General features: G+C 59.8%; 50 protein-coding genes, 1 other RNA gene and 1 pseudogene (2 of these 52 cut by a window edge). 20 read left to right on the forward strand and 32 right to left on the reverse strand.

The window, feature by feature from the left end; all coding sequences use genetic code 11:
* From dapB to grpE, 4 genes are all read right to left on the reverse strand, one after another.
* On the reverse strand, positions 1–445 hold the 5' portion of the coding sequence (dapB, locus tag UIA24_RS09575; RefSeq protein ID WP_065758254.1) for a 4-hydroxy-tetrahydrodipicolinate reductase. Its footprint begins 359 nt before the window's first position; only the first 445 of its 804 coding nucleotides appear in the window; its start codon is at positions 443–445; the stop codon falls past the left edge of the window.
* A 13-nt stretch (positions 446–458) separates the two neighbouring features.
* Complete coding sequence (dnaJ, locus tag UIA24_RS09580) at positions 459–1,583, reverse strand: molecular chaperone DnaJ (protein ID WP_065758253.1); 1,125 nt, start codon at positions 1,581–1,583, stop codon at positions 459–461.
* A 192-nt stretch (positions 1,584–1,775) separates the two neighbouring features.
* Positions 1,776–3,692 (reverse strand): molecular chaperone DnaK, encoded by a 1,917-nt coding sequence (gene dnaK / locus UIA24_RS09585; RefSeq protein ID WP_065758252.1) that lies wholly within the window; start codon positions 3,690–3,692, stop codon positions 1,776–1,778.
* 101 nt (positions 3,693–3,793) lie between these two features.
* Complete coding sequence (grpE, locus tag UIA24_RS09590) at positions 3,794–4,360, reverse strand: nucleotide exchange factor GrpE (protein ID WP_065758251.1); 567 nt, start codon at positions 4,358–4,360, stop codon at positions 3,794–3,796.
* A 229-nt stretch (positions 4,361–4,589) separates the two neighbouring features.
* Between grpE and recN the strand changes: the two genes are divergently transcribed.
* The gene (gene recN, locus UIA24_RS09595; RefSeq protein WP_099775844.1) at positions 4,590–6,263 is read left to right on the forward strand and encodes a DNA repair protein RecN; all 1,674 of its coding nucleotides are present in this window, start codon (positions 4,590–4,592) and stop codon (positions 6,261–6,263) included.
* A 74-nt stretch (positions 6,264–6,337) separates the two neighbouring features.
* On the opposite strand, the gene fur is transcribed toward recN, so the two are convergent.
* Positions 6,338–6,742, reverse strand: a complete 405-nt coding sequence (gene fur / locus UIA24_RS09600; RefSeq protein ID WP_065758249.1) for a ferric iron uptake transcriptional regulator — start codon at positions 6,740–6,742, stop codon at positions 6,338–6,340.
* 97 nt (positions 6,743–6,839) lie between these two features.
* Here fur and UIA24_RS09605 point away from each other — a divergent pair, with 97 nt between their 5' ends.
* Positions 6,840–7,361, forward strand: a complete 522-nt coding sequence (locus UIA24_RS09605) for an outer membrane protein assembly factor BamE (RefSeq protein ID WP_065758248.1) — start codon at positions 6,840–6,842, stop codon at positions 7,359–7,361.
* 52 nt (positions 7,362–7,413) lie between these two features.
* On the opposite strand, the gene UIA24_RS09610 is transcribed toward UIA24_RS09605, so the two are convergent.
* From UIA24_RS09610 to UIA24_RS09620, 3 genes are read right to left on the reverse strand one after another with little or no spacing between them, the layout of a single operon-like run.
* Positions 7,414–7,731 carry an RnfH family protein gene (locus UIA24_RS09610; RefSeq protein WP_065758247.1) on the reverse strand — a complete coding sequence of 106 codons (318 nt, stop codon included), beginning with the start codon at positions 7,729–7,731 and terminating at the stop codon, positions 7,414–7,416.
* The gene (locus tag UIA24_RS09615) at positions 7,724–8,158 is read right to left on the reverse strand and encodes a type II toxin-antitoxin system RatA family toxin (protein WP_065758246.1); all 435 of its coding nucleotides are present in this window, start codon (positions 8,156–8,158) and stop codon (positions 7,724–7,726) included. The genes UIA24_RS09610 and UIA24_RS09615 overlap by 8 nt, the downstream gene beginning before the upstream one ends.
* Positions 8,159–8,165: 7 nt before the next feature.
* Complete coding sequence (locus UIA24_RS09620) at positions 8,166–9,569, reverse strand: sodium-dependent transporter (protein WP_065758245.1); 1,404 nt, start codon at positions 9,567–9,569, stop codon at positions 8,166–8,168.
* A 114-nt stretch (positions 9,570–9,683) separates the two neighbouring features.
* Between UIA24_RS09620 and smpB the strand changes: the two genes are divergently transcribed.
* Positions 9,684–10,166 carry an SsrA-binding protein SmpB gene (gene smpB / locus UIA24_RS09625; protein ID WP_065758244.1) on the forward strand — a complete coding sequence of 161 codons (483 nt, stop codon included), beginning with the start codon at positions 9,684–9,686 and terminating at the stop codon, positions 10,164–10,166.
* 73 nt (positions 10,167–10,239) lie between these two features.
* Here the strand turns inward: smpB and UIA24_RS09630 are convergent, their stop codons facing one another.
* Positions 10,240–11,007: a GntR family transcriptional regulator gene (locus UIA24_RS09630; RefSeq protein ID WP_330522753.1), complete on the reverse strand. Its 768-nt coding sequence runs from the start codon at positions 11,005–11,007 to the stop codon at positions 10,240–10,242.
* Between the two features lie 254 nt (positions 11,008–11,261).
* Between UIA24_RS09630 and UIA24_RS09635 the strand changes: the two genes are divergently transcribed.
* The 7 genes from UIA24_RS09635 (at position 11,262) to UIA24_RS09665 (ending at position 19,827) form a co-directional block, all read left to right on the forward strand.
* The gene (locus tag UIA24_RS09635) at positions 11,262–12,950 is read left to right on the forward strand and encodes a lactate permease LctP family transporter (protein WP_065758242.1); all 1,689 of its coding nucleotides are present in this window, start codon (positions 11,262–11,264) and stop codon (positions 12,948–12,950) included.
* Positions 12,951–13,100: 150 nt separating this feature from the next.
* Positions 13,101–13,925, forward strand: a complete 825-nt coding sequence (locus UIA24_RS09640; protein WP_065758241.1) for a (Fe-S)-binding protein — start codon at positions 13,101–13,103, stop codon at positions 13,923–13,925.
* Complete coding sequence (locus UIA24_RS09645) at positions 13,922–15,376, forward strand: LutB/LldF family L-lactate oxidation iron-sulfur protein (RefSeq protein WP_065758240.1); 1,455 nt, start codon at positions 13,922–13,924, stop codon at positions 15,374–15,376. Before UIA24_RS09640 ends, UIA24_RS09645 begins: the two co-directional genes overlap by 4 nt.
* A complete protein-coding gene (locus tag UIA24_RS09650) occupies positions 15,376–16,047 on the forward strand; it encodes a LutC/YkgG family protein (protein ID WP_099775849.1) in 672 nt (223 codons plus the stop codon). The genes UIA24_RS09645 and UIA24_RS09650 overlap by 1 nt, the downstream gene beginning before the upstream one ends.
* Entirely contained in the window at positions 16,044–18,854 is a 2,811-nt protein-coding gene (locus UIA24_RS09655) for an FAD-binding and (Fe-S)-binding domain-containing protein (protein ID WP_330522754.1), read from the forward strand. Before UIA24_RS09650 ends, UIA24_RS09655 begins: the two co-directional genes overlap by 4 nt.
* A 124-nt stretch (positions 18,855–18,978) precedes the next feature.
* Positions 18,979–19,370: a transfer-messenger RNA gene (gene ssrA, locus UIA24_RS09660) on the forward strand.
* A 172-nt stretch (positions 19,371–19,542) separates the two neighbouring features.
* Positions 19,543–19,827, forward strand: a complete 285-nt coding sequence (locus UIA24_RS09665) for an Arm DNA-binding domain-containing protein (protein ID WP_330522755.1) — start codon at positions 19,543–19,545, stop codon at positions 19,825–19,827.
* Here the strand turns inward: UIA24_RS09665 and UIA24_RS09670 are convergent.
* The 12 genes and pseudogenes from UIA24_RS09670 to UIA24_RS09720 form a co-directional block, all read right to left on the reverse strand.
* Positions 19,817–20,992 (reverse strand): PDDEXK-like family protein, encoded by a 1,176-nt coding sequence (locus tag UIA24_RS09670; RefSeq protein ID WP_330522756.1) that lies wholly within the window; start codon positions 20,990–20,992, stop codon positions 19,817–19,819. The two genes, UIA24_RS09665 and UIA24_RS09670, sit on opposite strands and share 11 nt — an antisense overlap.
* A gap of 11 nt (positions 20,993–21,003) precedes the next feature.
* On the reverse strand, positions 21,004–24,186 hold the full coding sequence (locus tag UIA24_RS09675) for a type I restriction endonuclease subunit R (RefSeq protein ID WP_330522757.1): 3,183 nt from the start codon (positions 24,184–24,186) through the stop codon (positions 21,004–21,006).
* 54 nt (positions 24,187–24,240) lie between these two features.
* Positions 24,241–24,906, reverse strand: a complete 666-nt coding sequence (locus tag UIA24_RS09680; RefSeq protein ID WP_330522758.1) for a PIN domain-containing protein — start codon at positions 24,904–24,906, stop codon at positions 24,241–24,243.
* Positions 24,907–25,296: 390 nt separating this feature from the next.
* Positions 25,297–26,244, reverse strand: coding sequence for a GIY-YIG nuclease family protein (locus UIA24_RS09685; RefSeq protein ID WP_330522759.1), 948 nt, complete (start codon positions 26,242–26,244; stop codon positions 25,297–25,299).
* The gene (locus UIA24_RS09690) at positions 26,241–27,578 is read right to left on the reverse strand and encodes a restriction endonuclease subunit S (RefSeq protein ID WP_330522760.1); all 1,338 of its coding nucleotides are present in this window, start codon (positions 27,576–27,578) and stop codon (positions 26,241–26,243) included. The genes UIA24_RS09685 and UIA24_RS09690 overlap by 4 nt, the downstream gene beginning before the upstream one ends.
* A complete protein-coding gene (locus UIA24_RS09695; RefSeq protein WP_330522761.1) occupies positions 27,575–29,494 on the reverse strand; it encodes a type I restriction-modification system subunit M in 1,920 nt (639 codons plus the stop codon). The genes UIA24_RS09690 and UIA24_RS09695 overlap by 4 nt, the downstream gene beginning before the upstream one ends.
* Positions 29,495–29,576: 82 nt before the next feature.
* Positions 29,577–29,711: pseudogene (locus UIA24_RS23300) on the reverse strand (IS5/IS1182 family transposase); the annotation flags it as partial.
* 322 nt (positions 29,712–30,033) lie between these two features.
* Positions 30,034–31,590 carry a methyl-accepting chemotaxis protein gene (locus tag UIA24_RS09700; RefSeq protein WP_330522762.1) on the reverse strand — a complete coding sequence of 519 codons (1,557 nt, stop codon included), beginning with the start codon at positions 31,588–31,590 and terminating at the stop codon, positions 30,034–30,036.
* A gap of 412 nt (positions 31,591–32,002) precedes the next feature.
* Complete coding sequence (locus UIA24_RS09705; protein ID WP_099775875.1) at positions 32,003–33,259, reverse strand: aromatic amino acid transport family protein; 1,257 nt, start codon at positions 33,257–33,259, stop codon at positions 32,003–32,005.
* Positions 33,260–33,575: 316 nt separating this feature from the next.
* Complete coding sequence (locus UIA24_RS09710; protein ID WP_330522763.1) at positions 33,576–34,175, reverse strand: HAD family hydrolase; 600 nt, start codon at positions 34,173–34,175, stop codon at positions 33,576–33,578.
* The gene (tesB, locus tag UIA24_RS09715) at positions 34,172–35,041 is read right to left on the reverse strand and encodes an acyl-CoA thioesterase II (RefSeq protein ID WP_065760942.1); all 870 of its coding nucleotides are present in this window, start codon (positions 35,039–35,041) and stop codon (positions 34,172–34,174) included. The genes UIA24_RS09710 and tesB overlap by 4 nt, the downstream gene beginning before the upstream one ends.
* Before the next feature lie 75 nt (positions 35,042–35,116).
* Positions 35,117–35,686 carry a GNAT family N-acetyltransferase gene (locus tag UIA24_RS09720; RefSeq protein ID WP_065760941.1) on the reverse strand — a complete coding sequence of 190 codons (570 nt, stop codon included), beginning with the start codon at positions 35,684–35,686 and terminating at the stop codon, positions 35,117–35,119.
* A gap of 96 nt (positions 35,687–35,782) precedes the next feature.
* On the opposite strand from UIA24_RS09720, the gene UIA24_RS09725 reads away from it, so the two are divergent.
* Positions 35,783–36,694, forward strand: a complete 912-nt coding sequence (locus UIA24_RS09725; protein ID WP_330522764.1) for a histone deacetylase family protein — start codon at positions 35,783–35,785, stop codon at positions 36,692–36,694.
* A 149-nt stretch (positions 36,695–36,843) separates the two neighbouring features.
* A complete protein-coding gene (locus UIA24_RS09730; RefSeq protein WP_330522765.1) occupies positions 36,844–38,082 on the forward strand; it encodes a TIGR03862 family flavoprotein in 1,239 nt (412 codons plus the stop codon).
* A gap of 49 nt (positions 38,083–38,131) precedes the next feature.
* On the opposite strand, the gene UIA24_RS09735 is transcribed toward UIA24_RS09730, so the two are convergent.
* A complete protein-coding gene (locus UIA24_RS09735; RefSeq protein ID WP_330522766.1) occupies positions 38,132–39,463 on the reverse strand; it encodes a DEAD/DEAH box helicase in 1,332 nt (443 codons plus the stop codon).
* A gap of 98 nt (positions 39,464–39,561) precedes the next feature.
* Positions 39,562–40,494 carry a drug/metabolite exporter YedA gene (gene yedA / locus UIA24_RS09740; RefSeq protein WP_099775879.1) on the reverse strand — a complete coding sequence of 311 codons (933 nt, stop codon included), beginning with the start codon at positions 40,492–40,494 and terminating at the stop codon, positions 39,562–39,564.
* Between the two features lie 149 nt (positions 40,495–40,643).
* Between yedA and UIA24_RS09745 the strand changes: the two genes are divergently transcribed.
* A complete protein-coding gene (locus UIA24_RS09745; RefSeq protein WP_102051680.1) occupies positions 40,644–41,102 on the forward strand; it encodes an Lrp/AsnC family transcriptional regulator in 459 nt (152 codons plus the stop codon).
* On the opposite strand, the gene UIA24_RS09750 is transcribed toward UIA24_RS09745, so the two are convergent.
* The 3 genes from UIA24_RS09750 to UIA24_RS09760 form a co-directional block, all read right to left on the reverse strand.
* The gene (locus UIA24_RS09750; protein WP_065760937.1) at positions 41,099–41,704 is read right to left on the reverse strand and encodes a 3'-5' exonuclease; all 606 of its coding nucleotides are present in this window, start codon (positions 41,702–41,704) and stop codon (positions 41,099–41,101) included. The two genes, UIA24_RS09745 and UIA24_RS09750, sit on opposite strands and share 4 nt — an antisense overlap.
* Positions 41,705–41,723: 19 nt before the next feature.
* On the reverse strand, positions 41,724–42,203 hold the full coding sequence (locus UIA24_RS09755) for an NYN domain-containing protein (RefSeq protein WP_099775881.1): 480 nt from the start codon (positions 42,201–42,203) through the stop codon (positions 41,724–41,726).
* A gap of 94 nt (positions 42,204–42,297) precedes the next feature.
* On the reverse strand, positions 42,298–43,047 hold the full coding sequence (locus tag UIA24_RS09760; RefSeq protein ID WP_102051681.1) for a DUF2076 domain-containing protein: 750 nt from the start codon (positions 43,045–43,047) through the stop codon (positions 42,298–42,300).
* A 239-nt stretch (positions 43,048–43,286) separates the two neighbouring features.
* Between UIA24_RS09760 and UIA24_RS09765 the strand changes: the two genes are divergently transcribed.
* The gene (locus tag UIA24_RS09765) at positions 43,287–44,366 is read left to right on the forward strand and encodes an endonuclease/exonuclease/phosphatase family protein (RefSeq protein ID WP_065760934.1); all 1,080 of its coding nucleotides are present in this window, start codon (positions 43,287–43,289) and stop codon (positions 44,364–44,366) included.
* Here the strand turns inward: UIA24_RS09765 and hrpB are convergent, their stop codons facing one another.
* Positions 44,367–46,892, reverse strand: coding sequence for an ATP-dependent helicase HrpB (gene hrpB, locus UIA24_RS09770; RefSeq protein WP_330522767.1), 2,526 nt, complete (start codon positions 46,890–46,892; stop codon positions 44,367–44,369).
* A gap of 118 nt (positions 46,893–47,010) precedes the next feature.
* On the opposite strand from hrpB, the gene UIA24_RS09775 reads away from it, so the two are divergent.
* Both UIA24_RS09775 and UIA24_RS09780 read left to right on the forward strand, forming a co-directional pair.
* Complete coding sequence (locus tag UIA24_RS09775; RefSeq protein ID WP_065761251.1) at positions 47,011–47,430, forward strand: polyribonucleotide nucleotidyltransferase; 420 nt, start codon at positions 47,011–47,013, stop codon at positions 47,428–47,430.
* A gap of 28 nt (positions 47,431–47,458) precedes the next feature.
* Positions 47,459–48,334, forward strand: coding sequence for a cation diffusion facilitator family transporter (locus tag UIA24_RS09780; RefSeq protein ID WP_099775888.1), 876 nt, complete (start codon positions 47,459–47,461; stop codon positions 48,332–48,334).
* 9 nt (positions 48,335–48,343) lie between these two features.
* Here UIA24_RS09780 and UIA24_RS09785 read toward each other — a convergent pair whose 3' ends face one another.
* On the reverse strand, positions 48,344–49,165 hold the full coding sequence (locus tag UIA24_RS09785; RefSeq protein ID WP_330522768.1) for a DUF6515 family protein: 822 nt from the start codon (positions 49,163–49,165) through the stop codon (positions 48,344–48,346).
* Positions 49,166–49,604: 439 nt separating this feature from the next.
* On the opposite strand from UIA24_RS09785, the gene UIA24_RS09790 reads away from it, so the two are divergent.
* Positions 49,605–50,081, forward strand: a complete 477-nt coding sequence (locus tag UIA24_RS09790) for an Lrp/AsnC family transcriptional regulator (RefSeq protein ID WP_065761248.1) — start codon at positions 49,605–49,607, stop codon at positions 50,079–50,081.
* A 56-nt stretch (positions 50,082–50,137) separates the two neighbouring features.
* Positions 50,138–50,341, forward strand: coding sequence for a DUF2788 domain-containing protein (locus tag UIA24_RS09795; protein ID WP_065761247.1), 204 nt, complete (start codon positions 50,138–50,140; stop codon positions 50,339–50,341).
* Here UIA24_RS09795 and UIA24_RS09800 read toward each other — a convergent pair.
* From UIA24_RS09800 to UIA24_RS09815, 4 genes are all read right to left on the reverse strand, one after another.
* Positions 50,338–50,967 carry a pseudouridine synthase gene (locus tag UIA24_RS09800; RefSeq protein ID WP_330522769.1) on the reverse strand — a complete coding sequence of 210 codons (630 nt, stop codon included), beginning with the start codon at positions 50,965–50,967 and terminating at the stop codon, positions 50,338–50,340. The genes UIA24_RS09795 and UIA24_RS09800 overlap by 4 nt on opposite strands.
* 6 nt (positions 50,968–50,973) lie before the next feature.
* Complete coding sequence (amn, locus tag UIA24_RS09805; protein ID WP_371918209.1) at positions 50,974–52,446, reverse strand: AMP nucleosidase; 1,473 nt, start codon at positions 52,444–52,446, stop codon at positions 50,974–50,976.
* Positions 52,447–52,512: 66 nt separating this feature from the next.
* Complete coding sequence (locus UIA24_RS09810) at positions 52,513–54,165, reverse strand: acyl-CoA dehydrogenase family protein (protein WP_330522770.1); 1,653 nt, start codon at positions 54,163–54,165, stop codon at positions 52,513–52,515.
* Between the two features lie 79 nt (positions 54,166–54,244).
* Positions 54,245–56,239 carry a sensor histidine kinase gene (locus tag UIA24_RS09815; protein ID WP_330522771.1) on the reverse strand — a complete coding sequence of 665 codons (1,995 nt, stop codon included), beginning with the start codon at positions 56,237–56,239 and terminating at the stop codon, positions 54,245–54,247.
* Between the two features lie 265 nt (positions 56,240–56,504).
* Between UIA24_RS09815 and UIA24_RS09820 the strand changes: the two genes are divergently transcribed.
* On the forward strand, positions 56,505–57,302 hold the full coding sequence (locus UIA24_RS09820; RefSeq protein ID WP_065761254.1) for a hydroxymethylpyrimidine/phosphomethylpyrimidine kinase: 798 nt from the start codon (positions 56,505–56,507) through the stop codon (positions 57,300–57,302).
* A 36-nt stretch (positions 57,303–57,338) separates the two neighbouring features.
* On the forward strand, positions 57,339–57,671 hold the 5' portion of the coding sequence (thiE, locus tag UIA24_RS09825) for a thiamine phosphate synthase (protein WP_099775897.1). It continues 294 nt past the right edge of the window; 333 of the gene's 627 nt are visible here — the first part of the coding sequence; the start codon lies at positions 57,339–57,341; its stop codon lies beyond the right edge, outside the window.

Genomic DNA, 57,671 nt, shown 5'->3' on the forward strand with positions numbered 1-57,671 from the left:
TATCGACGTCATCACCCAGCACGCGGGCAGCAGTGTCGAGCAGCTTCAAGCACAGGTTCACACCCACGCTGAAGTTGGCGGCGAAGACAATCGGAATCTCCTTGCTCGCCTCTACCAGCAGTTGCTTTTCTTCAGCACTGAAGCCGGTAGTTCCGATCACCATGGCCTTGCCTGACTCACGGCAAAACGCCAGGTTTTTCAGTGTGACCGACGGGTGAGTGAAGTCGATCAGGACATCGAAGTCATCGACCACCTGTTCCAGACCACCCGACAGCGCCACACCAATACGACCCAGCGCTGCCAATTCACCAGCATCCGCACCGATCAGCGTACTGTCCGGACGATCCACAGCCGCGGTCAGGCCCGCACCCTGCGCATGCTGCACAGCTTCGATCAGGGTTTTACCCATCCGCCCTGCAGCACCCATTACCGCTATACGTCGCATGCCCTGTTCCTTCTTACAGATCGCCGAAGAAGCGCTTTACGCCTTCGAACCAGCCACTGGCCTTGGGAGAATGGGAGCTGTCACAGTCCAGCGAATCGCGCAGCTCTTCGAGCAGTTCACGCTGACGGCGGCTCAGATTGACCGGCGTCTCGACTGCGACGCGGCACATCAGATCGCCCGCCGCACCGCCACGCACCGGGGCAACACCCTTGCCGCGCAGACGGAACTGCTTGCCGGTCTGAGTACCCTCAGGGATCTTCAGCTTGACCCGACCATCAAGGGTCGGCACTTCAAGCTCGCCACCCAGCGCAGCATCGGTGTAACTGATCGGCACTTCGCAATACAAATGCTTGCCATCACGCTGGAAGATCGCATGCTCGCGCACATTGATCACAACGTAAAGGTCGCCGGTAGGCCCACCATGGCTACCCGCCTCGCCCTCGCCAGACAGGCGGATGCGGTCTCCGGTATCGACACCGGCCGGCACCTTGACCGACAGCGTCTTGTACTCTTCGACACGCCCTTCGCCATGGCATGCATCGCAAGGATCGGTAATGATCTTGCCTTGGCCATGACAACGCGGACAGGTCTGCTGGACCGAGAAAAAGCCCTGCTGCATGCGCACCTGACCAATACCACCACAGGTCGGACAGGTCGAGGGCGAAGAGCCCTTCTTGGCACCGGAACCCTCGCACGGCGAGCAGTTCACCAGTGTCGGCACACGGATATTGACCGTGGTGCCGCGCACCGCTTCTTCGAGGTTCAGCTCCAGGGTGTAGCGCAGGTCGCTGCCACGCTGGGCACCGCCACGGGAACCACCCCGACCACCACCAAAGAAGTCGCTGAACACATCACCGAAGATATCGGAGAAGTTCGCACCACCAAAGCCAGCACCGCCACCACCCATGCTAGGGTCGACGCCGGCATGGCCATACTGGTCATACGCCGCACGCTTGCTGCTATCGGACAGCACTTCGTAGGCCTCGTTGGCCTCCTTGAATTTTTCTTCCGACTCTTTGTCATCGGGATTACGGTCCGGGTGATGCTTCATCGCCAGACGACGATAAGCCTTCTTCAGCTCCGCCTCGCTGGAGCCGCGCTCTACACCCAGAACCTCGTAATAATCACGCTTTGCCATAAGTCTTTGTACTCTTGAGGACGTTCGGCAAACCTCTGCGCTATTCGCGCTATGCCGCCAGCATTCAAACCCGGTCGAATGCCGTAAAAATTCGGGTATTCCAGACACGCCAACGCGGGAGCAAGCCCCCGCGCGGCGACATCCTACCAGCCACCGCTAAAATGCAGTCAACCGGCCGACAACCTGTAGTAATTACTTGTTGTCTTTGACTTCTTCGAACTCGGCGTCGACTACATCGTCATGCTTGCCAGCTTCTTCCGCAGGCTTGGCAGCAGCTTCAGGCTTCTCGCCCTGCTCAGCGTACATTTTCTGAGCCACTGGCGCGGAGACCTTCGACAGCTCTTCGACCTTGGCATCGATGGCAGCTTTGTCATCGCCTTTAACGGCAGCTTCCAGCGCTACGACCGCAGCTTCGATAGCAGCCTTCTCTTCGGCAGTGACCTTGTCACCGGCATCAGCGACCATCTTGCGAGTCGAGTGCACCAGCGCATCACCCTGGTTACGGGCAGCGGCCAGCTCTTCAAACTTGCGGTCTTCCTCGGCGTTAGCCTCGGCATCACGCACCATGCGCTCGATTTCTTCGTCCGACAGACCGGAGTTGGCCTTGATCACGATCGACTGAGTCTTGCCAGTGGCCTTGTCTTTCGCACCAACGTGCAGGATACCGTTGGCGTCGATGTCGAAGGTCACTTCGATCTGAGGCACGCCACGTGGTGCTGGTGGAATGTCAGCCAGGTCGAACTTGCCCAGGGACTTGTTCTGTGCGGCTTGTTTACGCTCACCTTGCAGCACGTGAATGGTCACGGCGCTCTGATTGTCATCAGCGGTCGAGAACACCTGCGACTTCTTGGTCGGAATGGTGGTGTTTTTCTCGATCAGCGCGGTCATCACGCCACCCATGGTTTCAATACCCAGGGTCAGCGGGCTAACGTCCAGCAGCAGAACGTCTTTCACGTCACCTGCCAGAACGGCACCCTGGATAGCAGCACCCATGGCAACGGCTTCGTCAGGGTTGACGTCTTTACGCGCTTCTTTACCGAAGAAATCGGTAACAGCTTTCTGTACCAGCGGCATACGGGTCTGGCCGCCAACCAGGATCACGTCGTTGATCGAACCTACGTCGATACCGGCATCTTTCAGCGCGATACGGCAAGGCTCGATGGTGCGCTGAACCAAGTCTTCAACCAGCGATTCCAGCTTGGCGCGGGAGATCTTCACGTTCAGGTGCTTAGGACCGGTGGCATCTGCAGTGATGTACGGCAGGTTGACATCAGTCTGCTGGCTCGAAGACAGCTCGATCTTGGCTTTCTCAGCGGCCTCTTTCAGACGCTGCATGGCCAGCGGGTCACCCTTGAGGTTCATGCCGCTTTCTTTCTTGAACTCGTCAACAAGGTAGTCGATCAGACGGATATCGAAGTCTTCACCACCGAGGAAGGTGTCACCGTTGGTTGCCAGTACTTCGAACTGGTGCTCACCATCAACCTCGGCGATCTCGATCACCGACACGTCGAAGGTACCGCCACCCAGGTCATAAACGATCACGGTGTGATCGCCCTTGGCCTTGTCCATACCGTACGCCAGCGCAGCAGCGGTAGGTTCGTTGATGATGCGCTTGACGTCCAGACCAGCAATACGACCGGCGTCCTTGGTAGCTTGACGCTGGCTGTCGTTGAAGTAGGCAGGCACGGTAATAACCGCTTCAGTCACTGCCTCGCCGAGGTAGTCTTCGGCGGTCTTCTTCATCTTTTTCAGGATTTCAGCCGAGATTTGTGGCGGCGCCATTTTCTGGCCGTTCACTTCAACCCAGGCGTCGTTGTTGTCTGCCTTGACGATCTTGTAAGGGACCATCTGGATGTCTTTCTGAACGACTTCTTCATCGAAACGACGACCGATCAGACGCTTTACTGCGTACAGGGTGTTGTGCGGGTTGGTGACAGCCTGACGCTTGGCCGACTGACCGACCAGAATCTCGCCATCGTTGGCGTAAGCGATGATCGATGGGGTGGTACGCGCGCCTTCGGCGTTCTCGATAACCTTGACGTTACCGTTTTCCAGAATGGAGACGCAGGAGTTGGTGGTCCCCAGGTCGATACCGATGATTTTACCCATGTTAACTCTCCCGAAACTTGAATAAGGTTGCCGCAGCAGTGCTGGCTAACTGCGGTAATACTTGAATGCTTGACACCTAAATGGGGACGCCCCGGACGATTTCAAGCCTGCTCGTCAATCGACGGCGAAACCGGCGCCGGCGCCTTGCTGACCACAACCATGGCTGGGCGCAGCAGACGGCCATTGAGCTGATAGCCCTTCTGGAACACTTTCAACACGCTGTTAGGCTCTACCTCAGCGCTTTCCTGCATGGCCATGGCCTGGTGATGCTCGGCATTGAACGGCTCGCCATGCGGGTCAATGGCTTCAAGGTTGAAGCGCTTGAGGGTGTCGTGGAACATTTTCAGCGTCAGCTCAATGCCTTCACGCATTGGGCGAATGCTTTCATCATCGGCGCTGGAAAGCTCCAGACCGCGCTCCAGGCTATCGATGACCGGCAGCAGGTCGCCAGCGAACTTTTCCAGGGCGAACTTGTGGGCCTTCTCGATATCCTGCTCAGCACGACGGCGAATGTTCTGCAGATCGGCTGCAGCACGCAGAGATTGATCCTGGGCCGCCGCCAGCTGCTCTTCGAGCACCTGAACGCGAGCATTGAGGTCGTCGCCGGTCGCGCCTGCGGATTTGTCGGCGTTCAGATTCTGTTCGTCCAGCATCTGTTCGTCAGCCATAAAATCTCTCCTTTCAATTTTGTCAGCGAGCTGAACTCGCGCATCTGCCGCCTATATGGGGTCGCAAAATGCAGGTTCAAGGGCTGAAATCAGCAGAAGCACACCCGCGCTATGATCACTCGCGATCAAAAGCCACCTCACTCAAGCAAACAGAGCTAAAACCAGGCATTGTCAGCCGATTTGAAAACACTGTATAAATAACCAGACTTAACACTTGGGAGCCGCCCCAATGCTGGTGCATCTGTCTGTACATAATTACGCCATCGTCGAACACCTGGACCTCGAACTGTCCCGTGGCATGAGCGTCATCACTGGCGAAACCGGGGCCGGCAAGTCGATCATGCTTGACGCCTTGGGCCTGACACTCGGCGACCGGGCCGACAGTGGCGTGGTACGCCCAGGCGCAGACAAAGCCGACATCCTGGCCACCTTCGACCTGGTCGACATCCCCGAGGCTCGAGCCTGGCTGGCCGAGCGCGACCTGGACACCGACGGCCCCTGCATCCTGCGGCGCGTCATCACTGCCGAGGGGCGCACCCGCGGCTACATCAACGGCACCCCCTGCCCGCTGAGCGACCTCAAGGCACTGGGCGAACTGCTGATCGACATTCACAGCCAACACGAACATCAGTCGCTGCTGAAATCCGACACCCATCGCCGCCTGCTTGACGAATACGCCGGCGCCACCGACCTCGCCCGCCAGGTGCAACTGGCGGCCCAGCGCTGGCGACAAACGCGCCAGGAACTGGAGCGCCTGTCCAATTCCAGTGAAGAACAGCAGGCTCGTCACCAGTTGTTGAGCTATCAACTGGAAGAGCTGGACAACCTGGGCCTTGGAGAAGATGAGCTGGAGCAACTGGAGCAGGAACACAAGAACCTGACCAACGCAGAGGCCCTGTTCGGCATTTGCCGCCAGGTCATCGACCATTGCAGCGAAAGCGATTCGGGCAATGTACTCAGCGCACTGACCGCCAGCCTCAACCGCCTGACCGCCGTACACAATGCCCCCAAAGCACTGGGCGAAGCTGCCAACCTGATTGCCAGCGCGCAGATTCAGGTCGAAGAAGCCGTAGGCGAACTCAATCGCTTCCTCGACAACTTCGATGCCGATCCAGCGCGCCTGCAACAACTGGAAGAACGCCTCGACACCATCTATACGCTGGCACGCAAGCATCGGGTTCATCCCACTGAACTGACTCAGTTGCAGTGCAAGCTGAGCAGCGAGCTTGGAACGCTCGACGCCAGTGATGAAGCCATCGAACGCTTGAGCGAAGAACTCGCCGCCTATGCCCGCCATTACCAGGAAAAAGCCAGTGAGCTCAGCACGCTGCGCAGAGCGGCCGCGGACAGCCTGGCCTGCGCCGTGGAGCAAGAAATCCAGCGCCTGGGCATGCCCGGGGGGCGTTTCAACATTGCACTGCAGGCCAGCAACAGTGACGAACTACTGCCCCATGGGTTGGAGCAGGTCGAACTGCTGGTCAGTGCCAACCCCGGCCAACCGCTCAAGGCGCTGGCCAAGGTAGCCTCCGGGGGCGAGTTGTCGCGCATCAGCCTGGCGATTCAGGTCATCACCGCACAAACATCACGCATCCCGACACTGGTGTTCGATGAAGTCGACGTAGGTATTGGCGGCCCGACAGCCGAGATCGTCGGCCAACTGCTACGCCGACTGGGCGAGCGCGGCCAGGTACTTACGGTTACCCACCTGCCGCAAGTCGCCGCCCAAGGCCATCATCATTTATTCGTACACAAAGTACGCAACAGTGATGCTACCCACACGGCGGTCGCCAACCTGAGCAAACGTGAGCGCGTGGAGGAAGTGGCACGAATGCTCGGCGGCATTGACCTGACCAAAGAGTCCCTGGCCCACGCGCGCAAAATGGTCGTCACCAGCAAGGCCTGAAATATCCACTCACCAAAAATCACGAAGGCGACCCCAGGGTCGCCTTCTATGCCGTGCCTTAATGCTGGAAACGATTAACGCTTCTTGCGCACATACAGCACCAGATTGTGATCCACGAGCTCAAAGCCATGCTCGGCAACAATTTCTCTCTGGCGCTTTTCGATCTCGCTGTCGAAGAACTCGATCACTTCACCGGACTCCACATTGACCATGTGGTCGTGGTGGCCGCCATCAGCGAGCTCGAATACCGCGTGACCACCATCAAAGTTATGACGGACCACCAGGCCTGCCGCTTCGAACTGGGTCAGCACCCGGTAAACAGTGGCCAAGCCGACGTCCTCGCCTGCCTCCATCAACGCTTTGTAGACGTCCTCGGCGCTCATATGACGCTGCTCGGTCGAGTCAAGCATCTGTAGAATTTTGACTCGAGGCAGGGTCACCTTGAGACCGACTTTGCGTAGTTCGCTATTTTCAACCATGGTCAGCTTTCTCGCCGATGCTGCTTCGCAGCTTCTCTTAATACGGGTATGATCGGGGTTTACGTTGTCCAGCCAAGATAGTGGAAGTCGCCCACCGATGCAAAACACCAAGCTCTTGCTAACCAGCCTCACGTTTGTGGGACTGCTCGCACTCGCCGGTTGTTCATTCCCCGGGGTTTACAAAATCGACATCCAGCAGGGCAATGTCGTAACGCAAGACATGATAGACCAATTGCGCCCGGGAATGACCCGCCGGCAAGTGCGGTTTATCATGGGCAATCCACTGATTCAGGACACGTTCCACCCTAATCGCTGGGACTACCTGTACAGCCTGCAACCTGGTGGCGGCCAACGCCAGCAGGAACGCATGAGCGTTTTCTTCAACGAGAACGACCAACTGGCCAACCTGTCCGGCGACTTTATGCCAGGCGTGAGCCGTGACCAGGAGATCCTGGGGAGCGACGGCAATACCACCATCAGCCCGGCGCGCGGCAACGAAGCGGCTAAAGAAAAGCCCGCCAAAGCCGGCTCGCTGGAAGAGAAGCTGCAACGCGACGTGGATACCATCGAAGTTATCCCGGTGCCCGTGCAACAGCCGCTGGACACCTCGCCGCAGTAAGGCACACATAAAAAAGCCCGGATCATTCCGGGCTTTTTTATATCCGTTGTTTTTAGCGCTTGGCTTTTTTGAACACCCGAGCCACCTTGGCTGCACGCTGCTTGCGCACCTCTTTAGGGTCAACCAGCAGCGGCCGGTACAACTCGATACGCTCCCCTGCCTCGACCAGGCGCTCAGCCGGATTGGGCACGACACGCCCAAAGATACCCAACGGGCACTCGCTCACGTCGACCCCTGCAAGCTGCTCGGCAATGCCGGACAGGCGCACCGCCTCGCTCACCGAAGTCCCTTCTGGAACACTGCACGCCAGCAACCACTGACGCTCGGCAGTTGCATAGACCACTTCAATTTCAAGCATCGTCTCAGCCATTGAGTTGCTTTGCCCGCTGACAGAACGCATCAACCAGGGTATTGGCCGCCTGATTGAAGAGTGGGCCCAAGGTGGCCCGCACCAGCGGACCAGCATAGTCGAACGACAGGTCAAGGCTGATCTTGCAGGCCTTTTCGTTCAATGCCTTGAACACCCAGACACCGTGCAACTGGTTGAACGGCCCTTCCTCCAGGTTCATTTCGATCGACTGCCCAGGCACCAGCACATTACGCGTCACAAAGCGCTGGCTCATGCCACCCTTGGCAACCTCGAGGCTGGCGCGCATCTGCGTATCACTGGCCTCAAGTACCGTGCTCGAAGAACACCAAGGCAGAAACTCCGGGTAACGCGCCACGTCATTGACCAGATCGTAAAGCGCCTGGGCAGGGTAAGGCAGCAGGGCCGAACGTTGAATATGGGTAGTCATCCAGGCGTCACTTCCAAAGCTGAGCGGCAAACACAATCAGAATGCCGAGGGGCGCCACATAGCGCATCAAGAAGAAGGTCAGAGCAAACAGCAGCGGGCTGCGCATGGCCAATTCCTCGCGCACCGCCTCACGCCCCATGATCCAACCCGCGAATATCACAAAGCACAAACCACCCAGCGGCAACATGATGCGCGAGGTAAAGAAGTCGATCACCCCGAAAAAGTCCAGGCCGGCCTTGGCGCCCCATTCATAGAGCCGAAAGCCACTTTCATCGCTCACAAAGAACTTTGCCTGCTGCCAGACGTTGAACGAGAACACCGTGCCCAGGCCCACCAACCAGCAACTGAATGCCAGCCACGTGGTGATCCAGCCACGCCGCACACCCGTACGCTCAACCAGGTAGGCAACCATTGGCTCAAGCAGTGAAATTGCCGAGCTCCAGGCAGCCACCGCCACTAGAACAAAGAATACGACGCCCATCAACTGGCCGAAGGCCACATTGCCGAAGGCGAATGGCAACGCGACAAACATCAACCCTGGCCCTTCGCTGGGGTTCAAACCGGCGGCAAACACAATTGGAAACAACGCCAGGCCGGCAAGCAACGATACAAAGGTATCAAGCAGGGCCACCGACACAATCGTACCGGCAATCGATGATTGCTTCGGCATGTATGCGCCATAAATCAGCAGAGAACCGACACCGACACTCAGCGAGAAGAACGCATGCCCCATGGCTGGAAGCAGGCCATCCATCAGGCGCGACGGATCGAAGTCGAACATGAAGTGCACGCCCTGCATGAAGTGCCCGGTGGTCAGGCTGTAGCCCAGCAGGATTACCAGCAGCAGAAACAGCAGCGGCATCATGATGCGCAGGCTGCGCTCCAGCCCGGCGACAACACCCCTGGCGATCACGACCGCAGACAGCGCCATGAACAGGCTGTGCCAGAGCACCAGGCGCCAAGGATCACTGATCACACCATTGAAGTAGGCGCCCACCTGGTCGGCCGTCACACCTTGAAAATCACCCCGCCCCATGTCGAGGATGTAGTCAAACGACCACCCGCCCACAACGCTGTAAAACGAGAGAATCAACAATGCGGTAAGCATGCCGGCGAAGGCCCACCAGGACCAGCGCGGCGAGTGACCGGTTTCAACTGCCAGATCACGCAAGGCATTGGCCGGGCTTTGCCGGGTACGCCGTCCGATCAAGGTTTCGGCCAGCATCACCGGAATACCGATCAAGGCGATGCAGGCAAGGAAAACCAGGACAAAGGCACCCCCACCGTAAACCCCGACCATGTAGGGGAATTTCCAGATGCTCCCCAGGCCTACCGCTGCGCCTGTCGCCGCCAGCACGAATACCCAGCGACTGGCCCAGCCACCATGGACAGAAACCTTGTCCGTCGACATCGACACACTCAACTCAGAAAAAAGAGCGCGCATTGTCCGGGATTCACTCCGGCGGCTCAAGCGCACCGCAACCCCGTAGCCGACAGCGCAGCGACTGCCTATAATGCCGCCCCTATGGCTAAAAAAACGAAACACCCAACAGGGACCATCGCGCAGAATAAAAAGGCGCGACACGATTACTTCATCGAGCACAAGTTCGAGGCCGGTCTGGTCCTGGCCGGTTGGGAAGTAAAGAGTCTGCGTGCCGGCAAGGCGCACCTGACGGACAGCTACGTGGTGCTCAAGGATGGCGAGGCATGGCTGATGGGTAGCCATATCACGCCACTGACCACGGCCAGCACCCACGTCATTGCCGACCCGACACGTACCCGCAAACTGCTGCTCAACCGCCGCGAGCTCGAGCGCCTGCATGCGGCTGTGCAGCAGAAGGGCTACACCTGCGTCGCCTTGTCGATCTACTGGAGCAAGCACTTGATCAAGTGCGAAATTGCGCTAGGTAAAGGCAAGAAGGAATACGACAAGCGCGATACCCAGCGCGAGCGTGATTCCGACCGCGAACTGCAGCGCGCAGTGCGCAGCAAGGGCCGGGAAGACTAAGGCCTAGGGCGGGCACGCTCTAACGCCCGCCACACCCTGGCACCGGCATGGCCGGCCCCTGAAAAGCGGCTGGCTAGCGGCCTTTGCGGCGCTCGGCCCGGGCAACACGCTGCACTTCCTGACGCACCTCTTCGAGGACTTCCTGCACATACAGAATGTGCCGGCTAGACACCTCACGGGCATCTTGCGCACGCCCCTCGACAATCGCCAGATACAAATCACGGTGCTGAGCAATCAGCATGTCGCGTGTCTCGCTGCGCTGCTTGTACATACCGCCAATGTTGGTCACAACGTTGCGCTTGAGCAAGTCGAACAACCCACGAATGGTATGCAGCAGAACAGCATTGTGGCTGGCCTCGGCAATCGCCAGGTGAAAACTCGCATCGGCAGCCCCCTCCTCGGCCCGGCTGACTTCATCGGCACGGGCGTAGCAATCCTGAAGCGCATCGAAGGCGGCTTTCAGTCGCTCGCGATCAACCTCGGTTGCACGAATCGCCGCATAGTAGGCACACGAGGCCTCCAGGGTGTGCCGGAACTCAAGCAGATCACGCTGCGCTTCAGGATTATTCTCAAGCAGCAGTAACAATGGATCACTGAACGTCGAGCCCATCGACTCAGCCACGTAGTTACCGCCACCCTGGCGACTCACCAGCATGCCTCGGGCCACCAGCTTCTGGATGGCTTCACGCAACGACGGCCGTGAAACACCAAACTGCTCAGCCAGCAACCGCTCGGCCGGCAATCGCTCGCCAGCAGTCAAAGTGCCTTCAAGAATCATCCCCTCAAGCCGTTCGACGATGTCATCGGACAAACGGCGCTGGCGGACCTGATCGAAAACCATCACGTACTCTCCACTATCCCGGGCACCTCCGGAGCCGCCTATTCTGGCGTATCCACACCCGATCGACACCCATCAGTTTGCATCTTTCCAGACCACTCAGGCGTCTTTTCCTACGTCCTGATACGAAAGTTTCGCCGAGGCAAATTGACACACCCCCGGCACGGCTTTTAACCTAGCGCCACGACATTGTAAATTGGTATTACCAATTAACCAACCGTCAGCGCACGACCAACAACAATTAGGGGCCACCCCATATGCAAACCTGGCAACAGATCTACAGTCCGCTTGGCAGTCTTGGCTTGTCCGCTATGGCGGCAGTCATCCCCATCGTGTTCTTCTTCCTGGCTCTGGCCGTATTCCGCCTCAAAGGCCACATCGCTGGCAGCATTACCCTGGCGTTGTCGATCCTGGTAGCGATCTTTGCGTTCCAGATGCCTGCCGACATGGCGTTCGCCGCTGCCGGCTATGGCTTTGCCTATGGCCTGTGGCCCATTGCCTGGATCATCGTCGCCGCCGTCTTCCTGTACAAATTGACGGTCAAGAGCGGTCAGTTCGAAGTCATCCGCAGCTCGGTGTTGTCGATTACCGACGACCAACGCCTGCAGGTGCTGCTGATTGGCTTCTGCTTCGGTGCGTTCCTTGAGGGTGCGGCCGGCTTCGGCGCGCCTGTGGCCATCACCGCAGCGTTGCTGGTAGGCCTGGGCTTCAACCCGCTCTACGCTGCCGGCCTGTGCCTGATCGCCAACACCGCGCCAGTAGCATTCGGTGCCTTGGGCATCCCGATCATCGTGGCCGGACAAGTCACCGGCATCGACGCGTTCAAGATTGGCGCCATGACCGGTCGCCAACTGCCACTGCTGTCGATGTTCGTACCGTTCTGGCTGGTGTTCATGATGGACGGCCTGCGCGGCGTCAAAGAGACCTGGCCAGCAGCGCTGGTCGCCGGCCTGAGCTTCGCCGTCACTCAGTACTTCACCTCCAACTTCATCGGCCCGGAACTGCCGGACATCACCTCGGCCTTGGCCAGCCTGATCTCCCTGACCCTGTTCCTGAAGGTCTGGCAGCCCAAGCGCTCGTTCGCAACAGCCAACGCCAGCGTGGGCGCGGCTGCCGTTCAGAGCGCTGGTGGCTTTGGTCAGCCACGCACCACCCAGCCGTCGCCTTACAGCCTGGGTGAAATTTTCAAAGCCTGGTCGCCGTTCCTGATCCTCACCGTGCTGGTCACCATCTGGACCCTGAAACCGTTCAAGGCGATGTTCGCCGCTGGCGGCTCGATGTACAGCTGGGTGTTCAACTTTGCCATCCCGCACCTGGATCAACTGGTTATCAAGAGCGCACCGATCGTTGCCAACCCAACGGCGATCCCGGCGGTGTTCAAACTTGACCCGATCTCGGCCACCGGTACGGCGATTTTCTTCTCTGCCCTGATCTCGATGCTGGTACTGAAGATCAACGTCAAAACTGGTCTGACCACTTTGAAAGAGACCTTCTACGAGCTGCGCTGGCCTATTCTTTCGATTGGCATGGTGCTGGCCTTTGCCTTCGTCACCAACTACTCGGGCATGTCCTCGACGATGGCTCTGGTGCTGGCCGGTACAGGCGCTGCGTTCCCGTTCTTCTCGCCGTTCCTGGGTTGGCTGGGCGTGTTCCTGACCGGTTCGGACACCTCGTCCAACGCGCTGTTCAGCTCGCTGCAAGCCACCACCGCACACCAGATCGGGGTCAACGACACCCTGCTGGTTGCGGCCAACACCAGCGGCGGCGTTACCGGCAAGATGATTTCGCCACAGTCCATCGCTGTCGCCTGCGCCGCCACCGGCCTGGTCGGCAAAGAGTCGGACCTGTTCCGCTTCACGCTTAAGCACAGCCTGTTCTTTGCCACCATCGTCGGCCTGATCACCCTGATCCAGGCGTACTGGCTGACCGGCATGCTGGTGCACTGATTCACGTTACGCTTGATGCAATAAACCTGGCGCGGGCACGCTCGCGCCAGTTGTTCAACAACCCCGCCTGCAAGGTTGCCGAAAGCTTCGCTGGATAAAGTGCCGGCAGCACGCAGGATGGATAACCGGGCCCACCCGGAGACACGCCTGATGAGCGACCTGTTTTACAACGCCGTGCCTAACGCCACCCGCGTCGCACCGCCACTGCCCCAACCACGGGAATACCCACAACACAAACCCGCGAAGGTCTACCTGTTCGGTACCTGTGTGGTCGATCTGTTCTACCCGGAAGCGGGCATGGACGCGATCCGCCTGCTGGAGCGTGAGGGCATTCGTGTCGAGTACCCCCAAGGCCAGAGCTGCTGTGGTCAACCGGCTTACACCAGCGGTTACACCGAGCAGGCCCGGGAAGTGGCCAGGGCACAACTGGCGCTGTTTGCCGGCGATTATCCGGTGGTCGTCCCGTCGGGCTCGTGTGCGGGGATGATTCGCGAACACTATGCGGACCTGTTCCACGACGAACCTGCCACGCTGCAACAGGTCAAGGCGCTCGCGGCGCGTACCTATGAGCTGGCCGAATTCCTCCTGCATGTGTGCAAGGTGCAACTGCAAGACAGCGGTAATCCGGTCAAAGTGGCGCTGCATACCTCATGCTCGGCACGCCGGGAAATGAACACCCATGTACACGGTCGTGCGCTGCTGGCACAACTGGGTAATGTGGAACGGGTCGAACACGACCATGAAAGCGAATGTTGTGGCTTTGGCGGCACCTTCAGCGTCCGTATGCCAGACATTAGCGGTGCAATGGTCGCAGACAAGACCCGCGCCCTGAAAGACTCCGGTGCCCACCAGGTGGTGAGCGCCGACTGCGGTTGCCTGATGAACATCAACGGCGCCCTGGAAAAACAGCGTGAAGCGCTGCGCGGTCAACACTTGGCCAGCTTCCTCTGGCAACGTACCGGGGGTGGTCAATGAGCACGCCATCGCTGATTCCGACCGTCGAGGTGCAGGACGATTTTCGCGCTCGGGCTCACAAGGCCCTGGGCGATCAACAACTGCGGAACAACTTCCGCAGTGCCATGGACTCGCTGATGACCAAGCGGGCCGTGGCCTTCAGTGATGCTCATGAACGTGAGCATCTGCGCGCACTGGGTAACGCCATTCGCGCTCGTGCATTATCCAAGCTGCCCGACTTGCTCGAGCAGCTTGAGCAGAACCTGACTCGCAACGGTGTGAAGGTACACTGGGCGGAAACGGTGGACGAAGCCAATGGCATCGTCCTCTCGATCATCCGGGCTCACGAGGCCCGGCAAGTGATCAAGGGCAAATCGATGGTCAGCGAAGAAATGGAGATGAACCATGTCCTCGCTGAACAGGGTATTGAATGCCTGGAATCGGACATGGGCGAGTTCATCGTCCAGCTCGACCACGAGAAGCCTTCTCATATAATTATGCCGGCAATCCATAAGAATGCCGGCCAGGTCGCGTCCTTGTTCCACGACAAACTTGGCGTGGAGTACACCAAGGACGTTGACCAACTTATTCAGATCGGCCGCCGGGTACTGCGTGAGAAGTTCTTCGAGGCTGATGTCGGCGTCTCCGGGGTGAACTTCGCTGTTGCCGAAACCGGCACCTTGCTGCTGGTAGAGAACGAAGGCAACGGGCGCATGTCCACCACCGTGCCGCCGGTGCATATTGCCGTGACCGGCATCGAGAAAGTGGTCGAGAACCTGCGCGATGTGGTGCCGCTGCTGTCGTTGCTGACCCGCTCCGCGCTTGGCCAGCCGATCACCACCTACGTCAACATGATCTCCGGCCCACGCAAGGCAGAAGAGCTCGACGGCCCACAGGAAGTCCACCTGGTGCTGCTCGACAACGGCCGCAGCCAGGCCTTCGCCGACAGCGAGCTGCGCCAGACCCTGAACTGCATCCGCTGTGGCGCCTGCATGAACCATTGCCCGGTCTACACCCGCATTGGTGGCCACACCTACGGTGAGGTCTACCCCGGCCCTATCGGCAAGATCATCACCCCTCACATGGTCGGCCTGGCCAAGGTTCCAGACCACCCGAGCGCGTCATCGCTGTGCGGTGCCTGTGGTGAAGTCTGCCCGGTGAAGATCCCGATTCCGGCCCTGCTGCGCCGCTTGCGCGAAGAAAACGTGAAAGCCCCGGACAGCCCGCATCAAGTCATGCGTGGCCAAGGCAGCAAGTATTCACGCAAGGAACGGATGATCTGGAACTTCTGGGTTCGCCTGAATACATCGCCTGGGCTTTACCGCCTGTTCGGTTTCTTCGCCACCCGCTTGCGCCAGTGGGTGCCGAACAACGTCGGCCCCTGGACACAGAACCACAGCGCCCCGAAACCGGCTGCCCGCTCGCTGCATGAGCTGGCGCGTGAACACCTGGCCAAGCAGGACAAGCACTGATGAGCGCAAAACAGAACATCCTCGCCAAACTGCGCAAAAGCCTCAGCGGCACCACACCGCTGGCCGACAATTTCGATGAAGCGCTGGTCACCGAACCTTGGCGCTATGCTCCCGAGCAACGGATTGCCCAACTGCGCAAGTTGATGGAAGCGGTGCATACCGAAATCCACCTGACGACCGCTGCCGATTGGCCGCAGCGTGTGGCGCAACTGATGCGCGAGCGCCAGTTGCCAAGCCTGCTGATCGCCCCGGCCACGGCTCACGGCCAGCAGCTGTCGGCCTACTGGCAGCAATGCGGTGACCTGCCGCCACTCAAGGCCTACGACCGGCCCGTGGAAGAGTGGAAGGCCGAGCTGTTCAATGACACCCCGGCCAGCCTCACCGGCACCCTGGGTGCGATCGCCGCGACTGGCAGCCTGATCGTCTGGCCAACCCCGCAGGAACCACGCTTGATGAGCCTGGTGCCACCGGTGCATTTCGCCCTGCTCAAGGCCAGCGAAATCCATGACAACTTCTACGAGGTCCAACAGAAGTTTTCCTGGGCCGCCGGCATGCCGACCAACGCCCTGCTGATCTCCGGCCCCTCGAAAACAGCCGACATCGAGCAGGTACTGGCCTACGGCGCCCACGGCCCGAAAGACCTGGTGGTGCTGATTCTGGAGGACCAATGAGCCTGCCTGCCACGTTTCTGCACGACGTTCAGCGGCTGATCCCCAAGGACCGCCGCTTCGATGATCCAACCTCAACGTTAGCCTTCGGTACCGACGCCAGTTTCTATCGGCTGATCCCCAAGCTGGTGATTCGTGTCGAGTCTGAGGATGAAGTGGTCGCCCTGCTCAAACTGGCTCAACGTGACCACGTGCCGGTGACCTTCCGAGCGGCGGGCACCAGCCTGTCCGGGCAAGCCATCAGCGACTCGGTGCTGATCGTCCTGGGCGACAACTGGAACGGGCGCGAAATCCGTACCCAGGGCCAGCAGATCCGCCTGCAACCCGGCGTGATTGGCGCGCAGGCAAATGCCTGGCTGGCCCCCTTCGGGCGCAAGATCGGCCCTGACCCGGCCTCGATCAACGCCTGCAAGATAGGCGGTATCGTCGCCAACAACGCCAGCGGCATGTGCTGTGGCACCGCCCAGAACACCTACCACACGCTGGCCGGCATGCGCCTGGTGCTGGCCGATGGCACGCGCCTGGACAGTGAAGATCCAGCCAGCGTCCGCGCCTTCGAGCAGAGCCACGCCGCACTGCTGGACGAACTCGCCCGGCTTGGCCGCGAGACACGCGCCAACACCGAACTGGCTGCGAAAATCCGCCACAAATACCGCCTGAAGAACACTACTGGTCTCTCGCTCAATGCCCTGATCGACTACGACCAACCGCTGGATATCCTCTCCCACCTGATGGTCGGCTCCGAGGGTACCTTGGGCTTCATCAGTGCGGTCACCTACGACACTGTCATCGACCACCCGCACAAGGCTTCGGCTCTGATCGTCTTCCCGGATGTGGAGACCTGCTGCACCGCCGTCAGCGTCCTGAAGAGCCAGCCCGTTTCAGCCGCCGAACTGCTTGACCGTCGCAGCCTGCGTTCAGTGCAAGACAAGCCGGGAATGCCTGCCTTCGTCCAGCAACTGTCGGAAAGCGCTTGCGCGCTGCTGATCGAGTCGCGTGCTGCCAGCCAGGCACTGCTGCATGAGCAACTGGCACAGATCATGGCCTCGCTGGCACCGTTTCCGGTGGAAAAGCAGGTGGACTTCACCGAAGACGCCAAGGAAAACGCCAAACTCTGGGCTATTCGTAAAGACACCTTCCCGGCCGTCGGCGCCGTGCGCAAAACCGGCACAACGGTAATCATCGAAGACGTGACCTTCCCGGTGGAACAACTGGCTATCGGCGTGAACCGCCTGATCGCCCTGTTCGACAAACACCACTACGACGAAGCGATCCTGTTTGGCCATGCACTGGAAGGCAACCTGCACTTCGTCTTCACCCAAGGCTTCAACAGCGCCGAGGAAGTCGCACGCTACCAGGCGTTCATGGACGACGTGGCGCACCTGGTGGCCGTCGAGTTCGGCGGCTCGCTGAAGGCCGAGCACGGCACCGGGCGCAACATGGCACCGTTCGTCGAGCTGGAATGGGGCGAGGACGCCTACCAACTGATGTGGTCGCTCAAGCGCCTGCTTGACCCCAACGGCATCCTCAACCCGGATGTAGTGCTCAGCCAAGACCCACAGATCCACCTGAAGAACCTCAAGCCGTTGCCGGCGGCCGACGAAATCGTCGACAAGTGCATCGAGTGCGGGTTCTGCGAGCCGGTCTGCCCATCCAAGGGGCTGACTCTCAGCCCACGGCAACGCATCGTCATGTGGCGTGACATCCAGGCCAAGAAGCGCGCCGGCATTGATACCCGAGAACTGGAGCGCGACTACCAGTACCAAGGCATCGATACCTGTGCCGCTACCGGCCTGTGTGCACAGCGTTGCCCGGTAGGCATCAACACTGGCGAACTGGTGAAGAAACTTCGCGGCCAGGCCGCACAGCATGTAAAAATCGCGGACTGGCTGGCCGAGCACTTCCACTCGGCGCTCAGCGGAGCCCGCCTGACCCTGATGGCCGCCGATACCGCACGCAAGCTGCTCGGCGCACCGCGCCTGGCCCGTATCAGCAATACACTGAGCGAGCTCAGCAAGGGCCGTATACCGCAATGGACGGCAGCCATGCCGCAGCCGCTCAAGGCCATGCGCTTCAGCCCGAGCAGCCACGATGCCCGCCCCCGCGTGGTGTACCTAGCCGCCTGTGTTTCGCGGGTCATGGGCCCAGCCGCGGGCGACCGTGAGCAGACCTCACTGCTGGACAAAACCCGCGCGCTGCTGGAAAAGGCCGGTTACCAGGTGGTCTTCCCCGAGAATCAGGACGGCCTCTGCTGCGGCCAGCCTTTTGCCTCAAAGGGCTACGCCGAGCAGGCCGAGCACAAACGCCAGGAACTCATCAGCGCGCTACTGCATGCCAGCCGCGGCGGGCTCGACCCTATCTACTGCGACACCAGCCCCTGCACCCTGCGCCTGGTTCAGGACCTGGCCGACACACGGCTGGACCTGTACGACCCTGTGCGCTTCATACGCACCCACCTGGTCGACAAACTGGAGTTCACCCCGCAGGACGAACCGATTGCCGTCCACGTGACCTGCAGCACCCAGCACCTGGGCGAAAGCCAGGCGTTGATCGACCTGGCGCGGCGCTGCAGCACGCAGGTGGTGATTCCGGAAGGCATTCACTGCTGTGGTTTCGCTGGCGACAAAGGCTTTACCACACCGGAACTCAATGCCCACTCACTGCGCAGCCTGAAGGATGCGGTGCAGCATTGCAGCGAAGGGATCTCCACCAGCCGCACCTGTGAAATCGGGCTGTCCAACCATGGCGGCATCGACTACCACGGCCTGGTTTACCTGGTGGACCGGGTGACACGGGCTCGGGCTATCTGAGTGCAACCATGGATCGCCAGCCTGGCCGGCGATCCATGGTTCCAGCAGACAGTCGACGTTACCCCAGCGAAAGCGTATACTCCGCTGTGAACGCCTAGAAAGCGTTCCAGCTAGAACAGCAAATGGGGCCGATTAGGATTCGACGCCGGTAGCGAAACTCTAGGTGCATGCCGAGTTGGTAACAGAACTCGTAAATCCACTGTTGCAACTTTCTATAGTTGCCAATGACGAAACCTACGAGGGCTACGCTCTCGCTGCGTAAGCAGCTGAGCCCGCTCTTCTGGTAGCTTCGGCTCCAGCAATCACCAGGGGATGCCTGTAAACCCGAAGTGATTGTCATACAGAACAGGATCGCCGCGTAGTACGTTGTGGACGAAGTGGCTAAAACTTACACAACTCGCCCAATGCACCCTGCCCGTCGGGCCGCTGAGGGTTAACTTAATAGACACGGCTAAGCATGTAGTACCGACAGCGGAGTACTGGCGGACGGGGGTTCAAATCCCCCCGGCTCCACCAATTTGTCTTCCCAGGAAGACCCAGAAAAGCCGTAAAGCCTAGAGAAATCAAAGCTTTACGGCTTTTTTATTGCCCGCGTTTTCCCACCTAATCCCAGGGCGTCCCACGGTTGACGGGGCATGTATGGGGGCATAAAACGCTCATCAGCTCGCTCGGAGAGGATGAGCCCCCAGTGCCTTTGAAAGACACCAACTGCCGCAACGCCAACCCCCAGGACAAGCCGTACCGGCTGTACGACGAACAAGGTTTGTACCTGGAAGTGCAGCCCAACGGAGGCCGTTACTGGCGCTTGAAATACCGCTTTCTGGGAAAGGAAAAGCGCCTTGCGCTTGGCGTTTACCCAGAGGTTGGCTTGCAGGAGTCCCGGCGCAAACGTAACGATGCTCGTATCCTGTTTAGGTGGCCAAGCGCCTTCGCTGCACCGCCCCCTGCTTTTTGGGCTCAGCTCAGCGAGTAGTTACACCCTGCAAGACGGCATTGATTTCCTGCACATACATTGATGCAACTCCCAATGCGATATCTAGATCGTCTTGGGTGAAGTCATTGCCATCAGTCAAAACCCTGCGAGCCTCGTCCAACCCTGACCTTGAAGACACATAACGTACCCCCGGCCAATGCTTGGCTGACTCAGCAGAAAGAGGTAAGAGAAAGTCCCCCGCAAAAGCGGCAAGATCCGACTCTCGGATGAATGGGAAAACACCCAACCAGTTGTGCTTGTAGATTTTTACCCAAACCCCAGCAGGCCAATTCAACATCCGGATGTGCAGAGAGTAGAAGATGACGGCCTTATCGTCTTTGGATCGCTCATGCTCAACTTGAATCTGGCCTGGATCAACGCCCAGAACTGGCTCCTTGCCTAGACGCTTCTCCAAATCGGAAAATGCATCCACCACCTTGCGCTCAATGCAGCTGTCATGTTGCCTAACGATCTCTTTGTAGGCTGCCTCGTTCTTGCTAAATAGCTCCCAGCACAACGCTTGCGTTCGAGTACTTCCTGTCATGTGTATCTCGATATGGTTTACAAACTGGTCAATGAAAACAGCAGCGTTTGCAGACAACCCAGGTGCACATTTGCAGGCCCTGCATATCTCAGCAATTTGCCCATAATCCATGCAGTACACCGGTACGCTGTCCTGAACATTGGCGGTCTTTGGGGCTCGCCCATTTGGGCTCAAGAAGACTAGTGCCTGCCTATAACTTGGAAATCGTTCGCGTAGCGTCGCTTGGTAGCGGGCAACCTGCTTCTCCTGCTCACCGGCATCTACCTTGTTTTCAATACCAATGACCAGTTGATGAGCAGGAAAGACGACTACCAGATCAATGCAATTCAACTCTCGGTAGACCTGAGAGTGCACATTCGGTTTAACGACTTCTAATAACGCCCCTAAATCCAATGCGTCGCCAGAAAACAGTCGTGTTTGCTGCTGCACCAGCGCCATAACGAATCGATTGAGAAAATCGGGCCCCAAGTTGTGGCGACCGGCGCGATTCAGAAACGTCGCCAGGATGCGGGAATGCACCAGTTCCTTGCTATGAATACCCATTGCCCTGAAAGGCTCAAACTGGTGAGTAAAATCAGCCAGTTCCGCAAATGCCGGATCTTGCATCAGGGCTTCAACCATCGCCGGAGAGTTCATTGGCGGGCCCCTTGCAGCAACGCTGCCCCTACACCCCTTTTCAACAGCTCATACACTACCGTCAAGAACACATCTCGCGTCGACTCATCGCTCAGCAACTTGGTCGCCATGCTAGTGTGGCTGCTCATGGCTGCGGCGATGGCAGAAATCGCTTTCGTGGGCAGGTCGGCCTTCATAGCCTGCTCCATGGTGTTGTTCTGCACTTGGGCCATCACTACGCTGTCGGCGCGCAGTTTCTCGGAAACGTGTACGGCGAGGGCCACTTGGTCAGTGTCGGTAATGTCCTTGCCAAATGCGTTGTTGAGCTTCTCAATCAGTTCGACGAGGTATCTTTTTTCTCGGTCGCGGGCGTCGCGCAGGCCGTTATCGGTCATACCGTAGAGGCCAGGTGTTTCAGCCTGCACGGCGACGCCACTGAGGTTGCTACCCTTCTTGATCTTATAGTGGCTGAGTTTGAGGTCGCCCAGATCCACCTGTTCGGCAGTGATTCCTTTGAGCCGTTTACGCAGTAGGCGCGCATAGCTGGCAAAGGCCTCCAGGCTCGGATCGCCAAAGTCGATGAGTTGAGCGATGTACTCATAGCTGCGCACGAACTTGGTCAAGCTCTCGCTGAAGATCATCAGCTCGTCGCGTGCCTTGCAATACTCCGAACGCTGCACGTCGGCGTAATCCATGTCTTTGTCGCTGCCCTCGTCATGGGCCTTCTCCCAGGCTTTGTCCCACTGGTCGATGGCATCGTTGAGCGTTTTCAATTTTCCATTGAAGCGGTCGGTGGCTGACTGTGTGAGCAAGAACAGCTTCTGGTGCGTCACCTTCGGATCGACGATGGCATCACCAAAAGCCTCCACCTCAACCTGCTCATAGATGAACATGCCATCCAGGCGCTGCTTAATGTCGTAGACGATGTTCGGATCCTGGATGTCCGCCACCTGGGCATCACGGTAGAAGGTCTTGAACGACGACAGGATTTCTTCTGCCTTGTTGGCGAAGTCGATGACGAAGGTCTTGTCCTTACCGGGGAAGGTACGGTTCAGGCGCGAGAGTGTCTGCACCGCCTCCACACCGGATATCTTCTTGTCCAGGTACATGGCCACCAGCTTCGGCTGGTCAAAGCCTGTCTGGTACTTGTTGGCGACAATCATCACCCGGTAGTCTGGTGTGTCGAACACCTTGCGCATGTCGCGGCCATGCAGGCCGGGGTTCAGGTTGGTTTCACTGAACTGGTGATCCGCCGGCAGGCTGGGCGCTTGTACATCCGAATTAGGCACCTCGCCAGAGAAGGCCACCATGGCCTGCACGTTGTCGTAGCCCTTGCGCTTGCAGTAATCCTCCAGCGCCAGGTGGTACTTCACCGCTGCCGCACGCGAGCTGGTCACTACCATGGCCTTGGCCTGACCACCGAGCAGGTGCGCGACGTTCTTGCGGAAGTGCTCGACGATCAGCTCGACCTTCTGCCCCACGTTCACCGGGTTGAGCGACAGCCACTTGGCCAGTTTGCGCCCGGCGCTCTTCTCATCCACGCGCTTGTCATCGACCATCTCGCTGCCAATTTTGAACGCCACCTCGTAGCTGGTGTAGTTCTTCAGCACATCAAGGATGAAGCCTTCGTCGATGGCCTGCTGCATGGTGTAGAGGTGGAACGGTGCCGGCGGGTTGTCGGTGCTGACGGGCTGCGCCGGGTTGCGCGGGCGGCCGAACAGGCTTAGCGTCGAATGTTTGGGCGTGGCGGTGAAGGCGAAGTAGCTGGCATTGCCTGGACGCGAGCGCGAGCTCTGCCACACGGACAACCGCTCCGCCTTGGAGAGTTTTTCCCACTCCGCCTCGCTCTGCCCGGTCAGCACATAGCGCAGGTCATCCGCCGTGCTACCTCCAGTGGAGCTGTGCGCCTCGTCAATGATGATGGCGAAGCGGCGGTTACGCAGGCTCTGCTCGCCGAGAATGGCCTTCTGCGCATAGGGAAAGGTCTGCAGGGTACAGACGATGATCGGCACGCCATCGAGCATAGCCTTGGCCAACTGTTGGCTCTTGGGCAGATTCGACTGTTGGCGGTCGATGGCACAGACCACCCCGGCCTGGTGCTCGATCTGCTGGATGGCGTCCTGTAGCTGCTGGTCCAGCACCTGGCGATCGGTCACCACGATCACACTGTGGAAATACGGCTCACCGTCCGGACGGCGCACACGAATCAGCGAATGCGCGGTCCAAGCGATAGTATTGGTCTTACCAGAGCCGGCGCTGTGCTGAATCAGGTACGGCTGCCCTGCCCCTTCTACCCGCACCGCGTCGATCATCTTGGTCACGCCTTCCCACTGGTGGAAGCGAGGGAAGATCAGGCCTTCCTTGAAATAGGTTTTGCCGTTGACGTCCTGGGCTTCCTTGCGCTCCTGCAGCACGAAGCGATGGAAGATGTGCAGCCAGTTGTCCTTATGTAGCACCCGCTCCCAGAAGTAGCTCACCGGGTAATGGCCATTCTCGCCCGGCGGGTTGCCAGCAGCGCCATCGTTGCCACGGTTGAACGGCAGGAAGAAGGTCGAGTCTCCCGCCAGTTTGGTGGTCATGCGGATGTCGCTGTCGCTCATGGCGAAGTGCACCACCGCGCCACGCTTGAAGGTCAGCAGCGGCTCCAGGCCGCCGCTCTTGCGCTCAGGTCGGCGATCCATGCGGTACTGCTGCATGGCAGCCTGCACCGACTGGGTGAAGTCAGTCTTCAGCTCCACCGTAGCGACCGGAATGCCGTTGATGAAGAAGGCCAGATCGATCTCGTCGGCCTTGTCCAGCGAGTAGCGCAGCTGCGGCACCACGCGTAGACGGTTGGCCGCATAGCGGGCGATCACCGTATCGTTACGTTCGTCTTCTGGTAGCGCCTGGCTCATAGCCAGAGTTCCGCCACCCGCCACGGCAAAGCCATAGCGCAGCACATTCACCGTGCCGCCCTCGACCTTATTTTCCAGCTGTTTGACCAGCCGATCCAGCAACAAATCGCGAGTGCCAGCACCGTTCATGGCTCGAAGCTTGTCCATGGCTGCTGGTTGGCTTTCCTCCAACCAACCCAGCACATCCTCGGGGAAAAGCGCCCGCCCCTGGTCATAGTCGGCGGACTTGCCAACCTGCCAGCCAGCAGCTTCAAGCTGCTCGACGATATGGCGTTCCAGTTCGCATTCGTGGTGGATGTGGCTCATGGTTTTATCCTTAAACTTCTCGGCCATCCCTGGGAACGGCACATCAAATACTGTCTATCGGGCGTAAGCGCTGATACAGCCCGGACACATCCACTCACCGTCGTCGTAGATGCCGCCACTCATGTCGGTACGCTGGTGGCACCAGGCACAGGTGCCCATCAGCGGTTCATAGCTGTAACTGTCTTTTTTCTTATCGCGATACTTCGCCTGGCGCGACGGCATCTGCTCTGGATCCGGCGAGCTGGAGAAATGGCCGCAATGGCTGCACCACTGGCCACCCAAGTGCTCCACGCAACTAGCCTTGCCGCAGAGCTTGCAAGCATTCTCAGGTGCAAGAGCCTTTGGTTCAGGCGACTCTTCAGAGAACAATTCTTCAAGCGCAGCAATGCGTTGGCACGCCAAGCCGTTCTTGTTCAGGTAGGCCAGCAGCGGGTCGAAGCCCTTATCCTTGGAAAGGACGATGCATTGCGTTTCCGGCGCGGTCTCAAAGGTGCGCCCCAACTGAAAGGCAATATGAAAATCCAGCGCGTTCTTACCCACACCCTCAATCTTCTGGAAGTCCACACGTGAAAAGCGATGCGCAGTGGTCGGCTTGCGCGAAGCCTTGGGCGTGTTCTGCTTGGCCCCCACAAAGATGATCGCCCTATAGGAAGCATCAAGCAGCGACAGGTCGATCTTGCCGATGTTCTCGTAGTCCACCAGGATCAGATGCTGCGTCATTTCATCATCCACATTGATCAATTTCTCTTGCCCGCTCCGTAGCTGCCGGGAAGCCGAGCCCAGGAATCCAGCATATCAACCCGTTTGGGCAACGGTTTTTTCTTCTCCGCAGTGGAGGTGTCTTGCGATGGACGCTTCAAGCCTCGCTTAAAAAACTCCGAGACGCCCTTCTTGAACCGCAAGTCAGGCTTGGCCGGTTGCACAGTGGACTTGAAACGAACTTGCCCTTTGTCCTTCAAGCACTTCAGGCCTAGGCGCTCACTGAGCCAATAGAGGCCTCAGTTCACTGCGCTTAATCGCGGCACACTTGCCATAACAAGACTTCTGAAACTCCAGCTCAGCAGCCTTACTCAACAAAGGCTCACTCATAACGCCTCCTGCGCTCCGTGGTCAGTCATCACTTGATGGACTGCTTGCTCCAGATACCAGGCTATTCAACTGCGAATCCTGCCAAGCGGCATACGTCTGCCCTATACCCTCGACCACCCAAGATGTACGCCCATTCGCAGCACGGCCGCAGACCACGGCCGCTGCCGCACTGGGGCTACTGAAGGCGTAGTCGTCGCTGAAGGTCAGGTGTTCGTCGCCATCAGCGACCAGTACGCCTTCGTCGACCAGTTGCTTGAATAGGCCCTGATAGCCGCGCTCGGTGCCGACCCATTCGGCGCGGGCCTTGGAGCCTTTGAGTACGAAGAACTCGCCGTCGATTTCTTGGCCCTGGGCGCTGAGGCGGTAGCGCGGCACCTCCAGGATGAAGCTCGGGGATCGGCTGACCGGCTCGGCAGAGCCGGCAGCAGCCGGTGCGGAAGGCTTGGTCAGCTCACGCAGGAAGTCGAAGCCCAACACCGGCAGCACGGTGCGGATCTGCTCCAGGAAGAAGGCCATATCGGCGCGGTCGGATTCGGGCAGGCTGACGTACTCATGCGCGGTGCCGTTGACCAGCTCGCAGCGGCCCAGATTGCCGGCGATGCCAATCAGCAGGCTTTCCAGGTACTTCACGTGGGCCTTGGTCAGGTTCTGGTCCTTGCTGGTGACCAGGCAGACACGCTCCCAGAAGTCCTTGCCGCCAGCGTCCTCCGGGCGGTTATGACTCTTCAGACGCTTGGCCACATCGTCCGACTCGCCGATATACACCTTCGAGCGCAGACTATTGTCAGGGTCAGGCCCGACCAGAAAGTACACACCGGTGCGTGCGCACTCAGGGCGCTGCACCAGTTCGGCCAGCCTGGAACGTGGGCCGGTCAGCACATGGCCGGTCCAGTTCATAATCTCGGCGGTGAGCAGGCCATTGGGCGTGCCATCCACCAGAAACAGTCGCAGGCTGCGACCCTGGCTCATACGGCCTCCCGCAGGTCGATCTGGCCGGTAACGGCGGCGGTGATCAGGGCGGAGCGGCGCTCTTTTAGAAGCTCGATACTGCGCTCAGTTTTGCCAGCCAAAGCAGCCACTCTCCGCTCCTCATGCTCAATGCGCTGCATGATCTCGCGCTGCTCACTGAGTGGCGGCACCGGGAGCAACACATCTTTGACGTTGCCGCAGTTCAGATGCGGGTGCATAGCGCCGGTCTGGATGGATAGCAGCGTGTGATAGCCATAGCTGGAATTGAAAACCCACGACATCCACTCTCCCGCAATGATGCTTCGCTCAGGCGCAACGATAATGAGAGCGTGGCAATTGCACCCAGCAAACTCATCGGTTACGACCGTGACCTGGCCAATATCACCGGTCTGCACAATCAGGACATCTCCGGTCTCGAGAATGGACTTCCGGTGCTGGTAGCTCCACGCCTCCGTCACAAAATAAGGGACATCAAACTTAATCTGATTGCCCTTGATGTGAAGTGACTGAAGGTAGCGCACGCCCTCCTCAACCAAGATGTCTCTGGTTGGCCCAACATAACCGTTTGTGATCTTGGTGCTCACGGAGGAAACGGAGCGAACCTCCCAATGCTCCGGCACCTCCCCCAGCCACTCGACGCCAGAATCGTTCATCTTCACGTTCGGATCTAGGCCCTTGGTGACGGCATGGGTGATCAGCGCCTGGCGCTTTTCGCGCAGCAGTTCGATAAAGCGGGTTTTCTTTTCAATCAGCGCGTCGATACGGGCAGTTTCGCGGTCGAGGTATCGCACAATCTGCTCACGCTCGCTCACGGACGGCACTGGCATCAGCGTATCGGAAAGATAATCCTGCTCGATGCTTTCAACCGTAGCACCCTGCTTTAGCCAGGCCTTCAACAGATCATCATTCAGACCCTGCACCCAGCGCATGAAGAACGGTGAGGAGAGATAGTCAGCGTCCAACCAGATTGCTTTCATGTCCTGATTCAGCGCAACAGGAACAGAGTTAATAGCAACTGGGATGGTGTGTTTCAGAATTCCCGAGCGCACGACCATAAGCACTCGCTCTGCCGGAACCATCGAGGAAGTGCTGCCTGACAATCCTGCTGCAGTGATGCACTCTTCGGCCCCTGTGATGAACTCAGACTTCATATCCTTGGGCGACACCCAAGGAATATCTCCATTCCAGAACTCCGGGTTGTCACGGGCAGGAGTACCGCCGCCGGAAAAGCGGGCCATATGCTTAAGCCTGCGCAACTGCCAATGCTCCGGTACCTTTCCCAACCACTCCACCCCGGAGTCCTTGTAGGCCGGATACGGCTTGTAATAGCTCATGCCGTGACCTCACCCAGCAGCGCGGCAATCTCGGCCTCCACGGCCTTGAGGTCGGCATCGATCTCAGCAAGTGCGCGCGGTGGCTGATAGACGTAGAAGTAGCGGTTGAAGTTGATCTCGTAGCCGACGATACCGACCTGGCCGTCCTTCGCATCGGTCTTGCCGGTGTCGATCCAGGCATCCGGCACATGGGGCAGCACTTCGCGGGCGAAGTAGGCGTCGATGCTCTGGTTGAGCGGCACATTCTCGAACTCGCGCAGATCAATGTCGGCCTGCAGGTTGCCCTTGTCGTCCAGCACCGGCTGGGCATTGACGTTGCGCTCGCCAAAGCAGCTCAGCGCAGCTTTCAGCGCGCCCTTGCCAAGCTTCTTGATGCCAGCGGCCTTGAGGAAGGCCGGCAGGTTGTCGAACTCGCCCTGCACATCGGCGAAGGCTTCGACCTGGTCAGCGCCCTTGGTGTCGCGGTACGCGGCGAGCTTCTCTGGGGTAACGGAGAAACGCAGACGCAGCGGGCGCTCAACGGCAATGCGGCGGTAGCCGAAGTCGGTGGTGGCGAAGATCTTCGAGTTCGGGCCCTCCTCGAACGCATCGTGTAACTTGGCGATCTCGGCAATCTGTTCGTCCGACAGATACTTGCGCTTGCTGCCCAAGCTCTTGCGCATGGGGGCGTGCATGGCGCTGGCATCGATCAGTTGCACCTTACCCTTGCGCAGTGCATCTTTGTGGTTGGACAGCACCCAGATATAGGTACCGATGCCGGTGTTGTAGAACAGGTCGTTTGGCAGGGCGATGATTGCCTCCAGCCAGTCGTTCTCCAGAATCCAGCGGCGAATCTCCGACTCGCCCGAACCAGCACTACCGTTGAACAGCGGCGAGCCGGACAGCACGATGCCGATGCGGCTGCCGCCCAACTCCAGCGGTTTACGCTTGGACAGCAGGTGCATAAGGAACAGCAGCGAACCATCGCCCACGCGAGGCAGGCCAGCGCCGAAGCGGCCGGCGAAGCCTTGCTGGCTGTGCTCGGCCTGCACCTGCTTCTGGACGTTCTCCCACTTCACGCCGAACGGCGGGTTGGCCAGGCAGTAGTCGAACTGCTCATGGGGCAGGTGATCGTCGGACAGGGTGTTGCCGAGCTTGATGTTACGGGTGTCGTAGCCCTGAATCAGCTTGTCCGCCACGGAGATGGCGTAGGTTTCCGGGTTTAGCTCCTGAGCGTAGGGCACCAGGCGGGCATTGGGGTTCCACTCATAGACCTGCTCGATGGCCGAAGACAGAAAGCCGCCCGTGCCGGCGGCGCAGTCGTACACGGTGCGCACCACACCATCGCCGTTGAGTGCCTGATGATCCGGCGCAAACACCAGGGTGGTGGCCAGGCGCACCACATCGCGCGGGGTAAAGTACTGCCCGGCATCATCGTTGGATGACTCGGCAAACTTGCGGATCAGGTGCTCGAAGACGAGCCCCATTTCGTGATTGCTGATCCTGTCCGGGTGCAAATCGACTGCTGCAAACTTCTGCGTGACCAGATACAGCAGGTTGGCTTTCTCCAGCTTCTCCAACCACCGGTCAAAGGCAAAGTGCTCGAACACTTGGCGGGCGTTGGCGGAGAACTTGGCGATGTAGTCTTCCAGGTTAGCGCGGGTGCTGGTGGAGCCCACGCTGTCCAGGGAAAACTGCGAGACGTTGTAGAAGGTTGCGCCGGCCGTGGTCGGCAAGATCAGGTCCATATCCACGCCACTGGCCTTCATCGCCTCATACTGGCTGCGTACCTTGCCGCGGGTGGGTTCCAGCACACATTCCAGACGACGCAGCACGGTGAACGGCAGGATGATGCGGCCGTACTCGGAGGGCTTGAAGGCTCCCAGAAGCAGATCTGCGATATTCCAGATGAAGGGGGCCAGGGTCTGCTGGTTCACGCGCACGTTCCTTACACAAAAGCAGGGAGGGCGTGCTCGCCGCATCCCTGTGAGGTATATGTGATCAATGCCACACCATAACCGGTTGGATAGCTTCGAGCCAGTATCGGCAAACAGCTAAGGTGCTGATTTCATTCATCTCGGCCAGGAAACGCTCACAGCAGGTTTTCTTGCGCTTACAGGCGTACTCCATATCGGAAAAGCTCATCCGACTCACCGGGTGGTGCCTATTGAGGGTTGATGGAGGGCAACTCAGCACAGGTCGTCTAACCAGTGCTGACTTCCTCAGAGGTGATCTAGGAGAGCGCAACAGTAGGGATGCAACTCGGCACCTACCGTACTCTCTGCGTCGTCAACCCGATACTTGCGTTATTCCAAACGGTATTCCAAATATATCTTCAAACAAAAAATGACCCTTTGAAATTAATCTATTGGGGAAACGTTTCAGATCACCCCGGCCAAATACACAAAACAGAAAAGGCACTTAACGAACCTCGCAAGTGCCTTTTTTTGCCTATTAGGGCGGCGTTTGTCTCAGTTCAGACCTTGAAACGCCCCACCAACACTTCCAGCTCATGACCGAGCCGTGCCAGTTCGATGCTTGACGAGGCGGTCTCTTCACAGGCGCTCGCCGTCTGGTCGGAGATGTCGCGCACGTTGATCACACTGCGGTTGATCTCCTCCGCCACAGCACTTTGCTGTTCAGATGCGGTGGCAATCTGCTGGTTCATCAGTTGGATGGTGGAGACTGTGCGGGTGATGTTCTCCAGCGCGGTGACTGCACGCCGGGTGGATTCCACACTGCTTTCGCTCATCTGCCGGCTGCTGTCCATGCTCACGGCAACCGCTTGGGTACTGCTTTGTACGCCGGCGACCAGGGATTCGATTTCCTCAGTAGACTGCTGGGTGCGCAAGGCCAGGTGGCGGACTTCATCGGCAACGACGGCAAAACCACGCCCGGCCTCACCAGCACGGGCGGCTTCAATCGCTGCGTTCAGCGCCAGCAGGTTGGTCTGCTGGGCCACTGCTTTGATCACATCCAGCACGCCGCCGATCTTGTCGCTTTGTTCCTTCAGATGGCCCACCGCATCTGCCGAATGCCCCACTTCCTGGGCAAGGCGCTCGATCTTTTCAATGGCCTCGGCCACGACGCGTTCACCTTCGCTGGCTTGCTGGTCGGCCATGGAGGCCGCTTCAGAGGCTTCTTCGGCGTTGCGTGCAACATCCTGCACGGTCGCGGTCATTTCGTTCATGGCGGTGGCGACATGGTCGGTTTCAGCTTTCTGGCTGTTCACGCCGGCACTGGTTTGCTCGGTCACCGCAGACAGTTCTTCAGCTGCGCTGGTCGCCCGGATCACACTGGTGCGAATGCCATCGATCAACTCACGCAGGCTGACGGTCATCTGGTCGAGCCGGGACTGCAGTTGGCCCAACTCGTCGCGCCGATTGACGTGCACGTCCTGGCTCAGATCGCCATGAGCAATGCGCTCCACCACCTGGAGGGTATGCTGCAGCGGGTTGACGATCTGCCGGGTAATGACCCAGGCCGCCAAGACGCCAAACAGCATAGCCAATACAGTGACAATACTCAGCGTGGCCTTGGCAGACGCTGCATCGCTGTCACGCTTGGCATTTTGCGACTGGATCAGTTGCTGCGTGGTGTTGATGAGCACATCGCCCAACTGCGCCATGTGTTTGAACAAGGACGCGGTATCCGCGTTGGGCTGGCTCAACGCCTGCAGGATCTGCCGGTACTCATCTATCGACTGACGCTGCTGGCGGATCAAGTCCAGGTCGGTGGGCGCTTCGAAATGATGTTCGATGCTTTCCAGGTGGGCCGCCAATTTATCCAGAATCTGCTGTAAGGGGCTCAAGCCTTCAGCTTGAAGGTTGCTCCCCATGCGCAGGCGCTGAATACGCAGGTCTTTGGTGTAGTCGCTGACCAGCGCAATCTTCTCGATCTTCTCGCCACGCTCGGTAAGGGTGTTGAGCGCATACCACCCTGTGATAGCCAGTAACAACGTAAGCCCCAACACCAGGCCAAAACCCCAACCCAATTTGGCGCTGACACGGATGTTGCTGATCCAGCCGAACATAAAGACTCCAGGCAGAAATGCAGGTGCACATTGAAAAAGTAGTGACCTGACTATCGGCCAAAGGCTTTGCTGCTTAACCCCGAAAAAACCTGCCAGGAGGGCTATAACCCGCAGGATAGACCGCTCGTCAGAAATTTTTTAAGCGCCACGAGGCATGTCAATCCACGCCTGATGCCTTGCAGGCCACGCTGCCCGGGGCTTTTTACGTGACACCCGCAACGACTCAAGCAGCGCTTACCCAGGAACCGGGAGGCCAGACAGCCGCTTCGATGCTTTGGTCGAATTTCCGTCGAGGCAAAAATCATGTCACGCTCAATGCCAGGTGATGAAACCTTTCACCAACACCCTGCAGCCCTTGAGGCCAGAAACAACAAAGCCCGCTTAGTGCGGGCTTTGTTGTTTGCGTAGGTGCTTACCAGCCGGATGGCAACCAACCCAGCGCGCTGGAAATCGCATACAGCATGCTGCACAGGTACAGTACTACCACCATGCACTGCAGCACAGGATGGGCGATCCAGCCGCACTTCCAGGCGGGCTCGATGTCACCGTATTTGCGTGCCGAACGCAGCATCAGGATCGGCATGATCGACAGAATCACACCACTGAATACGCCGGCAAAGTACAACGCACTGACGAAACCCACCATACCGCTATAGGCCAGCAGGAATGGCGGTACGCAAACGATGGCCAATACCATCAGGCGGCTCTTTGGATGGCTCTCGGCGCCCAGCTTCGGGAACTTGTCGAAGATGTTGGTCAGGAAGCTACCGCCCAGGCCCCAATAGGAGGTCATCATCGCGCACAGGGCAAAGGTGTTGGCGGTGTAGAACGCCCACTGGCCTAACGCCTGCCCCCAGGCCAGGGTCGCAACTTCCGTCTGGTTTTCCAGACCGTTCAGCGAGATGACCGACATTGGCACAATGGCCAGCAGCACGAAGGTGATCACCATGCCGGTAATGACAGCCACCGGCAGGCGCTTGGGCGCATGGCTGAAACCACGGGCCATTTCCGGCACTACGTACTGGGCCGAGAAGCAGAACACGGCAATGTTGAACACCGGAATCATGTAGACCCAGTCGCCTTCGAGCAGGTTGGCGAAGTTCGTGTTCTCATGAACAAGCGTTGCGACGACCAGCACCAGGGTCATCGAGACCATACCGATACTGATGAACTTTTCACCCTTGCCAATGGCTTTCAAGCCCAAATACAGCACCAGCGCTGCAGGGGCGAAGAACAACAGGCTGCCCAGCGCAGGGCTGATACCGAAGAACTGACTGAGAATCTTGCCGCTGCCGCTCATGTAGGCGATCAATGCGCCAATACTGTTGACCGCTACCGACAGAAAGATTGCCCAGGCACCGAACGAGCCGACATAGCGTTGAGCCAGGCCGCTGAGCTGGTGATGGCTACGGGTACGCAGCGCCGTTTCCGAGACATACAACATGGAGATGGTGGTGAATATGCCCGCCACGGCCAACCACAGCAGCAGCGGCATGTAGCCGGCCTTGCGACTGGCATAGGCCATGGACAACACACCGGCACCAATGTTGGTACCCACGATCATTGCCACAGCCTCGACGAAGGTCAGCCGTTTGACCTCCAGGCCTGAGGACTCAGTCGCCTCGGCGTGGTCCGCGCCTCGTGCGGCTGCGTTAGGGGATGTACTCATGATCAATCACACTCACTACGTATTTGATACCGGATGCACCTGAACTGGTGCGTCACAGAACCCGCCTTTGTGAGACGACTTCCGTGTCTTGATTTCTAGAGCGGCGCGCAAAATATCACACAAGGTGTTTGAAATAACCCCCACATAAGGCGAAACGCCATGCACAGACACGGCCTGTAACACTTGATATAGAGCGGTTTCATTGAGGGGCAGCTCGTTTCGCCCGACATATGCCGGGCGAAACGAGCGCTGCAGGAGCGAGGGGAAAACTCAGGAGATCAGATCGCTTTTTGCCGATACGACGGATGCGCTGAACCTACAAGCCAGTGCGCAGCAGGGCATGCAATGCCCGGCAATCCGCCGCATGCCAGTCAGTGAGCGCTGGCCAGGGATTGTCCGGCAGGTTGACCAGAATGGTACGTGTACCTGCCGCACGACCGCAGTCGAGGTCAAAGCGGTAGTCACCCACCATGACCATCTCGTTCGGCGAGACATCCCAGGCCTCGGCCAGCTTGAGCAACCCTCCCGGATGCGGCTTGGGGGGTGCTTCGTCGCGGCCCAAAATGCTTCGCACGGGGAAACAGTCCGCCAGGCCAATGGCCTCCAGCGTGACATGCGCCAGTTCACGGGCATTACGGGTGAGGATGCCCAGCTGGCAGTCGCGCGCGACCAGTTCACGCACCAGCTCAACCGCCCCCGTCGCCGGGCGCGATGCGATAGCCAGGTCACGCTCATGTTCCAGCAACCAGGCATGCTTGGCGGCGGCTTCCTCTGCTGGAAGGGCCGCCAGATGGGTCAAGATGTCGTCTTCGGCGGGAATGTCCAGCGCTTCGCGGATGGCGGCAAAATCGTGCACGGCAACCGTCAGGGTGCCGTCCATGTCAAACACCCAATGACGAATGTGGTGCAGGTTCATGCCCAGTCCTTGCGATGGCGAATGAGCCCTTCCTGGCACGACGATGCCACCAGTTGCCCAGCACGGTTGAAGATATTGCCGCGCGAGAAACCACGGGCATTGCCCGCCCAAGGGCTGTCCATCGCGTACAGCAACCAGTCATCGGCGCGCAGGTTGCCGTGAAACCACAAGGCATGATCAAGGCTGGCCAGTTGCATGTCCTTGTGCCAGACCGATTTGCCATGCGGCATCAACGAGGTGGTCAGCAGGCCAAAATCCGACGCATAGGCGAGGATGTATTTGTGCAATGCCGGCGAGTCAGCCAGGTTGCCGTCGGCACGGAACCAGGCGTACTTGATCGGGTCACCTGGCTGCGGGTTGAATGGGTCTTTCTCGGTCACCGGGCGCACTTCGATCGGCTTGGCGCAGAGCAGCTTTTCGCGCAGTTGCTCTGGTATGTGCTCGGCCATACGTTCGGCAATTTCCACTTCCGACGGGAGGTTTTCCGGGCCTACCACGTCCGGCATCTGCGCCTGATGCTCGAACCCTTCTTCGTCGTACTGGAATGAAGCGCTGCAGGTAAAGATGGGCTGCCCTTTCTGGATCGCCGTTACCCGCCGGGTGCTGAAACTGCCGCCATCACGCACACGGTCTACCGAGTACACCACCGGCATAGACGCATCGCCTGGGCGCAGAAAGTAACCGTGCAGCGAATGCACATGGCGTGCTTCTTCTACGGTCTGGGTGGCGGCGGAAAGCGACTGGCCGAGTACCTGGCCACCATACAACTGACGAAAGCCGAGGTCTTGGCTACGCCCACGAAACAGGTTTTCCTCGATCGCTTCCAGACTCAGCAGGTCGACCAGATCGTCCAACACGTGGCTCATTCGAGATTCTCCAAAGCAATGCCCAGTGGTCAAATGATACAGGGTTTGTCATTGCTGGCCGTTATGTTCGGTGATTCACCCGCGCAGGGTTGTTTGCCATTGCGTCCGATTGATCCGGTACAGAACATGCGGGCGCAGTGGATGCCCCGGTGGAATTCTCGGGTGCTCGAAGTTGCTGTCAGGGTCAGCCTGCATGCCGATGGCCTGCATGACTTTCTGCGACGGCAGGTTGCTTTCGCTGGTAAATGACACCACCTGCTCCAGCCCCAACTGTGCGAACGCGCAGCGTAGGCAGGTCCAGGCCGCCTCACTGGCAAAGCCTAGCCCCCAGTGACGCCGCGCCAAGCGCCAACCGATTTCCACCGCAGGAGCGAAGCCCGCATTGAAGTTGACGTTGAGCAGGCCGGTCATGCCGATAAACGCACCACTGTCCTTGCGCTCCAGCGCCCACAAACCAAAACCGTATTCCGCAAAATGACCACGCAGGCGCCCAATCAGCGCGGCGCTTTCCAGGCGCGTCAGTGGCGCCGGGAAATAGCGCATTACCTGGGGGTCGGCACACATCGCAGCAAACTCGCGCAAGTCGTCGTCCTGCCATTGGCGCAACACCAGCCGCGCGCTTTCCAGCTCCAGTATGGGGGTCATGGCCTGTTCCTCTCTCTAGCGCTATGCCTGTACAACGCTGGCACCGCAGCCCCCACAACTGGCAAGATCAAGGCTTGATCTCGTCGCGAAGCTGCCATGCCCCTTCCCCTGATTTACCATGACGACTACAGCCCGGACTTTCCCGCCGAGCACCGTTTTCCGATGGACAAGTTCCGTCTGTTGCGCGACCACCTGATCGACAGTGGGCTGACTACCGATCAGGCACTGCTGCGCCCCGAGCTGTGCCCAAACGAGATTCTCGCGCTGGCCCATGATCGCGACTACATCGCGCGCTACATGGACGGCGCACTTTCCCGAGAGGACCTGCGCCGCCTTGGCTTGCCGTGGAGCGAAGCACTCGCGCGTCGAACCGTACGGGCGGTCGGCGGCTCATTGCTGGCCGCCGAACAGGCACTTAAGCACGGTATCGCCTGCCACCTGGCGGGAGGGACCCATCATGCTCATTATGACCATCCTGCCGGATTCTGCATTTTCAACGACCTGGCCGTGATCAGCCGTTACCTGCTGGAAGCCGGCCGCGTGCATCGCGTCCTGATCTTCGATTGCGATGTTCACCAGGGCGACGGCACCGCACGCATTCTTCACGACACACCGGACGCCATCACCGTTTCACTGCACTGCGAGCAGAATTTCCCGGCGCGCAAGGCCCAGAGTGACTGGGACATTCCGCTACCTCGGGGCATGGGTGATGCCGACTACCTGAGGGTGGTCGAGGATGCACTGAACTACCTGCTGCCCCTCTACCAGCCCGACCTGGTGCTTTACGACGCGGGGGTCGATGTCCACAAGGATGATGCCCTGGGCTACCTGCAACTGACCGACGCGGGGGTTGCCGCCCGCGATGAATGCGTACTGCGCCATTGCCTGGGGCGTGATATCCCGGTGGTTGGCCTGATTGGCGGCGGCTACAGCAAGGATCGCCAGGCCCTGGCACGGCGCCACGGCATTCTGCACCACAGCGCACACCGGGTACTTTACCCACAATGACTGTGGAGCCGCCTGTGGATAACCTGAGTGAAAGCCAGCCCAGCCCTTGATCGGCGTGGCCTGCAGAATGCCGATCATTTTTTGTACAGTGTTTCCCGGCCCCCGCCTCAGGTAGAATGCCGGCTCTTTTCAATCGCTTGCAGCCCACCATGACTGAGACCTCTCACCCGCACCGCCCACACGTCGCTATCATCGGGGGCGGCCCGGCTGGGCTGATGGCCGCCGAAGTGCTTGGCCAGGCCGGGATTGCAGTCGACCTTTACGACGCCATGCCTTCGGTGGGCCGCAAGTTCCTGCTGGCCGGCGTCGGCGGTATGAACATTACCCATTCAGAACCCTACCCGGCCTTTGTCTCGCGCTACGCCGAGCGTGCCGACGAGATCAAGGCGCTGCTCGACGACTTTGACGCAGACGCCCTGCGTCAGTGGATTCACGGCCTGGGCATCGAGACCTTCATCGGCAGCTCCGGCCGGGTGTTCCCCCGCGACATGAAAGCCGCGCCCCTGCTACGCGCCTGGCTCAAGCGCTTACGCGACAGCGGTGTGGTTATCCACACCCGTCACCGCTGGCTCGGCTGGACGAGCGAAGGCAGCTTACGCATGTGTTACCCACAGGGTGAGCTATCGCTCAAACCGGATGCGGTGTTGCTGGCACTTGGTGGCGGCAGTTGGGCACGGCTCGGATCGGACGGCGCCTGGTTGCCCTTGCTGAAAGCGCGCGGCATCGAAACCGCGCCGCTACAGGCGGCCAACAGCGGCTTCGAGGTCGAGGCCTGGAGCGCGCTGTTGAAAGAGAAGTTTGCCGGCGCGCCACTGAAAAACATCGCCATGAGCCTGCCAGGCCAAGCGCCGCGCCTGGGTGAGTGCGTGGTCACTGAACTCGGCCTCGAGGGCAGCCTGGTCTATGCCTTGTCGGCGCAGATCCGCGAGACCATCAACCGCGACGGCCATGCCACGCTGCTACTGGATCTGTTGCCCAACAAGCCTGTGGATAACATTGCCGCAGCACTGGCCAAGCACCGTGGATCGCGCTCAATGGCCAAGCACCTTCACAGCCAGTTGGGCCTGGACGGGGTCAAGGCCGCCCTGTTGCGTGAGCTGACCGACCAAACGACCTTTGCCGACCCGCTGCTACTGGCTCGCGCGATCAAAGCGCTGCCGGTCACGCTGGTGCGCCCTCGCCCACTGGACGAAGCCATCAGCAGTGCTGGCGGGGTGACCTTCGAAGCGCTGGACGAACATTTGATGCTGCGCCAGTTACCTGGGGTTTTCTGCGCGGGGGAAATGCTGGACTGGGAAGCGCCCACCGGTGGCTATCTGCTCACCGCCTGCTTTGCCAGTGGGCGTCGGGCCGGGCTGGGCATGCTGGAGTGGTTGAAGCACCCATAAGCCACACGTGTATGCGTCGGCAGCGCCGACGCATACGATGACCGAGCGATTACGGCTTGCGCTTGCGCGGGCCGGTGTTGAAGGTCGGCACCTTACGTACAGGCTTGGCCTGTGGTGCGGCTGCAGGCGTTTCACCGCTGTCCAGCCAACGACCAAGGCTGCGCTTGGCACCACCCTCTTTCGGCTTCTTCGGTTTCTTCGGCTTTTTCAGGATCTGCCCACTGGCGTCGGTCACCGGTACCCGGTGCTCTGGCGCGAAATCCGGCTCTTCGTGACGCGGCAGGGTTTTGCGGGTCAGGGTTTCAATGGCCGAGAGCAGTTGCACTTCATCAGCACACACCAGCGAGATCGCTTCACCGGTGTTGCCAGCACGACCGGTGCGGCCAATACGGTGAATGTAGTCCTCAGCCACGATCGGCAGGTCGAAGTTCACCACCAGCGGCAGGTCGTCGATATCCAGGCCACGGGCGGCCACATCTGTCGCCACCAGGATCTGGATTTCGTTGGCCTTGAAGCTGTCCAGTGCCCGCTGGCGTGTCGCCTGTGGACGGTCGCCGTGAATACCGTCGGCATTCACACCTTGACCGCGCAGGCGCTCCACCAGTTGATCGACACCATTGCGGGTCTTGGCAAACACCAGCACCTGCTTCCAGCGCTGCTTGCGCATCAGGTGGCTGAACAACTCTGGCTTGCGCTTCTTGTCCACAGGGACAATCCACTGTTTGACCGTGCTTGCCGCAACGTTACGCGGACTGACCTCGATGCTCAGCGGTTCATTGAGCATCTGCCCGCCCAGCAGGCGAATCTCGTCGGAGAAAGTGGCCGAGAACAGCAGGGTCTGGCGACGGTTAGGCAACACGGCATAAATCGCCCGCAGCTCCTCGGAGAAGCCCAGATCAAGCATGCGATCGGCCTCATCCAGCACCAGCGCCTGAAGCTGATTGAACTTCAGTGCATTCTGCCGGAACAGGTCCAACAGGCGCCCCGGGGTTGCAACCAGCAGGTCGACGCCTTTGCGTAGCTTCATCATCTGCGGGTTGATGCTCACCCCGCCGTACACCGCATAGGTGCTGAGCGGCAGGTGTTCGGCATAGTCCTGGACATTGCGGTGAACCTGCTCGGCCAGTTCACGCGTCGGCACCAGCACCAGCGCACGCACCGAGTTGCTGGCAACCTTGGCACCTTCCATCGTCAGGCGCTGCAGCAGCGGCAAGGCAAACCCGGCCGTTTTGCCGGTACCGGTCTGGGCGGCCGCCATCAGGTCGCGCCCGGCCAGCACTGCCGGAATGGCTTGCGCCTGAATCGGCGTCGGCGAGTGGTAGTCGAGGCGCTCAAGCGCGCGCAGCAAAGGTTCAATCAGGCCAAGTTTGGCGAATGTCATGGCAATACCGTCAGGGGAATTCAGCAATGGCGGCAGTTTACCTTGTTCGACGCCCCGGCATGCAGCACGCCGTTGTCAAAACTGCCACAACGCCCCCTTTACTTGGAAAACGCTTCTTTGCCCACCTCGACAGCCGGAACGCTGGCGGCACTCGGCTTACGCCACTGAGGAACACCAATCAGCACGACGGCACCAATGATCACCGCCATGGCCAGACACTCCTCGAAGCCAATCTGCTCGCCCGCAAAGACAATGCCCAGCAGCACCGCCACTGCCGGGTTGACGTAGGCGTAGCTGGTGGCCGCTGCCGGGCGCACATGCTTGAGCAAGTACATGTACGCGCTAAAGGCCAGGATCGAGCCGAAAAACACCAGGTAGGCCAATGCTCCCCAACCCGCAGCGGTCGGCATCTGCGTCATGCGCTCACCGCTGAGTGCGCTACCCAGCAGCAACACCAGGCCGCCCACCAGCATTTCTGCCGCACTGGCCATCGGCCCCTGAGGCAGTGGCAGGCTTTTGCTCCACACTGAACCAAACGCCCAGGAGGCTGCCGCAAACAGAATCAGGGCCGCACCCAGCGGGCTCGCCTGAAGGTTCGAGCCCAGGTTAAGCAAACCAATACCCAGCAACCCGAGAAGAATCCCTGCCCACTCCAGACGCGTGTTGCGCTGCCCCCACAACAGGCCAAACAACAGTGTGAACAATGGCACGGTCGCAACCGCCAAGGCCGCAACCCCGGAGGCGACCCCGGCATGCTCGGCGACCGTTACGCCTCCGTTACCGCAACTGAGCAGCAATACGCCGATCGCTCCGGCCGCGCGCCATTGCGGCCAGGTCGGTGCGGGCACCCCACGCCAGCGCAGGAACGCATAAAGCAAGGTACCGGCAATCATGAAACGCACCCCCGCCATCAACAACGGCGGCCAGGACTCCACACCGATGCGAATCACCAGGTACGTCGAGCCCCAGACCAGATACAACGCAAGGAAGGCACCGATCAATAACAGTGGAAAGCGACGAGAGGCAGGCATGGCAGGCTCGAAATCGAGTAAGTAAGGGGATTAGTTTAGAAAGCAGCCCAACTAAACTTAAGCTACAAAACCTGTTTATAGTGCCGTAACAGTTTCTAAACAAAGGTTGCTCAGGCCCATAACCTTCTTTTCAAAAGATCTCTCGCACCATGGATAAATACGATCGGATGCTCCTCGCCGCGCTGCTGGAAAATGGCCGCGCGTCCTTCGCTCAGTTGGCCCGCAAGGTTAACCTGTCGGCACCGGCGGTCGCCGAGCGGGTGGCCAAACTGGAAGCCAGCGGGGTAATAACCGGCTATCAGGCCAAGGTCGACATGAGCAAGATAGGCCTGCCTATCCAGTGCGTGATCGAACTGCGCCTGGCCAGCCATGGCAATCAACAGGCTTACGAGGCGCTGACGCAGATCCCTCAGCTCACCGAGTGCCACCGGGTCACGGGCGACCCCTGCGTGATCATGCAGGCGGCTGTCGGCTCGATGCCGGAACTGGAAGACCTGATCAACCGGGTTGCCCAGTTCGGCTTCAGCAAGACCTCGATCATTCTCTCGAGTGCGGTCGAACGGCGCGTGCCCTTGGGGCAGCTGGATAACCCGGCGAAAAAAGCCTAGCGATAGCGCTTGAGCGTTTCGGCGATTTTCGCCGCGGGTACTTTCTGCAAACTGCAGAACAACGGGTGCGAGACTGCACTCACGCCGTGGCGCAAACGCAACTCATCGGCCAGGTGCTGAGCCAGGTTGGCAGCCATCTCGGCGTCGGCCATGGCCCGGTGAGCGGTACCGGTGTCCGGCAAGCCAGCCCAGCGGGTCAGGGTGCCCAGTTTGTGGTTCGGCGCGGCTGGCAGCAGGCGTCGGGACAGCAGCATCGAGCAGGCAAAGTGCTGGGTACGCTGACGGTTGATCTGTGCCAGCTCGTAATCCCAGAACTTCTGGTCGAAGGCCGCGTTGTGCGCCAGCAATGGCGTGTCGCCCACAAACTCAGCGACCTCGTTCATGACCTTGGCGACCGGCGGCGCACTGCGCAGCATGGCAGTGGTGATACCGGTCAGCCCGGCGACAAAGGCAGGCACCGCAAGCCCGGCATTCATCAGGCTCTGGTAACGCTCGACAATACGCCCGTCTTCAAGCATGACCACGGCCACCTCGGTGGCGCGGCAACCGGGGCCCGGAGAAATACCGGTGGTTTCAAAGTCGATGACAGCGATACGTTCCACAAGAACCTCTGGTTTGAACTCAATGCTTGAGCAGCAACTCGCCTTCGATGGGCACGTAGCGACTGGCGGCGCGGATCAGTGAATTGGCGGTGAGCCCCGGCACGCCATAAGCGACCGCTTCGACCCCATGACGGCTGATAATGCGTTCAAGCAGCAGGTCGAAGTCACCATCGCCCGAGGCGAGTACCACTTCATCAACCCGTGCGGCAGCATCCATCACATCCAGGGTGATGCCCACATCCCAATCGCCCTTGGCCGAGCCATCGCTGCGCTGGATATAAGGCTTGAGTTTGACCGTAAAACCGAGGTTGCGCAGGATCTGCTGAAACTGCTGTTGCTTGCTGTCACCACGGTCGATGGCATAGGCAACGGCCTCGACGATCTGCCCGTGTTGGCTGACATCAGCCCAGAACGCGGCATAGTTGAAGTGACAGCCATAGGCCTGGCGCACGGTGTAGTAGAGGTTCTGCACATCGGCGAACACTGCGATTTTCTTCACCGTACTTCCTCATTACGCCCAGGGACCGGCCACCTGTGTCAGCCGTTTCGGCGCACAGTATGCCAGCCCCAGGGCGAATGCGGGTACTCGCGGCTCAGACGTAGGAGTCGTCGTCGCTGAAGAAGCCGCCATCGTCGCTGTAGTCGGTGCCCATGAAGCCGCCCTGATCATTGCCATAACCGCTATTGTCGGCGGTCAAGCGCTGCTCATCATTGCTTCCCCAGCCGCTGTCGCTGGCCGGTGCCGGTTCTTCCTTGATCACCTCGGTAACGGTTTCAGGCTGCGAGTGATGATTGAACAGGCTGCTGATGCCTTGTGCGAGCATCACCCCACCGGCAACGCCAGCGGCGGTTTGCAAGGCACCACCCAGGAAACTGCTGGCACCGCCACGGGCTGGCGCAGCAGCAGGCTGTGCATACGCTTGCGGTTGCGGCGCGACGCCCGGTGCGTTGAACGAACTGGCCGGAGCCGGCTCGCGCCAACCGCCAGTGCTGGTGGGCGGAGGCGAGACTGGCTGACTGGCAACCGGTTGAGGTTGAGGCTGTCGAGTGCCGCTGCCGAAGATGCCGGACAGAAACCCACCGCTGCTTTGGGTCGTCGCCGCGACTTGAGCCTTCGCCTGGGTGAGTTCGGCTTGCAGTTGCTTGTTCTGTTCGTCGAGGCGCTTGATGGCAGCCTCCTGAACCAGAATTGCCTGAGTCATGTAGTACGGGGCCGCACTCTGCTGCTGCAGGTGCTCGGCGATACGCGCTTGAGCCTGGGCGTCTCGTGGCGCAGACGTGGCCTCAGCCTGCTTGAGCTTGGCAAACAGGCCATCGATCAGGGCTTGCTCTTCGCTGTTCATGAACAACCTCGTTGGATAACTGGAGAAACAGACTCACTGAAAATAGGGGCCGCGGCCAGTGATTCAATGCACCTGAAGGATGAAACTTTTTTCAGGTCAATGGCCCTCGGGGATGCGATATGGACTAAAGAATCTACCCCACGTTCGCTTCACCGCACGGTATTTCTTTCTGACCAACGGTAGAGACCCCGTAGCTAGGGTATGCTCAGGCATCACCCGGAACCCGCCAAGCCGCGCCGATGATCCGATTACTGCGCAATACCCTGCTTACGCTGTTACTGACCATTGCCCTGCTCTGGACGCTGGCCTCACACCTGAGCTGGCAACCTGCCCCCCGCGAAGACCTGCCCGTCAGTTGTACGGCCAGCAGCACGCCGCTGGTGCCTGGTCAGGCACTCAAGGTCATGACCTGGAACGTGCAGTATCTGGCCGGCAAGCGCTACGTCTTCTGGTACGACGAAGGACGCGGCAGCGATACACGGCCCACCGCTGAAGACCTCGCGCATAACCTCGACGAGGTAGCCCGCGTGATTCGTGCCGAACAACCCGATATCGTTCTGCTCCAGGAACTGGACAACAATGCCAAGGCCACGGGCTATCACGATCAACTGGCGTTGTTGCGTGAACGCCTGGTCGACCTCTATCCGTGTGCGGTACAGGCCTACGACTGGAAAGCGGAGTTTGTCCCGGACTGGCATGTTTTCGGCAGTGTTGGCCGCAGCCTGGCAACCCTGAGCCGTTACCCGATCAGCAAGGCTCAACGCCTGCAACTGCCGACAACCGCGAGCAATGCACTGAGTCGCCTGCTCCAGCCCCAGCACGCGGTGCTGGCCAGTTACCTGCCACTGCGTGACGGCGGCCAATTGGCGGTGCTCAACACCCGCCTGGCGCACTATGAAACGCAGAATGATGTTCAGCGCCAACAGGTTCAGGCGCTAGTTAAACAACTTGGCAGCCTGGAACGCCAAGGCGCGGCATGGTTGATTGGAGGGGATTTCAACATGCTGCCACTCGGACAGTACCGGCGCCTCACGCCCCAGCAACGCGGGTTGTACGCGGCTGACAGCGACCTGCACCTGCTCTGGGACACGTACCCCATGATCCCCAGCAATGCCGAGGCCAGCGGTGCAGATCGCGCCCGCTGGCTTACCCATTATCCCAACGACCCCAATGTGAGCGCTCCGGACCGAACCCTCGACTACCTGTTCCACAGCCCCAAGCTCACGCGTGTAAGCGCACAGGTGCTGCAGCAGGACACCCTGGAAATCTCCGACCACCTCCCTGTGAGCGCTCGCCTGCTGCTGCCGGTAGCGCCTTGACTATTTGCGCGGTTTGGCTCGCGCCGTGGCTTCGGCTACCAATGGGTCATCGGGCCAATAGTGCTTGGGGTAACGGCCCTTCAGGTCTTTTTTGACCTCGCTGTACGTGCTGCGCCAGAAGTTAGCCAGATCTTGAGTGACCTGCACAGGTCGACGCGCAGGCGACAGCAGGTGCAGCTTGACCTGTAGGCGGCCCTGAGCAATACGCGGCGTTTCCGCCAGGCCGAACAACTCCTGCAGGCGCACAGCAAGGATCGGTGGATGCTCGCTGTAATCCAGACGAATACTGGAACCCGACGGCACACTCAGGTGCATCGGAGCCCACTCGTCCAGGCGTTGCGGCAACGGCCAGGGCAACAAGTTGCGGACAATTGAAGAGAGGTCGAGCTGGGCGAAATGGCTCAAGCGCGTGACCTTGCCCAGATAAGGCTGCAACCACTGCTCAAGGCCAGCCAACAATGCCGCATCACTCAGGTCCGGCCATTCACTGTCGCCCCCTGTGGCCAGGTCCAGCTGACGCAGCAACGCCACCCGGGCCTGCCATTGGCGCAACTCCGGCGTCCACGGCAGCAACTCCAGCCCCTTGCGCCGAACCAGGTCAAGCAATGCGCGGGCACGGGCGTCATCATCCAGGCCGGTCAGCGGCTCGCGCGCCAAAATCAGTTCCCCGACCTTACGCTGGCGCTCGGCACGCAGCACGCCTTCACGCTCATCCCAGTCGAGCACATCAAGGCGCTCGACCTGCTCGGCCAGCACCCCATCGAACAGCGCCGGGTCGAACTCGGCCGCCAGGTAGATACGCTCCTCACGCTGGCCCTGACGACTGCCCAGATCAGCAACTACTAACCACGGCGCCTTCATCAGCGCATCGACCTCACCAAACAGGGCCGCTCGCCCATTGGCCAGCCGGTACTCCGCGCCCCCGGCACGGCGCTGCTGTGCAACACGGTCTGGATACGCCAATGCCAGCAACGCGCCAAGCCAGCGAGGATGCTCAGGGTCTGGCACTGCGCTCGATGCTTTTCCTCGCAAGTAACCACGGTACTGCCGGGCCAATTGCCGCGCGCGCTGAACACCACCCTGCCCACCACGGGAAGCACGGGTCTCACCACTGAGCAGGGTCAAACGGCTATGCAGGTCGGCGCCCGCACCGCGCAGAATGTCGCGCTCCCCCAGCAGGGCCGCAACATCGCAGGCCATCTCGGCCAACCCAAGCGCCTGGCCACGCAATAGCAAATGCGCAATACGTGGATGCGCCGGCAACTCAGCCATTGCCTGGCCATGAGCGGTCAGGCTGAGCAGTTGCCCGGGCTTGAGCGCGCCAAGCCGCAGTAACAGGTCCTGGGCCTGTGCATACGCCGCCGCAGGGGGTTGATCGAGCCAGCTCAATTGCCCCGGCGTCACACCCCAGCGGGTCAGTTGCAGCGCCAACCCGGCCAGATCGGCCTGGAGTATTTCCGCACTGGCGTATGCCGCCAACTGATCATGTTGCGCTTCGGACCAAAGCCGGTAGCACACGCCTGGTTCAAGACGCCCGGCCCGGCCCGCCCGCTGGGTAGCACTGGCGCGGGAGATTCGCTGGGTGTCCAGACGCGTCATGCCACTGCCAGGGTCGAACCGAGGCACCCGTGCCAACCCCGCATCAATAACCACCCGAACACCGTCGATGGTCAGGCTGGTCTCGGCGATGTTGGTGGCCAATACCACCTTGCGCACGCCCGGCGCGGGTGCATCGATGGCTGCACGCTGGGCACTCAGTTCGAGCTCACCGTGTAGCGGGCAGAGCAGGATGTCCTGCCGCCCACCCAACGACGCCTGCAACGTTTCATGCACGCGGCGAATTTCCGCCTGCCCCGGCAGGAACACCAGCAGGCTGCCCGGCTCGTCGGCCAGTGCCTGATGGACCGTATCGACCACGCGCGGCTCGATGAACTCGCCGGGCTGGGACGGCCTGCCCCAACGCACGTCAACCGGGTACATGCGCCCTTCGCTGCTGACCACCGGCGCGTCACCGAGCAACGCCGACAGCCGCTCGCCCTCCAGCGTCGCCGACATCAGCATGATCTTCAGCGGCGGCTCGTCGCGTAGCAGGTCACGCCCATTGAGACTGAGGGCCAAGGCCAGATCCGCATCCAGACTCCGCTCGTGAAACTCGTCGAAGATCAACAAGCCCACGCCATCGAGTGCAGGGTCTTCCTGAAGGCGCCGCGTCAGAATGCCCTCTGTCACGACTTCGATGCGCGTACGCGGGCCGACTTTACTGTCCAGGCGAATGCGATAGCCCACCGTTTCGCCGACCGATTCCCCCAACTCACTGGCCAGTCGCTCCGCTGCGGCACGTGCGGCCAGGCGGCGCGGCTCAAGCATCAGGATCCGCTGCCCGGCCAGCCAAGGCTCGTCCAGCAACGCCAGTGGCACGCGGGTTGTCTTGCCTGCGCCCGGTGGCGCCTCCAGCACCACTTCATGGCGTTGGCCCAGCGCTTGGCGCAGAGCGGGAAGTACGTTGTCGATCGGTAATGAAATCATGGTGGCCCTCAAACAATGGGCCGAGTATAACGGCGAACCTAGGATGCCTTATCATGGTCTGATCAGCAGTTGCAGGTGCACTGCCTGCTCCTTTGTAACCTCAATTGCGGAGATTTCTATGCGTATGCCTTCCCGCCTCATTGGCGGTGCTCTGATCACCTGCTTACTGACCCAACTGACGGCCTGCGGCACCCTGTTCTACCCGGATCGACGCGGCCAGATTTCCGGCAAGATCGACCCGGTGATTGCCGCCATGGATGCCATCGGCATCCTGTTCTTTGTCATCCCCGGCCTGATCGCCTTCGGCATCGACTTTGCCACCGGCGCTATCTACATGCCGGGCGGCAGGCACGCCCAGATATCACCGGAAAAACTGCAACCGGCCCTGGGGCCTGACGGCAAAGTGGACCTGGTAAAACTGCAAGCCATCCTCCAGCAGGAACTGAACCAGCACCTGCCACTCAATGACCCACGCCTGATCCAGCACAAAGGCAGTGTCGAGCAACTGGCAATGTACGGCCTCAAGCCTGCTGCCTGAAACAACCCTCCACGGACATAGATACCCCATGAGTGAAGCCGCTGAACATGAACGGTTGTTGCGCCTGGCCACCCGCGCGTCGCTTGCGGTGGCCTGTACTCTGGTACTGGCCAAGGCCATCGGCTGGTGGCTTAGCGGGTCAGTCAGCCTGCTGGCAGGCTTGACCGACTCGCTGCTCGATAGCGTGTCGTCCTTTCTCAACCTGCTGGCAGTGCATTACGCCCTGCGTCCTGCCGATGACAATCACCGCTACGGTCACGGCAAGGCGGAAACATTGGCCGGCATGGCTCAGGCACTGTTCATCGGGGTCAGTGCCGTATTGATCGGCATCCAGGCCTACCATCGGCTGGAAACCCCAGAACCGCTCGGCAACACCAGCGTCGGTATCGGCGTGATGGTGTTGTCGCTGGTGCTGACGGCGGCCTTGCTGATGCTCCAGGCACGCGTGATCCGTATCACCGGCTCCACGGCCATTCGTGTCGACTCGCTGCATTACCGCTCCGACATGCTGCTCAATGGCAGTATTTTGCTGGCGCTGGTGCTGGCCATGTTCGGCTGGCCGCAACTGGATGCCTACTTCGGCCTGGGAATCGCACTGTACATCCTCTGGAGTGCACTGCAGATCGCTCGCGAAAGCACGGCGATCCTGATGGACACGGCATTACCAGAAGACGTCAGCGAGGAAATGCTGGCGCTGGCCTGTTCCGTCAAAGGTGTCGTGGGCGCTCATGACCTGCGTACGCGCATCTCTGGACAGCACTGGTTCGTTCAGTTGCATCTGGAGTTGCCGGGCGACTTGCCGTTGCGCGAAGCCCATTCACTCTGCGAAGAAGCGGCAGCAGCAATCAACGAACGCTTCCCCAGGGCCGAAGTGCTGGTGCACGCCGACCCGGCGCCACACTAAGTACAGGAATCAGTTCACGCTGTAGCCACGCCCGCTCAGACACGCGCCCAGCGCGCGCCGGTAGTTGTCAGCCACATACGCCGCCGGCGCGTAGCTGGCCGCTGCCGGATCAAAACCACTCTGCTCCACAGCCCAGCGGTGACACTCGTAGCGGTCCTGCTGGACCTGCTGCGGCGTCTGCCCCTCGGCCGGGTAGGCAATCACGTCATAACCGTTACTCGGTTCAGCCTGAGGCGCCGTACTGGCCTGCGGTGGATTGACCACCACATACTCCTGGCGGTCGTTGAGGTATTGGTAATAAGTACCCGCGACCATAAACAGCAACGCGTTGCCAACCCACACCTCGCGCGCGTAGGGCGGCAAATAGGTCACCCTTGCCCCGTAAGGCGGTGCCACGACCACATAGCGCGGCCCTTGCGGTCGATACCAGTAACCACCTGAGTAGAAGTAATCATGACCTCGGTAGGGGACTTTCCAGGACTGCTCTGGAAAGCGATCGATCACATGCCCCGGTCGATACTGCGGGCCTTCACCCCAGCCATTGCCATGCCCATCAGGCCGCCCCGGCCAATCCTCATGCGGTCGCTGCCCGGCACCACCCGCCTGCCAGTGCTGGTTGTAGCCATTGCGTCGTGGAATGTCCTGATAGTATCCCTGCCGCGGTTGCTGCGTCTGACGCACTTCATCCGGACGTGACTGGATCGGTAGCGAGGCGGTGGGCTGCTCCTCGCCATTGGACGGCTGTTGGCCATAACGCTCACCCTGCGCAAAGGCGCTCATACTCACACAAAACAGACCAACACCGGCCAGGCGCCAGATGCACGACTTCATGCTGTTCCTCACGGGGTCAAGATGGGCCTGTAGCGAATACAGCAGAACCACAGGCGTGTTCTGCCATCACTCTATCAGGCCTGCCAGGGCGGGTAATCGACCGGTAGATGAAAAATTCAGGGCATAAAAAAGGGAGGCCCTTAGGCCTCCCCTTGATAATTTTGTCCGTGCTCGACGCTTTTGACGCCGGCTCACCTCACGCCGTCTTCTGGACAGTGTGTAGCCCGGGGGCCGAGCACAACCCTGTGGGATTGCTGGCCGCGGCTGTCCTGATTGGGTCAGCCGCCGTGGACTGATGTCCGGGCAGTGATTCTGGAAATAAGAATACGGCGACAGCTGCGGCAGCGGATTGCGAATATTGCTGATCAAAACACTAGTTGCGCAATTTTTAACTAAAGATAGATAATTCAGCGCAATCTAAACAGAAAAGGCCTGATCCATGAGCAAGCTGGACCGCTATGACCTGAGTATTCTTGCCGAATTGCAGCGCGATGCGCGCATCTCCAACCAGGAGCTGGCCGAGCGTATTGGCCTGTCGCCGTCGCCCTGCTCACGGCGGGTCAAACAACTCGAAGATGACGGTTACATCGCCCGCCAGGTTGCCCTGCTCGACCGCAAGATGCTCGGTTTGAGCCTGACCGCTTACGTCCTGATCGGTATGGACCGGCACACACCAGAGCGTTTTGAAACCTTCGAGGCAGCCATCCGCAACCTGCCGCAAGTGCTCGAATGCAGCCTGGTCACCGGGATGGACGCTGACTACCAGCTCAAAGTCGTGGTGCCCGACATGGACCACTACCAGAAGCTGCTGCTCGGCCACCTGACGCGTATCGAAGGGGTGACCAGCGTACGCTCAAGCTTCGTACTCAACCAGGTACTGGCTAGCACCGAACTACCGTTGACGCACCTGCGTTAGTCAGGCCATTCGTACAGGCGTATAATGCTGCGCCTCAGCCTGCCTGGAGAAGATCGATGGATCCTGCGGTATTTGAAGAGTGGATGATGACCGGCCTGGTCACCATCTTGATTGGCTTCATGGGTTTTATCGTCTGGGACCTGGCGAAAAAATCCAATGCTGGCAAATTCGGCACGTTCATTCTGTTCTTCGTGCTGGGCCTGGGCATCCTTGCCTTCATCATCAAGAGCGTGGTGATCGGCTACATCGAAGGGGTCTAGAGCTTGGCCGGGACTTCCCGCCAGCAGCCCTGATCAAGCCCATCGAGCGTCCAGTTGCCGATCCTGACCCTGACCAGCCGCAGGGTCGGCAGGCCTACTGCTGCGGTCATGCGCCGCACCTGACGGTTACGCCCCTCCTTGATCACCAGCTCCAGCCAGTGGGTCGGCACGCTCTTGCGAAAGCGTACCGGCGGATTGCGCGGCCATAATTCAGGTTCTTCCAGTGCACGTGCCTGTGCTGGCAAGGTCATGCCATCGTTCAACTCAACGCCATCACGCAACCGCTGCAATTGCTCATCGCTTGGTTCACCTTCGACCTGTACCCAGTAGGTCTTTGCCAGCTTGTGCTTGGGGTCGGCAATGCGGGCCTGCAACTGACCATCATTGGTCAACAACAACAGCCCTTCACTGTCTCGGTCCAGGCGCCCTGCCGGATAGATTCCGGGGATGTCGATGTAGTCCTTGAGCGTTGCTCGCCCCTCGCCGTCACTGAACTGGGTCAGGACGTCGAAGGGCTTGTTGAACAGGATCAGCCGCGGTTCGGCCGGCGGCGCCTTGGCTTGGCGACGCGGGGCGAACGGTTTGGCCGCAGGGCGGCGCGGCTTGGTACGAGGGGGTAACGGCATGGGGCCTCAGCGGAACGGCGGCTCATCGAAACTGCGCAGTTTACGCGAGTGCAGCGCGTTCAGTTGGTTACGCAGCAGGTCCAGTGCCGCGATGCCAATCTTCAAATGCTGGCTGACCGCTCGATTGTAGAACGCGTTGGCCGAGCCAGGCAGCTTGATTTCACTGTGCAACGGTTTGTCCGAGACACACAGCAACGTGCCATAGGGCACCCGCAAGCGATAACCCTGCGCCGCAATCGTACCGCTTTCCATGTCGACTGCCACGGCTCGCGAGAGGTTGATCAGCGGTCGCTCCTGGGCCCAGCGCAGCTCCCAGTTGCGGTCGTCATAGGTCAATACCGTGCCGGTACGCAGGCGTTTTTTCAGCTCATCACCACGCTCACCCGTCACCTGCGCTGCGGCTTCCTGCAGTGCCAGCTGGACTTCAGCCAACGCCGGTATCGGGATGTTAGGCGGTACCACGCGATCAAGAATCCCATCGCGACGCATATAGGCGTGAGCCAGTACGTAGTCACCAATGGTCTGCGACTGCCGCAGGCCGCCACAGTGGCCGATCATCAACCAGCAATGCGGACGCAGTACCGCCAGATGGTCGGTGATGTTCTTGGCGTTGGACGGGCCGACGCCAATGTTGACCAAGGTAATGCCATGCCCATCGGCCGCGATCAGGTGATACGCCGGCATCTGGTAACGGTGCCAGACCACTCCGGCAACCAGCGCCTGGGCTTCACCGTTGTCCATGGCCTTTTCGATGATGACATTGCCCGGCAGGATCATCCGCACAAAACGTGGATCGTCGCGCAAACGCTCCAGGCCATGGCTGATGAACTGGTCGACGTAACGGTGGTAGTTGGTCAGCAGAATCCACGGTTGCACATGACGCCAGTCGCTGCCGGTGTAATGCACCAGACGACGCAATGAGAAGTCCACCCGCGCCGCATCGAACAACGCCAGCGGCAGCGGATCGACGTTGGCCCAGTCATACAGGCCGTCGGCAATACCATCGGTGGCTGCCGACAGGTCGGTACTGGGGAAGACCCGTGCCAGCACGGCGGCGGTAATGCCACTGCCCGCCAACTCATCGCCCTGCTCAACCACGTAAGGGTATGGAATGTTCTGCTCGCTGACACCCACTTCCACCGTCACGGTGAAATCTCGCATCAGCGGGCGCAGTTGCTCCAGCAGATAACTGCGAAACGCCGCCGGGTGAGTCACGGTAATGCTGTAGGTGCCGGGTAACTGGACCTTGGCGTAGGCCCGCGTGATGGCTGGCACTTCACCTTGATACTGATAGGTCAGACGTAATTCAGGATATCGGAACTGTGCGCGTTCGGCGGCGCTCGGCTCGGTACGGTCCTTGAGGTAGCGCTTGAGCGCCTGGCTCAAGGCCCCGGTTGCCTGCTCATGCAGGGCGGCCAGACGATCAACCGCCTCCTCGGCGGTTTCTACGACAACAAAGGCTTCAACAGTGCGGTTCACAATGTACTTCCTGTCTGACATGCAGGTTTCCATCTTGCCTACATCTGCGCCTAAAGGCACGCCTGTTTAGAGTGGCCAATGCGGCGTCGAACGCTGGACCAACGCAGCGACGTCTAGACCACGTGGCAAGGTCCCGTACACGCGACCATCGCCACTCAGACGACTGGCAATAAATGCATCGCTGACAGCAGCATTACCGGCCTCCAGCAGCAGCTTGGCTTGCAGCCCCAAGGCGATCGCCTCAGTCAGTTGCCGGGCCCGGTACTGGATATCACTGACATCACTGAATGCTTTCTTCAGCGCGACGATGTGCGCCGCCAGACGCGCATCGCCATGGCCATCACCAAGCTCGGCAAACAGGGCATCGAGCACGCCCGGCTCTTTCGACAACGCCCGCAGTACATCCAGACACTGCACGTTACCGGAACCTTCCCAGGTCGAATTGACCGGTGCCTCGCGGTACAGCCGCGGCAAGATACTGTCCTCGACATAACCGGCACCGCCCATGCATTCGGCCGCTTCGTTGATCATTGCCGGGGCGCGCTTGCAGATCCAGTACTTGCCCACTGCTGTCACCAGGCGAGCAAATCGCACCTGCTGCGGATCATCCGGCTGATCCAGGGCGTGCGCCATGCGCAGGCTGAGGGCCAAGGCGGCCTCGCTTTCCAGGGCCAGGTCGGCAATGACGTTCTGCATCAGTGGCTGCTCAGCCAGCAGGCGCCCACCCACCTGGCGGTGAGCACAGTGATGCGCAGCCTGGGTCAACGCCTGGCGCATCAACGCACTGGAGCCAACCATGCAATCGAAGCGGGTCATGCCGACCATTTCGATGATGGTTGGCACCCCGCGCCCCTCTTCACCCACCATCCAGGCAAGGGCGCCGCGAAACTCCACCTCACTGGACGCATTCGAGCAGTTACCCAGTTTGTCCTTCAAGCGCTGGATATAGAATTGATTGCGGCTGTCGTCAGGGCGGTGACGCGGCAGCAGAAAACAACTCAACCCCTTATGGGTCTGCGCCAAGGTCAGGAAGGCATCGCACATGGGCGCGGAACAGAACCACTTGTGCCCGACCAGTTCGTAGGCCTGGCCCGGGCCTGCCGCACCGACGGGGTAAGCCCGGGTGGTGTTGACACGCACATCGGTGCCGCCCTGCTTCTCGGTCATGGCCATGCCCAGCGTAACGCCCACCTTGTGCCGATCTCCGATGTTGCGCGGGTCGTACTCGGTAGCAAGTACCTTGGGCAGCCAATACTGGGCCAGCTCTGGCTGCAACTTGAGGGTCGGCACCGCTGCAAAGGTCATGGTCAACGGGCAACCACTACCGGCCTCGGCCTGGCTGTGTAGATAAGTCATCGAAGCACGTGCGACATGAGCGCCCTCGCCCGGTGAGGTCCAGGGCAGTGAGGGCAAGCCATGTTCGATGGCCGTTCGCATCAGCTCGTGATAAGCCGGATGGAACTCCACCAGATCGATCCGGTTGCCGTAGCGATCATGGCTCTTGAATTGGGGCTTGTGCTGGTTGGCAAGGAACCCGGCGGCCATCAGCGGCCCACCGGCAAGAGCACCGTAGGCGTCGATCCGTGCTTGCGCCCAGCCCGCACCGAAGCGTTGCGACCACTGCTGCAAAGGCAGATCAATGCGGTACAGGTTGGCGCCATCCAATGACGGTGGCTGGTTGGTGACCTCGTGGGTTTCAGCGTACTGGTGCAGGTTCATCGGGGGCTCCTGACAGATTCACGCATGACTGAACCTCAGTGAATCACGCGCCGCCCCCGGGTCAAAGTGACAAAAGCGCCTAACTGACCGGGCTTTGGCCTCGATTAAGGCTCATGTCGGCGATTTGCACGGGGTTGGCCGCCACACACAGGGACAACTCGAAACAACTGCCTTCGCCCGGCTGCGACTCATGAGTCAAACGGGCCCCGATCAATTCAGCCAATTGCCGACAGATCGCCAAACCGATGCCTAACCCGCCGTACTCACGGGTCATCGAACCATCAATCTGGAAAAAACGCTGATACACGGTCGATTGGTCCAGGCACGCAAAACCGATTCCAGTGTCACGAACACTGATGGTCAGGCACAACTGCCCAGAACCTTGTGGCACGCCGTTGATGTGCACGGTCACACCACCACGATGGGTGAACTTGATGCCGTTATCGAGCAAGTAACCCAAACATGAGGCCAGCTTCTGTCGATCACCGATCACGGTATCCGGCAAGCCGGCAGCGATCTCGAGGCGAACGTACAAGCCCTTGTGCAACGCCTGAGCGGTGAACTGCCCACGCAACTCATGCAAGACGCCACGCAGGCTGAAGGGTTCGTTGTGCTGCTGCAGCCGCCCGGCCTGGAGTTCCGTCAGCACCAGGATGTCATCGACCATCCGCATCATGTCCCGCGCCGAGCCGCTGGCCGTTTGTTGGTACTGCGCAAGCTCTGGCTCCATTGGCAGGGTCTGCATCAGTTCCAGGCAACCAATGACACCGTTCATCGGTGTGCGCAGCTCATGCGTCACGGTGGCGAGGAACTCATCCTTGAGCCGATTGCTCTTGGCCAATTGCTGATTGAGCCGCTCAAGGCTCTCCCCGGTTTCGCGCAAGGTTCGCGCCTGCAGATCGCGCATGCTGTTGATTCGGTCGGCAAGCGCCAACGACAGCAGACCGACCTCCAGCGCAGAACCGATCTGGCTGGCATACATCGTCAGGAAGACGTTCGGCAGGTAGCCCAACACCATCAGGGTGTTCACCAAACCACCGAGCAAAAACGCCGACCAGGCAATGATGAAGTAACGCGCAACCCTCAACCCGCGCCACCAGGCGAACACACCGGCGGTAAAAATACTGAGGGTGAACATCAACGCCAGCAAAGTAGCCAGGCGCAGGGCTATGCCGTAGCTGAGGGTCAACGACATCAGCACGACCGCGACCGCACAGGCCATCAAGGCAAGTAACAAACGATCAAGCACTCGGCTGTGTTGCGCCATCTGGAGAAAACTTCGGGCGAACTGACAACCGAACAAACCCGCCGCACCAATGAAGAACGGCGTGGCCGCATTGGCCCACCAGGGGTTTTCCGGCCAGAAGTAAGCCACCCCGGCGCCGTTTACCGAAACCTGATACAAACCAAACGAGGCGATGTAGAGGATGTAATAGAGGTAACTGGTGTCGCGCACACTGATGTAGATGAACAGGTTGTACACCAGCATCCCCAGCAGCACGCCATAGATCAGGCCCAGCACATACAGGCGTGTCGGCTGTGCCTCCAGATAGGCATCGGTAGCCCACAAGGTCAACGGCGCCTGAACCGACCCTTCGCTGTGCAGGCGCAGGTAGACCGTCATCGATTGATCAGGCTCGAACGGCAATTCGAACAGGTAGTTGTTCTGCTTGATCTGACGGCTGTCATAAGGCAACGCATCACCGGTGCGCTGAGCCAGCCGGTAGGTGCCGCTATCGTCGGGGAGATACAGTTCCAGATGATCAAGCGGCGGGTAGGCCAGCTCCAGCAACCAGCTACGTGCACTTGCCTGGGGCATTGCCAGGTAGTGCAGGTCCACCTTGAGCCAGAACACCGATCTTGAATAGCCTGCATTGAGCACGTCAGCGTCATGGGAGCTGAATCGATCGCTGAAGGCCGCAGCACTCACCTGAGCAATATCGGCATGGCCCTCACGGTCTTCATAGACCTGCATCAAGCGCCCTAGCGGCAGGTTGCGAGTGGCGTCGTCAAAGTCGACCGCGCCAGCAAAGGTTGGCAGGCAGCCCAGCAAAAAAATCAGCAAATAGCGCATACAGCCCCAGCATGGTCTGCCCCGGTTGCGTCGCGTTCGCCTCCTTTCCTTTTGAGACGACGAAATCCGGCGGTGCCTGTTATCAGTATTGAGAGCACTCTAGCATAGCTGTCGCGGCTTACTAGCCGCCACTCCAAAATACAAAGAAAAGGCTCTATTTCGGGCATTACAGACAACCAACACAAAAATACCTGACCCCTTTGCCAAAAAATCAACCTGGCAGGGGAAGACCCGCAAAATGCGTTTGGTGTTAAGCTCGCGCACCATGAATACCTACAGCTCCCGCCCCGTTGTCCTCTGTCTCTCCGGCCACGACCCCAGTGGCGGCGCCGGCTTGCAGGCAGATATCGAAGCCCTGATCGCTCAAGGCTGTCACGCTGCACCCACCGTGACCGCCCTGACCGTGCAGGATACCGTCAATGTCAGCGACTTCCGCGTCCTTGATCGTGAGTGGGTGTTGGCCCAAGCCAATGCCGTGCTCAACGACTCGCCGGTAGCAGCCGTCAAGCTGGGCATGCTCGGCTCACTGGAAATGGTTGATACCGTGGTCGAGCTACTGGCCGCCCACCCGCACCTGCCGATGGTCTGTGACCCCGTGCTGCGTGCAGGCGGCGGCGGACGGCTGGGCAAGGATGAAGTGGGTTACGCCATGCGCGAACGCCTGCTGCCGATTGCCACCATCGCCACGCCGAACCTGCCGGAAGCACGCATTCTGGCTGAACTCCCGGAAGGGACTGCCGATGAATGTGCGGAAAAGCTCCTGCCCTTCTGCAAGTACCTGCTGATCACCGGCGGCCACGGTGACGAGCACGAGATCCATAACCGCCTGTACAGCCGCGATGGCCAGCGCCACACCTGGACCTGCCAGCGCCTGCCTGGCAGCTACCATGGCTCCGGCTGCACCCTGGCCAGTGCCCTCGCGGGCCGTCTGGCGCTGGGCGAACAACTGGAGAGCGCCGTGCGATCCGCGCTGGACTACACCTGGCGAACGCTGCGCGATGCCGAGCAATTGGGCAAAGGCCAGTACGTACCGCGCCGTCTGCCCCTGGATTTCTGTTCCTGACGACTGGTTTCCGGTCACGGCCACGAGGCTCAAGCAATGAAGTTACGCGGTTTGTACGCCATTACAGATAGCCAGTTACTGGCCGGTCGGTTCTTGTCTCATGTCGAAGCCGCGCTGGATGGCGGCGTGACCCTGTTGCAGTACCGCGACAAGAGTGACGACGCGGCGCAACGTCTGCGCGAAGCCGAAGCCCTGGCCAAACTCTGCGAACGCTACACCACCCAGTTGATCATCAATGACGATGTCGAGTTGGCCGCACGCCTGGGTGTCGGCGTGCATCTGGGCCAGACCGACGGCCCGCTGACGCCGGCCCGCACGCTGTTGGGGCATCAGGCGATCATTGGTTCTACCTGCCACGCCCAGCTTGAA

Origin of the sequence: Pseudomonas sp. AL 58 (genome assembly GCF_036348395.1) — a bacterium.
Classification (GTDB): Bacteria; Pseudomonadota; Gammaproteobacteria; order Pseudomonadales; family Pseudomonadaceae; genus Aquipseudomonas; species Aquipseudomonas defluvii.

Bases quoted from the DNA above. Each gene is read 5' to 3' on its own strand.
- UIA24_RS09685 (WP_330522759.1), bottom strand. From the start codon at position 26,244: ATGAGCCAGGGTCGCAGCCTGCGACTGTTTCTGGTGGATGGCACGCCC.
- UIA24_RS09620 (WP_065758245.1), bottom strand. From the start codon at position 9,569: ATGTCGACGGACAAGGTTTCTGTCCATGGTGGCTGGGCCAGTCGCTGG.
- UIA24_RS09780 (WP_099775888.1), top strand. From the start codon at position 47,459: ATGAGTGAAGCCGCTGAACATGAACGGTTGTTGCGCCTGGCCACCCGC.
- UIA24_RS09690 (WP_330522760.1), bottom strand. From the start codon at position 27,578: ATGAGCTATTACAAGCCGTATCCGGCCTACAAGGACTCCGGGGTGGAG.
- UIA24_RS09730 (WP_330522765.1), top strand. From the start codon at position 36,844: ATGACTGAGACCTCTCACCCGCACCGCCCACACGTCGCTATCATCGGG.
- UIA24_RS09725 (WP_330522764.1), top strand. From the start codon at position 35,783: ATGCCCCTTCCCCTGATTTACCATGACGACTACAGCCCGGACTTTCCC.
- UIA24_RS09640 (WP_065758241.1), top strand. From the start codon at position 13,101: ATGAGCGACCTGTTTTACAACGCCGTGCCTAACGCCACCCGCGTCGCA.
- UIA24_RS09790 (WP_065761248.1), top strand. From the start codon at position 49,605: ATGAGCAAGCTGGACCGCTATGACCTGAGTATTCTTGCCGAATTGCAG.
- recN (WP_099775844.1), top strand. From the start codon at position 4,590: ATGCTGGTGCATCTGTCTGTACATAATTACGCCATCGTCGAACACCTG.
- UIA24_RS09650 (WP_099775849.1), top strand. From the start codon at position 15,376: ATGAGCGCAAAACAGAACATCCTCGCCAAACTGCGCAAAAGCCTCAGC.
- yedA (WP_099775879.1), bottom strand. From the start codon at position 40,494: ATGCCTGCCTCTCGTCGCTTTCCACTGTTATTGATCGGTGCCTTCCTT.
- UIA24_RS09610 (WP_065758247.1), bottom strand. From the start codon at position 7,731: ATGGCTGAGACGATGCTTGAAATTGAAGTGGTCTATGCAACTGCCGAG.
- UIA24_RS09760 (WP_102051681.1), bottom strand. From the start codon at position 43,047: ATGAACAGCGAAGAGCAAGCCCTGATCGATGGCCTGTTTGCCAAGCTC.
- UIA24_RS09635 (WP_065758242.1), top strand. From the start codon at position 11,262: ATGCAAACCTGGCAACAGATCTACAGTCCGCTTGGCAGTCTTGGCTTG.
- fur (WP_065758249.1), bottom strand. From the start codon at position 6,742: ATGGTTGAAAATAGCGAACTACGCAAAGTCGGTCTCAAGGTGACCCTG.
- UIA24_RS09615 (WP_065758246.1), bottom strand. From the start codon at position 8,158: ATGACTACCCATATTCAACGTTCGGCCCTGCTGCCTTACCCTGCCCAG.
- UIA24_RS09700 (WP_330522762.1), bottom strand. From the start codon at position 31,590: ATGTTCGGCTGGATCAGCAACATCCGTGTCAGCGCCAAATTGGGTTGG.
- UIA24_RS09745 (WP_102051680.1), top strand. From the start codon at position 40,644: ATGGATAAATACGATCGGATGCTCCTCGCCGCGCTGCTGGAAAATGGC.
- hrpB (WP_330522767.1), bottom strand. From the start codon at position 46,892: ATGATTTCATTACCGATCGACAACGTACTTCCCGCTCTGCGCCAAGCG.
- smpB (WP_065758244.1), top strand. From the start codon at position 9,684: ATGGCTAAAAAAACGAAACACCCAACAGGGACCATCGCGCAGAATAAA.
- UIA24_RS09795 (WP_065761247.1), top strand. From the start codon at position 50,138: ATGGATCCTGCGGTATTTGAAGAGTGGATGATGACCGGCCTGGTCACC.
- UIA24_RS09785 (WP_330522768.1), bottom strand. From the start codon at position 49,165: ATGAAGTCGTGCATCTGGCGCCTGGCCGGTGTTGGTCTGTTTTGTGTG.
- UIA24_RS09655 (WP_330522754.1), top strand. From the start codon at position 16,044: ATGAGCCTGCCTGCCACGTTTCTGCACGACGTTCAGCGGCTGATCCCC.
- UIA24_RS09735 (WP_330522766.1), bottom strand. From the start codon at position 39,463: ATGACATTCGCCAAACTTGGCCTGATTGAACCTTTGCTGCGCGCGCTT.
- UIA24_RS09720 (WP_065760941.1), bottom strand. From the start codon at position 35,686: ATGACCCCCATACTGGAGCTGGAAAGCGCGCGGCTGGTGTTGCGCCAA.
- dnaJ (WP_065758253.1), bottom strand. From the start codon at position 1,583: ATGGCAAAGCGTGATTATTACGAGGTTCTGGGTGTAGAGCGCGGCTCC.
- dnaK (WP_065758252.1), bottom strand. From the start codon at position 3,692: ATGGGTAAAATCATCGGTATCGACCTGGGGACCACCAACTCCTGCGTC.
- tesB (WP_065760942.1), bottom strand. From the start codon at position 35,041: ATGAGCCACGTGTTGGACGATCTGGTCGACCTGCTGAGTCTGGAAGCG.
- UIA24_RS09705 (WP_099775875.1), bottom strand. From the start codon at position 33,259: ATGAGTACATCCCCTAACGCAGCCGCACGAGGCGCGGACCACGCCGAG.
- UIA24_RS09815 (WP_330522771.1), bottom strand. From the start codon at position 56,239: ATGCGCTATTTGCTGATTTTTTTGCTGGGCTGCCTGCCAACCTTTGCT.
- UIA24_RS09800 (WP_330522769.1), bottom strand. From the start codon at position 50,967: ATGCCGTTACCCCCTCGTACCAAGCCGCGCCGCCCTGCGGCCAAACCG.
- UIA24_RS09605 (WP_065758248.1), top strand. From the start codon at position 6,840: ATGCAAAACACCAAGCTCTTGCTAACCAGCCTCACGTTTGTGGGACTG.
- UIA24_RS09680 (WP_330522758.1), bottom strand. From the start codon at position 24,906: ATGACGCAGCATCTGATCCTGGTGGACTACGAGAACATCGGCAAGATC.
- UIA24_RS09820 (WP_065761254.1), top strand. From the start codon at position 56,505: ATGAATACCTACAGCTCCCGCCCCGTTGTCCTCTGTCTCTCCGGCCAC.
- grpE (WP_065758251.1), bottom strand. From the start codon at position 4,360: ATGGCTGACGAACAGATGCTGGACGAACAGAATCTGAACGCCGACAAA.
- UIA24_RS09670 (WP_330522756.1), bottom strand. From the start codon at position 20,992: ATGGTTGAAGCCCTGATGCAAGATCCGGCATTTGCGGAACTGGCTGAT.
- UIA24_RS09675 (WP_330522757.1), bottom strand. From the start codon at position 24,186: ATGAGCCACATCCACCACGAATGCGAACTGGAACGCCATATCGTCGAG.
- UIA24_RS09630 (WP_330522753.1), bottom strand. From the start codon at position 11,007: ATGGTTTTCGATCAGGTCCGCCAGCGCCGTTTGTCCGATGACATCGTC.
- UIA24_RS09810 (WP_330522770.1), bottom strand. From the start codon at position 54,165: ATGAACCTGCACCAGTACGCTGAAACCCACGAGGTCACCAACCAGCCA.
- UIA24_RS09710 (WP_330522763.1), bottom strand. From the start codon at position 34,175: ATGAACCTGCACCACATTCGTCATTGGGTGTTTGACATGGACGGCACC.
- UIA24_RS09645 (WP_065758240.1), top strand. From the start codon at position 13,922: ATGAGCACGCCATCGCTGATTCCGACCGTCGAGGTGCAGGACGATTTT.
- UIA24_RS09765 (WP_065760934.1), top strand. From the start codon at position 43,287: ATGATCCGATTACTGCGCAATACCCTGCTTACGCTGTTACTGACCATT.
- UIA24_RS09775 (WP_065761251.1), top strand. From the start codon at position 47,011: ATGCGTATGCCTTCCCGCCTCATTGGCGGTGCTCTGATCACCTGCTTA.